This is a genomic window from Bacillus sp. CH140a_4T (genome assembly GCF_008923725.1).
GTDB lineage: Bacteria > Bacillota > Bacilli > Bacillales > Bacillaceae_G > Bacillus_A.
The window spans coordinates 1007186-1064856 of the sequence record NZ_WBPF01000005.1 but is presented as its reverse complement, the minus strand read 5'-3'; the positions used below and the strand labels follow the sequence as shown (position 1 = coordinate 1064856).

The 57671-nt window shown below is 34.1% G+C and carries 56 protein-coding genes (2 of these 56 running past the window's edge); 50 read left to right on the top strand and 6 right to left on the bottom strand.

The features are described 5' to 3' along the window. On the bottom strand, positions 1-817 hold part of the coding region annotated (locus tag F8162_RS06460) for a collagen-like repeat preface domain-containing protein (RefSeq protein WP_151869324.1) (this coding region is incomplete at its 3' end). Its footprint begins 94 nt before the window's first position; 817 of 911 annotated nt are visible. Positions 818-930: 113 nt separating this feature from the next. Beyond that, complete coding sequence (locus tag F8162_RS06455; RefSeq protein WP_151869323.1) at positions 931-1890, bottom strand: tyrosine-type recombinase/integrase; 960 nt, start codon at positions 1888-1890, stop codon at positions 931-933. A gap of 113 nt (positions 1891-2003) precedes the next feature. On the opposite strand from F8162_RS06455, the gene spoVK reads away from it, so the two are divergent. Beyond that, a complete protein-coding gene (gene spoVK / locus F8162_RS06450; RefSeq protein ID WP_151633999.1) occupies positions 2004-2960 on the top strand; it encodes a stage V sporulation protein K in 957 nt (318 codons plus the stop codon). A 30-nt stretch (positions 2961-2990) separates the two neighbouring features. Here spoVK and F8162_RS28695 read toward each other — a convergent pair whose 3' ends face one another. Together F8162_RS28695 and F8162_RS06445 are read right to left on the bottom strand one after the other, a co-directional pair. Next, complete coding sequence (locus tag F8162_RS28695; protein ID WP_016086714.1) at positions 2991-3128, bottom strand: hypothetical protein; 138 nt, start codon at positions 3126-3128, stop codon at positions 2991-2993. A 99-nt stretch (positions 3129-3227) separates the two neighbouring features. Next, positions 3228-3851, bottom strand: a complete 624-nt coding sequence (locus tag F8162_RS06445) for a trimeric intracellular cation channel family protein (protein ID WP_151634001.1) — start codon at positions 3849-3851, stop codon at positions 3228-3230. A gap of 92 nt (positions 3852-3943) precedes the next feature. Here F8162_RS06445 and hflX point away from each other — a divergent pair, with 92 nt between their 5' ends. The 34 genes from hflX (at position 3944) to F8162_RS06275 (ending at position 40648) form a co-directional block, all read left to right on the top strand. Further along, positions 3944-5218, top strand: a complete 1275-nt coding sequence (hflX, locus tag F8162_RS06440) for a GTPase HflX (RefSeq protein ID WP_151635385.1) — start codon at positions 3944-3946, stop codon at positions 5216-5218. After that, positions 5211-6482 (top strand): aminotransferase class I/II-fold pyridoxal phosphate-dependent enzyme, encoded by a 1272-nt coding sequence (locus tag F8162_RS06435; protein WP_151634003.1) that lies wholly within the window; start codon positions 5211-5213, stop codon positions 6480-6482. The genes hflX and F8162_RS06435 overlap by 8 nt, the downstream gene beginning before the upstream one ends. 175 nt (positions 6483-6657) lie before the next feature. Beyond that, positions 6658-7047 carry a transcriptional repressor GlnR gene (gene glnR, locus F8162_RS06430; RefSeq protein ID WP_000656785.1) on the top strand — a complete coding sequence of 130 codons (390 nt, stop codon included), beginning with the start codon at positions 6658-6660 and terminating at the stop codon, positions 7045-7047. Positions 7048-7095: 48 nt separating this feature from the next. Further along, on the top strand, positions 7096-8430 hold the full coding sequence (gene glnA, locus F8162_RS06425; RefSeq protein ID WP_151634005.1) for a type I glutamate--ammonia ligase: 1335 nt from the start codon (positions 7096-7098) through the stop codon (positions 8428-8430). A 363-nt stretch (positions 8431-8793) separates the two neighbouring features. Beyond that, positions 8794-9534, top strand: a complete 741-nt coding sequence (locus tag F8162_RS06420) for a YveK family protein (protein WP_151634007.1) — start codon at positions 8794-8796, stop codon at positions 9532-9534. Continuing rightward, complete coding sequence (locus tag F8162_RS06415; RefSeq protein WP_151634010.1) at positions 9483-10145, top strand: CpsD/CapB family tyrosine-protein kinase; 663 nt, start codon at positions 9483-9485, stop codon at positions 10143-10145. Before F8162_RS06420 ends, F8162_RS06415 begins: the two co-directional genes overlap by 52 nt. A gap of 290 nt (positions 10146-10435) precedes the next feature. Further along, entirely contained in the window at positions 10436-12262 is a 1827-nt protein-coding gene (locus tag F8162_RS06410) for a polysaccharide biosynthesis protein (RefSeq protein WP_151634012.1), read from the top strand. 35 nt (positions 12263-12297) lie between these two features. After that, on the top strand, positions 12298-13455 hold the full coding sequence (locus F8162_RS06405; protein WP_151634014.1) for a glycosyltransferase family 4 protein: 1158 nt from the start codon (positions 12298-12300) through the stop codon (positions 13453-13455). Further along, entirely contained in the window at positions 13440-14549 is a 1110-nt protein-coding gene (locus tag F8162_RS06400; RefSeq protein WP_151634016.1) for a glycosyltransferase family 1 protein, read from the top strand. Before F8162_RS06405 ends, F8162_RS06400 begins: the two co-directional genes overlap by 16 nt. Before the next feature lie 5 nt (positions 14550-14554). Further along, positions 14555-15448 (top strand): glycosyltransferase family 2 protein, encoded by an 894-nt coding sequence (locus tag F8162_RS06395; RefSeq protein ID WP_151634018.1) that lies wholly within the window; start codon positions 14555-14557, stop codon positions 15446-15448. A gap of 33 nt (positions 15449-15481) precedes the next feature. Beyond that, positions 15482-16546: an EpsG family protein gene (locus F8162_RS06390; protein ID WP_061677953.1), complete on the top strand. Its 1065-nt coding sequence runs from the start codon at positions 15482-15484 to the stop codon at positions 16544-16546. Between the two features lie 42 nt (positions 16547-16588). After that, entirely contained in the window at positions 16589-17737 is a 1149-nt protein-coding gene (locus F8162_RS06385) for a glycosyltransferase family 1 protein (RefSeq protein WP_151634021.1), read from the top strand. 62 nt (positions 17738-17799) lie between these two features. Further along, the gene (locus F8162_RS06380; protein WP_151634023.1) at positions 17800-19002 is read left to right on the top strand and encodes a glycosyltransferase; all 1203 of its coding nucleotides are present in this window, start codon (positions 17800-17802) and stop codon (positions 19000-19002) included. 68 nt (positions 19003-19070) lie between these two features. Further along, the gene (locus F8162_RS06375) at positions 19071-20252 is read left to right on the top strand and encodes a glycosyltransferase (protein ID WP_151634025.1); all 1182 of its coding nucleotides are present in this window, start codon (positions 19071-19073) and stop codon (positions 20250-20252) included. A 33-nt stretch (positions 20253-20285) separates the two neighbouring features. Further along, on the top strand, positions 20286-21485 hold the full coding sequence (locus F8162_RS06370; protein WP_151634027.1) for a glycosyltransferase: 1200 nt from the start codon (positions 20286-20288) through the stop codon (positions 21483-21485). Positions 21486-21625: 140 nt separating this feature from the next. Next, positions 21626-22804 (top strand): glycosyltransferase, encoded by a 1179-nt coding sequence (locus F8162_RS06365; RefSeq protein ID WP_151634029.1) that lies wholly within the window; start codon positions 21626-21628, stop codon positions 22802-22804. A 22-nt stretch (positions 22805-22826) separates the two neighbouring features. Then, positions 22827-23801 (top strand): glycosyltransferase, encoded by a 975-nt coding sequence (locus tag F8162_RS06360; RefSeq protein ID WP_151634031.1) that lies wholly within the window; start codon positions 22827-22829, stop codon positions 23799-23801. Between the two features lie 101 nt (positions 23802-23902). Further along, on the top strand, positions 23903-24697 hold the full coding sequence (locus F8162_RS06355) for an SP_1767 family glycosyltransferase (protein WP_225990143.1): 795 nt from the start codon (positions 23903-23905) through the stop codon (positions 24695-24697). A gap of 61 nt (positions 24698-24758) precedes the next feature. After that, positions 24759-26297 (top strand): lipopolysaccharide biosynthesis protein, encoded by a 1539-nt coding sequence (locus tag F8162_RS06350; protein WP_151634035.1) that lies wholly within the window; start codon positions 24759-24761, stop codon positions 26295-26297. A gap of 264 nt (positions 26298-26561) precedes the next feature. Then, positions 26562-28883 (top strand): right-handed parallel beta-helix repeat-containing protein, encoded by a 2322-nt coding sequence (locus tag F8162_RS06345; protein ID WP_151634037.1) that lies wholly within the window; start codon positions 26562-26564, stop codon positions 28881-28883. Further along, the gene (locus tag F8162_RS06340; RefSeq protein WP_151634039.1) at positions 28867-29055 is read left to right on the top strand and encodes a hypothetical protein; all 189 of its coding nucleotides are present in this window, start codon (positions 28867-28869) and stop codon (positions 29053-29055) included. The genes F8162_RS06345 and F8162_RS06340 overlap by 17 nt, the downstream gene beginning before the upstream one ends. 70 nt (positions 29056-29125) lie before the next feature. After that, the gene (locus tag F8162_RS06335) at positions 29126-29740 is read left to right on the top strand and encodes a sugar transferase (RefSeq protein ID WP_151634041.1); all 615 of its coding nucleotides are present in this window, start codon (positions 29126-29128) and stop codon (positions 29738-29740) included. After that, the gene (locus F8162_RS06330) at positions 29737-30369 is read left to right on the top strand and encodes an acetyltransferase (protein ID WP_151634043.1); all 633 of its coding nucleotides are present in this window, start codon (positions 29737-29739) and stop codon (positions 30367-30369) included. The genes F8162_RS06335 and F8162_RS06330 overlap by 4 nt, the downstream gene beginning before the upstream one ends. 16 nt (positions 30370-30385) lie before the next feature. Then, complete coding sequence (locus tag F8162_RS06325) at positions 30386-31543, top strand: aminotransferase class I/II-fold pyridoxal phosphate-dependent enzyme (RefSeq protein ID WP_151635388.1); 1158 nt, start codon at positions 30386-30388, stop codon at positions 31541-31543. 286 nt (positions 31544-31829) lie between these two features. Then, positions 31830-33767: a lasso peptide isopeptide bond-forming cyclase gene (locus tag F8162_RS06320; RefSeq protein ID WP_151634045.1), complete on the top strand. Its 1938-nt coding sequence runs from the start codon at positions 31830-31832 to the stop codon at positions 33765-33767. 14 nt (positions 33768-33781) lie between these two features. Beyond that, positions 33782-33907 carry a paeninodin family lasso peptide gene (locus F8162_RS06315; protein ID WP_000711188.1) on the top strand — a complete coding sequence of 42 codons (126 nt, stop codon included), beginning with the start codon at positions 33782-33784 and terminating at the stop codon, positions 33905-33907. A gap of 103 nt (positions 33908-34010) precedes the next feature. Continuing rightward, entirely contained in the window at positions 34011-34988 is a 978-nt protein-coding gene (locus F8162_RS06310; RefSeq protein WP_151634047.1) for an aldolase, read from the top strand. Further along, on the top strand, positions 34939-35244 hold the full coding sequence (locus F8162_RS06305) for a lasso peptide biosynthesis PqqD family chaperone (RefSeq protein WP_151634049.1): 306 nt from the start codon (positions 34939-34941) through the stop codon (positions 35242-35244). The genes F8162_RS06310 and F8162_RS06305 overlap by 50 nt, the downstream gene beginning before the upstream one ends. Positions 35245-35280: 36 nt before the next feature. Continuing rightward, on the top strand, positions 35281-35754 hold the full coding sequence (locus F8162_RS06300) for a lasso peptide biosynthesis B2 protein (RefSeq protein ID WP_076539496.1): 474 nt from the start codon (positions 35281-35283) through the stop codon (positions 35752-35754). Between the two features lies 1 nt (position 35755). Continuing rightward, positions 35756-36943 (top strand): nucleotidyltransferase family protein, encoded by a 1188-nt coding sequence (locus F8162_RS06295; protein WP_151634051.1) that lies wholly within the window; start codon positions 35756-35758, stop codon positions 36941-36943. A gap of 11 nt (positions 36944-36954) precedes the next feature. After that, positions 36955-38754, top strand: a complete 1800-nt coding sequence (locus F8162_RS06290; RefSeq protein WP_151634053.1) for an ABC transporter ATP-binding protein — start codon at positions 36955-36957, stop codon at positions 38752-38754. Positions 38755-38982: 228 nt separating this feature from the next. Beyond that, positions 38983-39306 carry a PadR family transcriptional regulator gene (locus F8162_RS06285; RefSeq protein ID WP_001102620.1) on the top strand — a complete coding sequence of 108 codons (324 nt, stop codon included), beginning with the start codon at positions 38983-38985 and terminating at the stop codon, positions 39304-39306. Next, positions 39299-39841 (top strand): DUF1700 domain-containing protein, encoded by a 543-nt coding sequence (locus F8162_RS06280; protein WP_151634055.1) that lies wholly within the window; start codon positions 39299-39301, stop codon positions 39839-39841. The genes F8162_RS06285 and F8162_RS06280 overlap by 8 nt, the downstream gene beginning before the upstream one ends. Next, a complete protein-coding gene (locus tag F8162_RS06275; RefSeq protein ID WP_192797604.1) occupies positions 39842-40648 on the top strand; it encodes a DUF4097 family beta strand repeat-containing protein in 807 nt (268 codons plus the stop codon). It begins immediately after the preceding gene. Between the two features lie 87 nt (positions 40649-40735). Here the strand turns inward: F8162_RS06275 and lexA are convergent, their stop codons facing one another. Beyond that, a complete protein-coding gene (lexA, locus tag F8162_RS06270) occupies positions 40736-41356 on the bottom strand; it encodes a transcriptional repressor LexA (protein WP_000413737.1) in 621 nt (206 codons plus the stop codon). A 141-nt stretch (positions 41357-41497) separates the two neighbouring features. Here lexA and F8162_RS06265 point away from each other — a divergent pair, with 141 nt between their 5' ends. Beyond that, positions 41498-42154: a recombinase family protein gene (locus F8162_RS06265; RefSeq protein ID WP_151634059.1), complete on the top strand. Its 657-nt coding sequence runs from the start codon at positions 41498-41500 to the stop codon at positions 42152-42154. A gap of 45 nt (positions 42155-42199) precedes the next feature. Beyond that, the gene (locus tag F8162_RS06260) at positions 42200-42439 is read left to right on the top strand and encodes a DUF896 domain-containing protein (protein ID WP_001190582.1); all 240 of its coding nucleotides are present in this window, start codon (positions 42200-42202) and stop codon (positions 42437-42439) included. Positions 42440-42478: 39 nt separating this feature from the next. On the opposite strand, the gene F8162_RS06255 is transcribed toward F8162_RS06260, so the two are convergent. Beyond that, positions 42479-44062, bottom strand: coding sequence for a bifunctional metallophosphatase/5'-nucleotidase (locus F8162_RS06255; protein ID WP_151634061.1), 1584 nt, complete (start codon positions 44060-44062; stop codon positions 42479-42481). A 183-nt stretch (positions 44063-44245) separates the two neighbouring features. On the opposite strand from F8162_RS06255, the gene F8162_RS06250 reads away from it, so the two are divergent. The 13 genes from F8162_RS06250 to F8162_RS06190 form a co-directional block, all read left to right on the top strand. Continuing rightward, positions 44246-45184 carry a phosphate/phosphite/phosphonate ABC transporter substrate-binding protein gene (locus tag F8162_RS06250; protein ID WP_151634063.1) on the top strand — a complete coding sequence of 313 codons (939 nt, stop codon included), beginning with the start codon at positions 44246-44248 and terminating at the stop codon, positions 45182-45184. 83 nt (positions 45185-45267) lie between these two features. Then, positions 45268-46041 (top strand): phosphonate ABC transporter ATP-binding protein, encoded by a 774-nt coding sequence (phnC, locus tag F8162_RS06245; RefSeq protein ID WP_151634065.1) that lies wholly within the window; start codon positions 45268-45270, stop codon positions 46039-46041. Beyond that, positions 46038-46832, top strand: coding sequence for a phosphonate ABC transporter, permease protein PhnE (phnE, locus tag F8162_RS06240; RefSeq protein WP_151634067.1), 795 nt, complete (start codon positions 46038-46040; stop codon positions 46830-46832). Before phnC ends, phnE (F8162_RS06240) begins: the two co-directional genes overlap by 4 nt. Next, on the top strand, positions 46832-47635 hold the full coding sequence (phnE, locus tag F8162_RS06235) for a phosphonate ABC transporter, permease protein PhnE (protein WP_151634069.1): 804 nt from the start codon (positions 46832-46834) through the stop codon (positions 47633-47635). The genes phnE (F8162_RS06240) and phnE (F8162_RS06235) overlap by 1 nt, the downstream gene beginning before the upstream one ends. Before the next feature lie 73 nt (positions 47636-47708). After that, the gene (locus F8162_RS06230; protein WP_151634071.1) at positions 47709-48188 is read left to right on the top strand and encodes a coproporphyrinogen III oxidase; all 480 of its coding nucleotides are present in this window, start codon (positions 47709-47711) and stop codon (positions 48186-48188) included. Between the two features lie 223 nt (positions 48189-48411). Then, positions 48412-50412 carry a transketolase gene (tkt, locus tag F8162_RS06225; RefSeq protein ID WP_088093365.1) on the top strand — a complete coding sequence of 667 codons (2001 nt, stop codon included), beginning with the start codon at positions 48412-48414 and terminating at the stop codon, positions 50410-50412. Positions 50413-50568: 156 nt separating this feature from the next. After that, the gene (gene sirA, locus F8162_RS06220) at positions 50569-51009 is read left to right on the top strand and encodes a sporulation inhibitor of replication protein SirA (RefSeq protein ID WP_088093366.1); all 441 of its coding nucleotides are present in this window, start codon (positions 50569-50571) and stop codon (positions 51007-51009) included. A gap of 78 nt (positions 51010-51087) precedes the next feature. Next, positions 51088-51309, top strand: a complete 222-nt coding sequence (locus F8162_RS06215) for a YneF family protein (RefSeq protein WP_001123316.1) — start codon at positions 51088-51090, stop codon at positions 51307-51309. 125 nt (positions 51310-51434) lie between these two features. Further along, complete coding sequence (locus tag F8162_RS06210) at positions 51435-53186, top strand: ABC transporter transmembrane domain-containing protein (RefSeq protein WP_151634073.1); 1752 nt, start codon at positions 51435-51437, stop codon at positions 53184-53186. Then, complete coding sequence (locus F8162_RS06205; protein WP_151634075.1) at positions 53186-54949, top strand: ABC transporter ATP-binding protein; 1764 nt, start codon at positions 53186-53188, stop codon at positions 54947-54949. The genes F8162_RS06210 and F8162_RS06205 overlap by 1 nt, the downstream gene beginning before the upstream one ends. A 118-nt stretch (positions 54950-55067) precedes the next feature. Next, on the top strand, positions 55068-56087 hold the full coding sequence (locus F8162_RS06200) for a nuclease-related domain-containing protein (RefSeq protein ID WP_151634077.1): 1020 nt from the start codon (positions 55068-55070) through the stop codon (positions 56085-56087). 6 nt (positions 56088-56093) lie between these two features. Beyond that, a complete protein-coding gene (locus F8162_RS06195) occupies positions 56094-56660 on the top strand; it encodes a hypothetical protein (RefSeq protein WP_192797603.1) in 567 nt (188 codons plus the stop codon). A 212-nt stretch (positions 56661-56872) separates the two neighbouring features. After that, on the top strand, positions 56873-57671 hold the 5' end (the start) of the coding sequence (locus F8162_RS06190; protein WP_151635390.1) for an S-layer homology domain-containing protein. The gene runs 929 nt beyond the window's last position; 799 of the gene's 1728 nt are visible here — the first part of the coding sequence; the start codon lies at positions 56873-56875; its stop codon lies off the right edge, out of view.

The following is a 57671-nucleotide window of genomic DNA, read 5'->3' as shown; positions in this document are numbered from 1 at the left end:
CGCCCGTGTTACCTTGAGCACCGGTAGCACCAGTAGCACCAGTCGCGCCCGTGTTACCTTGAGGTCCTTGAGCACCGGTAGCACCTTGAGCACCAGTAGCACCAGTCGCGCCTGTGTTACCTTGAGCACCAGTAGCACCAGTAGCACCCGTGTTACCTTGAACGCCCTGAGGCCCAGTAGCGCCAGTAGCACCTGTGTTACCTTGAACGCCTTGAGGCCCAGTAGCGCCAGTAGCACCTGTGTTACCTTGAGGTCCTTGAGCACCGGTAGCACCAGTAGCGCCTGTGTTACCTTGAGGTCCAGTAGCCCCAGTCGCACCTGCTGGCCCAGTAGGTCCAGTAGGTCCTTGGATAAATGAAGCAGAATTAACTAGAGCGGTTTGTAATGCTGCTATTAATTTAAGAAGCTCTTGAAGTGTGCAAGGGTCGATTCGGAATAATTTTGTAATGTATAGTAAATAATTAATTAGATTTTGAAGCTCGATAAATACAGCGCTTGCTACAAAAGTTGGATTTTTTAATATAGTTATTAAGTTTTTAATAATGGCTAACCCTTGTGCTTTCAGGGAGGAAGTAGCGTCTAGTGAGCAAATAAATTTACTTAGTAGGTTCAATGTATCGATTAGATCTTCAATATTTTGGGGAGATGGATTTGCGAAAAGTTTTGGGATTATTTTTGTTAAATCAATAATGATTGCGCGGAATGTTCTAAGTTGTACCTTAGTAACTGGGATTGATGGAGTATTTGGGATTCGTCCAGCGCTACTTGGAAAGCATGGTTTGGAGAATTTGTTCTGACTGTCGTTATAATGAGACATTAAATCTCTCCTTTCTAATGAGGATATGAACGAAACTCATCATAGTAGATGCAAAAATTAGTTAAATGGTCATAGTAAAATCGTTTGTTTAAAGAAAAAATAGAAAAAACGCCTTATGATAAGGCGTTTTTTCTATTTTCTGCGTATTGATAATATCGTTTTAGTGAAATTTTTGATTTAAACCCAGCTAGTTTTATAATTTCTGACTCTGGAGTTTCTTTTTTTATTAAGTTTAAAATATAGGTGTTACGAAAGTGTTGTCCTGAGATTCCTTTGCGTAAATTAGCTCTAGATACTTCAAGGCGAATCATTTTTTGGATAGCGATTTCTGTTAACCCTTTTGGTGCATCATTTTCGTAAACCCATCTGTATGTTCCGCGATTAAAATCAAACGCAATAAATAATGGATCGTTACTATGGTATTTTGGGCGAACGGGTTCAGGAATGCTTTTGTAATAAGTATAAAGTTGTTTTTTGTCATCGTTAGTTAATATAATTGTTCTTTCTACGCCTGCTGGTATAGATAATGTGTTCGTTTCAAAGTGGACGTGATGCATAGTTAATGCTGTAAGTTCCTGTAAGGATAATCCATAGTCGATTAGTAAATTTATAATAGCGATATTACGATCCATCAATAAAGGGCGTACAGGACGTTGCTTTTCTGAAAGTCCTTCTAATGAAGTGACTATATGCTTTAATCTTTTTTCTTCATCAGATGAAATGAAATCTTCATTGCGAAGTGTACGGTCTGGTTGAATAGAAATTTCCATGTTCTTTAATGGATTAGGGATGTTTAGAAAGTGATGCATTCTATTTAATACAATAAATACACGGTGCATCGTTTTCTCTGAGTAATGTCGATTCTTTTTTAAGTCGGAAAAGTAATCTTCGTAGTCTTTTGTACAAAGTGTAGCCCATATATTACTGGAAGGGAGCTTTTTGTTTTTTTCTAACCAATGTCCGAAATCTTCAATATCATAAACATAACGTTTAATGGTTGAAGGTTTTCGGCCTTTATTCAATAAAAAAATAGAAAAGGCTTGTATTGTATCATGGAATTCCGTTGTCTCCATAGTCCCACCACCTTCATTATTTCTTATATTATAGCAAACTTTTCTGAAAATAGTCATTTGCAAGGGAGGCAAGAATAATAATATTTGGTGAGTGGATAAAATGAGGTGATTGTATGGAACAATCGATGCGAAAGAAAAATAATAATCAAATTAACATTGTTTTAAATCATCGAAAGAAAATTTCTTTACCGGCCGCAGAAAATAAAACAGTAATTTCAAGTGAAACTACTACGAAACATGAGATGTTGCAAAGAATTGAAGAAGAGATGGGAAAGCTCGTTGGGATGGATGATATAAAAAAGATAATAAAAGAAATATATGCTTGGATTTATGTAAATAAAAAAAGACAAGAAATAGGGTTGAAGTCTGAGAAGCAAGTACTCCATATGTTGTTTAAAGGGAATCCAGGTACAGGGAAGACAACTGTTGCTAGAATGATAGGGAAATTGTTATTTGAGATGAATATTCTATCAAAAGGGCACTTAGTTGAAGCTGAACGTGCGGATCTTGTAGGAGAGTACATCGGTCATACAGCTCAAAAGACAAGAGATTTAATAAAAAAAGCAATGGGGGGAATTTTGTTTATTGATGAGGCTTATTCATTAGCCCGAGGGGGAGAAAAAGATTTTGGAAAAGAAGCAATTGATACGCTTGTAAAACATATGGAAGATAAACAACACGGTTTTGTATTGATTTTAGCTGGCTATTCAAGAGAGATGAATCACTTTCTTTCATTAAATCCAGGTCTGCAATCCCGTTTTCCATTTATAATTGAGTTTGCGGATTACTCAGTAAATCAGCTGTTAGAAATAGGGAAGAGGATGTATGAAGAACGTGAATACCAGTTATCGAAAGAGGCTGAATGGAAATTTAGAGATCATTTACATGCTGTAAAGTACTCGTCGCAAATTACATCGTTTAGTAATGGTAGATATGTACGGAATATTGTTGAAAAATCAATTCGTACACAGGCTATGCGGCTGTTGCAAGAGGATACGTATGATAAATATGATTTAATTGGGATATCAAGTATTGATTTGATGCTTGAAGAGGAGACGCACAGTACGTAAACTGTGCGTCTGTTTTTTGTATAAGTGCTGTTACTCTTTTTTTGCTTTTTCTTGATAAGATTTATGGAATCGTTCCATTTTAGCGCTTTTTTCGTGTGCAGAATTAGGATCGTGTCCAATTTGACCTACTGAGCTTTTTTGAGCACCTTTATTAACATGGTTTGTCATTTGTATTCACCTCGCTTTGAGGATTAGTATAAACATTATGTAAAGAAAAACTCGTTAGAAAAGAAAAACCTCTTTACGATTTGTAAAGAGGTTGGATTGCTATTTATGCATTGAACGTTCGTTTGTGTCGATGCGTCTATGCGGTAAATGCCATTTGTAATGAATAGAAATCATGCGGAAGCAAACAATTAAAATGAATAAGGTGTATAAAGCCCAATCGCTAACAATAATTTGAGCACCGATTAAGAAACCTGCTAGAATCGTCCAAAAAGCATATACATCAGCTCGAAGAACAAGAGGTTTTCTACGGGCTAAAAGATCGCGGATAATACCGCCGCCAATGCCAGTTAAAACGGCTGCTACGATTGTAGCGCTAATTGGTAAATTTAATTTCTGAGCGTACAATGCCCCTTGTACGGCAAATGCTGATAAACCGATAGCATCAGTGATGTTTTCCCACCTTTTCCAGTGTTTAATTAATTTATTTGGAAAAAGAAAAATGATCGTCATTGATAAAAGTGCGATTTGGAATAACATGTCTTGTTGCCAAAACGCGACGATCGGATAACCGATTAATAAATTACGAAGGGCACCTCCCCCAAATGCGGTTGCCATTCCTAAAATATACACTCCGAAAATATCATAATCCTCTTCCATTGCAACAATGGCTCCGCTTAGTGCGAAAGCAATTGTGCCTATGATGCTAAAAATCTCCCATGCCATGAATTTTCTCCCCCGCTAACTAGATGAAATGTGCTTCCTCTGCTATTATATTAGAAGGTTTAAATTTCGAAAAGGATGAGTGAACATATTTGATGGAAGAAAAAGAAAAAGTCATATTAGTGGGCTGTCAATTGCCGCAAGAAGATGATGAAAAGTTTATGCATTCCATGAAAGAGCTGGCATCGCTAGCGAAGACTGCACGTGCAGAATTGTTAGTGTCTACAACGCAAAAACGACCGAAGTTCCATCCGGCGACTTATATAGGTAAAGGTAAATTAGAAGAGCTTGCAATGTTAACAGAAGAATTAGAACCGGATGTTATCGTATTTAATAACGAATTAACGCCGAGTCAAATTCGGAATTTATCCTCAGTCTTAGATGCGAGGGTAATTGATCGAACGCAACTAATATTAGATATTTTTGCGCAACGTGCGAAGTCGAGGGAAGGTAAGCTTCAAGTAGAATTAGCTCAGTTGCAATATACAATGCCGCGTCTTATGGGGCAAGGATTGTCTTTATCACGTCTTGGTGGTGGTATTGGAACGAGAGGGCCGGGTGAGACGAAACTTGAGACGGATCGCCGTCATATTCGATCGCGGATTGATGAAATAAAGAAACAACTTGCAGTTGTTGTGGAACACCGAAAAAGATATCGTGAGAGAAGAAAAGATAATAAAGTATTTCAAGTTTCATTAATAGGATATACGAATGCGGGGAAATCAACACTGTTTAATAGATTAACGGAAGCTGATACGTTTGAAGAAAACTTGTTGTTTGCAACGCTAGACCCGACGACAAGGAAGATGCCGTTACCTACTGGTTATACAGTATTACTAACTGATACGGTTGGTTTTATACAAGATTTACCGACGTCATTAATTGCTGCTTTTCGTTCGACATTAGAAGAAGCTGGTGAAGCGGATGTTATTTTACATGTAGTTGATTCGGCAGATCCTAATTATGTAGGGCATGAGAAAACAGTCAAACAATTATTGTCAGAACTTGAAATTAATCATATTCCTATTATTACGTTATATAATAAAAAAGATGAATTACATCAAAACTTTATTCCGTTTCCGAAAAGTGACTTCTTAATGACTAGTGCTTTTGAACAAAGTGATTTATTACATATAAAAGAAGCGATAGAAACGAAAATGAAGGAAGAAATGAATCGTTATCAAGTGGAAATTCCACCGAGTGAAGGTAAGTTGTTAACGCTATTAAAGACGGAAACGCTATTAACAAAGATGGAGTTTTTGGAAGGTAAATTTGTATATGATTGCGTAGGGTATATTTTTGCTCATTCATCGCTTAATGTGCAATTAAAGAGATTTTTAGTGGAAGAAGGAGAAAATAAAAATGTTTGATCGTTTGAGAAATGGAGAAAAAATTGCTCCAATCGTAAAAGAAGTAGAGAGTCAGATTACAGAAGTACATAAACGTGCGGATGAAGTAATTGAAAGTAATCAGTTTCGTGTATTAGAAAGTTTTCGGAAACATAAAATTAGCGATTCACATTTTATTCCGACGACAGGTTACGGTTATGATGATATTGGCCGTGATACGTTAGAAAAAGTGTACGCGGATGTATTTGGAGCGGAAGCTGGTCTTGTTCGTCCGCAAATTATTTCAGGTACTCATGCTATTTCTACAGCTTTATTCGGTATTTTACGTCCAGGAGATGAGTTATTGTACATCACTGGCAAGCCGTATGATACGTTAGAAGAAATCGTTGGTGTACGCGGAAAAGGTGTAGGCTCATTTAAAGAATATAATATTGGTTATAATGCAGTTCCGCTTACTGAAGAGGGGCTTGTTGATTTTGGAGCTGTTGCGGCTGCAATTCATAATAATACGAAGATGATTGGTATTCAGCGCTCAAAAGGTTATGCTACTCGTCCGTCGTTTACTATTTCTCAAATTAAAGAGATGATAGCATTCGTTAAAGAAATTAAACCGGATGTTGTTGTGTTTGTAGATAACTGTTATGGTGAGTTTATTGAAGAGCAAGAGCCATGTCATGTTGGTGCAGATCTAATGGCAGGTTCGCTTATTAAGAACCCTGGCGGTGGAATTGTTAAAACTGGTGGTTACATTGTTGGTAAAGAACAGTATGTTGAAGCGTGTGCATATCGTTTAACATCTCCGGGAATCGGTGCGGAAGCAGGGGCATCTTTATACAGTCTGCAAGAAATGTATCAAGGTTTCTTCTTAGCGCCGCATGTAGCGGGACAAGCGCTAAAAGGTGCGATTTTTACAGCTGCATTTTTAGAGAAGTTAGGAATGAATACATCACCAGCATGGAATGCACCAAGAACAGATTTAATTCAGTCTGTTCAATTTGATGATAAAGATCGTATGATTGCATTCTGCCAAGCGATTCAATATGCATCTCCGATTAATTCTCACTTCACTCCATATGCCAACTATATGCCGGGATATGAAGATGATGTAATTATGGCTGCGGGAACGTTTATTCAAGGTGCAAGTATTGAATTGTCAGCTGATGGTCCAATTCGTCCGCCTTATGTTGCTTACGTGCAAGGTGGGTTAACTTATTCACATGTGAAGATTGCGATTTGTTCTGCAATTGATGCGTTAATTGAAAAAGAATTATTAACAATTTCTTAAGGGGGAGCTGTCGATTTCGACAGCTTTTTTCGTGTGAAAGTAATGATTTATTTCATTAGAAAAAAGAATGAAAAAAATTATAAAAAAATCATGTAAGAAAAGCTAACATCTATTGACACTAAACATAACATAGTATAAAATGAGAAGCAGTTAAGGCGAAGGAGGAACTGAAACAATGAAAGAAGATAGACGTTCTGCCCCGCTGTTTCCTATTGGTATTGTTATGGATTTAACACAATTATCTGCACGTCAAATTCGCTACTATGAAGAGCATAATCTTGTTTCTCCAACCCGTACAAAGGGGAATCGTAGATTATTTTCATTTAACGATGTAGATAAGTTGTTAGAGATTAAAGATTTATTAGATCAAGGCTTGAATATGGCTGGTATTAAACAAGTGTTACTAATGAAAGTAAATCAAACAGAAACAGTGAAAGTAAAAGAAGAAACGAAAGAAATTTCAAAAACTGAGCTTCGCAAAATACTTCGAGATGAACTACAACATACAGGTAGATTTAATCGAACTTCATTGCGACAAGGTGACATTTCAAGGTTTTTTCACTAAAGATAACTGATTCTGAAGGTGTTTAGAGGGACTAAGGAGGAATTTATAATGGCTAGGTACACAAGAGAAGATATTTTCCGTTTGGCGAAAGAAGAGAATGTAAAGTATATCCGCTTACAATTTACGGACCTTTTAGGAGTAATTAAAAACGTAGAAATTCCAGTGAGCCAATTAACAAAAGCTCTTGATAACAAAATGATGTTTGATGGATCTTCTATTGAAGGTTTCGTACGTATTGAAGAATCTGATATGTACTTATTTCCGGATTTAGATACTTGGGTAATTTTCCCTTGGACAGCTGAAAAAGGAAAAGTAGCTCGATTAATCTGTGATATTTACAATGCAGATGGCACTCCATTTGATGGCGATCCACGTAACAACTTGAAGCGTGTATTAAAAGAAATGGAAGCATTAGGATTCTCAGATTTCAATCTTGGACCAGAGCCAGAATTCTTCCTATTTAAAGTAGATGAAAAAGGAAATCCAACATTAGAATTAAACGATAACGGTGGATACTTCGACCTTGCGCCGATGGATCTAGGGGAAAACTGTCGTCGTGATATCGTTCTTGAACTTGAAGAAATGGGCTTTGAAATTGAAGCGTCTCACCATGAGGTTGCTCCAGGACAACACGAAATTGACTTTAAATATGCAAATGCAATTCGCTCATGTGATGACATTCAAACATTCAAACTTGTTGTAAAAACAATTGCTCGTAAACACGGTTTACACGCAACATTTATGCCAAAACCATTATACGGTGTGAACGGTTCAGGTATGCACTGTAATTTATCGCTATTCAAAAATGGTGAGAATGTATTCTTCGATCAAAACGGTGATTTACAATTAAGTGATGATGCTCGTCACTTCATCGCAGGTATTTTAAAACACGCACCAGCATTTACAGCGGTAGCAAACCCAACTGTAAACTCTTACAAGCGTTTAGTACCTGGATACGAAGCACCTTGTTACGTAGCATGGTCTGCACAAAACCGTAGCCCATTAGTACGTATCCCTGCATCTCGTGGTATTAGTACACGCGTAGAAGTACGTAGTGTTGACCCAGCTGCAAACCCATATTTAGTAATGGCTACATTATTAGCAGCAGGTCTTGATGGAATTAAAAACAAATTAACTCCACCAGCTGCAGTAGACCGTAACATCTATGTAATGACAAAAGAAGAGCGCGAAGAAGCAGGCATCGTTGACTTACCAGCAACATTAGCGCAAGCATTAATTACATTGCAAACGAATGAAGTAGTATGTGGTGCACTAGGTGACCATTTACTTGAGCACTTCATCGAAGCGAAAGAGATTGAGTGGGACATCTTCCGTACGCAAGTTCACCAATGGGAACGCGATCAATATATGTCTCTATACTAAGAGGCTCAAACCCTTGACACATAACGTGTTGAGGGTTTTTTTATTTATCGGGTATTTTTTAGGATAAAAAGCCTTGTTGAAATACGTTTAAATACAAAGAAAAACCCCTTGATACTGCAGTAATAGGGGGGGTTCGTCATTTATCTACAGTGAATTATGAAGAATATTGTCGTAATTTTTGAGCTGAAATTAAGAAGTGATTAAACAAAAATAAATTGTATTGACTCGTTCTATATAAAGAACTAAAATGACAGTAATTAGGGAATTTTGTATATTCGAAAAATAAAAATAATAATCTTGTTTTTGTTTTTTATGGAATGTTCAACTGAAATCTCATTGGTATTAGAATGAGGGGGAGAAGTAATGAATAAGGAAATAAATTTGAAAAATCTATTCACTGTAATATGGAAACGGGTGTGGATACTACTATTGTTTACGACTCTCACAACGGTAGGAGGAGCCATGTATAGTATGTATATGAAAACACCTTTGTATGCTTCTTCCGCAAGGGTAATTGTTCAAGCTAATGCTGAAACGATGAATACATTGAAAGCAATGGTAAATGAGCCTGTAATATTAGAAAAAGTAGCTGCTGAATTGAATATAAACAGATCAGCAGGTGCATTAAGTGGACAAATAAGTACGGAAAGTGTACAAGGCTCTCAGATTATGAGGATAAATGTAGTGGATATGGATCCTGTACTTGCACATAAAATTGCAAATACTACAGCTGCTGTTTATAAGCAGGAAGTAGCGAATATACTGAATTTTAATAATGTGAGCATATTACCAGAGGATCCAGTTCAAAAATATTCTATGCCTATAAATATAAATCACTTTAAGACGATACTAATTGCATTCACGTTAGGTATGGTGCTCAGTATCGGTTTTATTTTTTTATTGGATTCACTGGATGAGAGAATCAAATCAGAACGACGAATTGAACAATTGTTAGATATCCCTGTTTTGGGAGGAATTTCTAAAATGAATAAAAAGAATATGAGAGATAAATTTAGTGGGAAAAATACAGTGTCATTGGGGGAGGGAACGGAGTGGCATACAAAAATAGACGAAAAACAAATGAAGTTAAAGGAAAAAGTATAATTGCGTATACCGCTCCAAGATCGAAAATTTCGGAGCAGTATCGTTCGGTTCGAACAAACATTCAATTATCTTCGTCTATTCATAAAATCAGAACGATAGTGATTACTTCTCCGAGGTACGGTGAAGGGAAATCAACGATTACAGTAAATTTAGCAGTCTCAATAGCGCAAAAAGGTGAAAAAGTATTGGTAATAGATGCGAATTTACGAACACCAACGATTCATGAAATGTTAGGAGTAGAAAATACAATTGGTTTAACTGATATATTGAACGGAAAAACAAATTTGTTGGGTGCTGTAAAAAAAACAGAGATGGAAAGTCTGGACGTATTAACTAGCGGTCCAGTGCCATTCAATCCGTCAGAAGTACTTAGTTCAGAGGCAATGGATACGTTGATTCAAAAGGCGATGGAACGGTATGACATCATATTATTTGACTCTTCCCCTGTATTAGAAGTAACAGATACGAGCGTATTAGCTGATAAGTGTGAAGGCGTACTTTTGGTGATCCGGTATAATCGCACTGTGAACGAAGATGCACTTGAAACAAAAAGAGCACTAAGTTTTACGAAAAGTAGAATATTGGGTGCGATTTTGAATGGGAAAGTATAAAGGCTATTTTTAAATTAAACTTTTGTATGTGGAATTGTTCGTTATAAAGAAAAAACAATGGAATTGTGATGTGGTGATGTCTCCTGACCGTTATCAATGGAGGCACTCGATTATGCTGTGGGTTGTGAAAACAACCTTAGATGCCAGTCGTCAAAAGTGTAATGTGAGGGAGGGTTAGATGCCCATGTTTTATTAAAGGTTCTAACTATGTGTTTTTAATAAAGAGAATATAGTTAGAAACTTTAAGTTTGAAAGAGTTAAGTAAGGAATTGATTAAAGGAGGAAGTTATATGACGTATCGCCGGAGGATATCGTTATTGCTTTTAATGGATTCACTGATAGTATTAACTGCTATTTTTTTTAGTTATTTTTTTGTAAATGCTAGCTTCAGTGTTATCACTTTATCATCAGTTATTAGCTCGATCACTTTATTAGTTAGCCATCATTTGTTTGCTTTTATTTATAAGTTGTATAAAAAGGCTTTGGAATATGCAAGTATAGGAGAAATGCTAATTATATGCAAGGTTGTTACATTTTCTATATTTACTACAGCGGCTGTGCAGCAACTAATCATGGGGAAAATGTATTTTCGATTGTTAGTTGTTACTTGGATGATTCATATTTTATTAATAGGTGGTTCTCGCTTTATTTGGAGAATGTACAGAGATATTTATTATGTAAAAAAAGGCGATAAGAAAAGAACGTTAATTGTTGGTGCTGGATCCGCTGGGACAATGGTTGCGAGACAGTTGTTGAAGAATAGTGCTACGGAATTAATGCCAGTCGCGTTTATTGATGATAATGTCAAAAAACATAATCTTGATATCTGGGGGATTCCGGTAATTGGTGGTATGAACCAAATTGATTACGCTATTAAAAAACTGAATATTGAAATTATTATTTTAGCAATTCCTTCGTTAAACAAAAAAGATAGAAATATTATTTTAAAAGATTGTTTAAAAACAAATGTGAAAACGCAAATTCTTCCAATGTTAGAAGACTTAGTAACAGGTAAAGTTTCAGTGAATGAATTCAGGGATGTTCAAGTAGAAGATTTATTAGGGCGTGATCCTGTAGAGCTAGATGTGGATATCATTTCAGATTATATAACTGATAAAGTTATTTTAGTTACTGGTGCAGGTGGATCGATAGGCTCAGAAATTTGTAGACAAGTTGCGAAATTTAAGCCGGAAAAATTAATTTTATTAGGGCATGGAGAAAACAGTATATATTCAATAGAAATGGAATTAAATGAAAAACATAATGATAGGAAAGGTGTTTTCATTCCAGAAATCGCAGATATTCAAGATGAAAAGAAGATGCATGTAATCATGAATAAACATCTTCCTCATGTTGTGTATCATGCTGCTGCACATAAACATGTACCATTGATGGAAAATAATCCTGAAGAGGCAGTTAAAAATAATTTGATTGGGACTATGAATATAGCAGAGGCGGCAAGAACACATGGAGTAGGAACGTTTGTTATGATTTCGTCGGATAAAGCAGTGAATCCAACGAGTGTTATGGGAGCGACAAAGAAATTAGCTGAGATGGTAATACAACATAAAGATAAAATAAGTCATACAAAGTTTGTTACTGTACGATTTGGGAATGTCTTAGGAAGTAGAGGTAGTGTTATCCCGTTATTTAAGAAGCAGATTCAAAAAGGGGGACCAGTTACAGTTACTCACCCAGATATGGTTCGTTATTTTATGACTATTCCAGAGGCATCAAGACTTGTAGTGCAAGCTGGTGCGTTAGCAAAAGGTGGAGAAATTTTTGTGCTCGATATGGGAGAACCAGTTAAAATAGTGGATCTTGCTAAAAACCTCATTCGATTATCAGGAAACTCCGTGGATGAAATAGGAATAGAATTTACGGGTATACGCCCAGGAGAAAAACTATTTGAAGAATTACTAAAAGAAGATGAAATGAATGAGAAACAAGTCCACCCGAGAATTTATGTAGGGCAAGAAATGAATGTTCGTATAGAAGAGATAGAAAAACTTATTTCGGAATATTCAGTACTAAATGAATTAGAATTAAGAAAGAAATTGTTACATTTAGTGAATCAGCGTAAAACTTTAAAACTATTAATACCAGTATCAGGTTAAAGGGAAAAATTTATAATAAGACGGGTGTGCGTGGGATGGTGTCTAAAAAAGTTCTGTTTTGTGCAACTGTGGATTATCATTTTAAAGCTTTTCATTTACCGTATTTGAAATGGTTTGCAGACCAAGGTTGGGAAGTACATGTTGCAGCGAATGGGAATATAGATCTTCCGTACGTAACTCAAAAATATAATATTCCTATTCAAAGATCACCTCTTAGCATACAAAACCTTCATGCATATAAAAAACTAAAATCAATTATTCATCAAAATAAATATAAAATCGTTCATTGTCATACACCTATGGGAGGCGTAATTGCTCGAATAGCTGCCCGGAAAGTACGAAGGGAAGGGACAAAGGTAATATATACGGCGCATGGATTTCACTTTTGTAAAGGATCGCCGTTTATAAATTGGCTTTTATACTATCCAATTGAAAGGAGTTTAGCTACTACTACAGATTGTCTTATAACAATTAATGAAGAAGATTACAATTTAGCAGTTAAACATCGTTTTCAAGCTAAAGATATTAAACTCGTTCATGGTGTAGGGGTAGATATAGAACGATATATTCCTGTTACTGAAAGAGAAAAGGAGAACCTAAGACATAAAAATGGTTATAAGTCTAAAGATTTTTTAATGTTTTATGCAGCTGAATTTAACAAGAATAAAAATCAAAGCTACTTAATTCGATTATTGGAAAAGTTGAAAAATGAAATCCCACATGCGAAGCTATTATTGGCTGGCGAGGGACCTTTAATGCAGGAGTGCAAAAAAATAGCGACTCAACTAGGTGTGAGTAGTATGGTGCACTTTCTTGGTTATAGAAATGATATAGCCCATTTGCTACAGATGTGTGATCTAGCTGTTGCATCGAGTTACCGGGAAGGTTTACCAGTTAATATTATGGAAGCTATGGCCTGTGGGCTTCCGGTTATCGCTACAAGTAACAGAGGGCATAGGGAGTTAATTATTAATAATAAAAATGGTTGGACTATAGATCAAGATGACATAAAGGCGATGGCTAAAAGAATACAGTCTATTGCTAAAAATACTAAATTACAAGCACAGCTTGGGCAGTATGGACGTACTATTATTTTGAGTGAATATTCAGTTAATGAAGTGTTGAAAGAGAAACAAGAAATTTATACAACATATATGGATGAAATGGAGGATTTAAATTGGGCACTCCATTAAGAGTATTACATGTAGTCGTAAATATGAATAGAGGCGGAGCCGAAACTTTAATTATGAATTTGTATCGTAATATAGACCGCTCAAAAGTACAATTTGATTTTTTAACTTGTAAAGAGGGGATATTTGATGAAGAGATAGTAAAGTTAGGTGGGAAAGTTCATAGAATTCCATACGTTACAGATGTTGGTCATAGAGGTTATATAAAGGCACTAGATACTTTCTTTAGCAATCATCCGCAGTATAAAATCGTTCATTCACATATGGATAAAATGAGCGGTTTTGTACTTCGTTCAGCTAAAAAAGCAAGAGTGCCAGTTAGGATTGCGCATAGTCATAGTACAAGCAGTGAGGGTGGCGCTATAGCAAATATATATAAAAGGTATGCAGGAGCATTTATTATGTCGTGTGCTACACATTTTTTAGCATGTTCAGTAGCTGCAGCGCAATGGTTGTTTGCCAATAGAGAAAGTACAACAAAAATATTAAAAAATGGAATTGAATGTGATGAATTTACATTTAATCCAGACATTAGAGAGCAGGTAAGAAAAGAACTCAAACTTAACGGGGATGTTTTTGTGATTGGACATGTGGGAAGATTTGCATATCCAAAAAATCATACTTTTTTAATTGATATTTTTGCTCAATTAATAGAATATAGGCCGAACTCTATTCTTCTATTAGTTGGAGATGGACCGCTTCGATTAGAAATGGAGAAAAAAGTAGAGAAACTGAATCTAACAGATAAAGTAAAATTTTTAGGAATACGTAGTGATATTAATCGTTTATTACAAGCATTTGATGCATTTGTATTTCCATCTATTTATGAAGGTTTGCCAGTTACTCTTATTGAAGCACAAGGGGCGGGTTTGCCATGTATTATATCGGACACTATTACACAAGATGTGGATTTGGGGTTGAATTTAGTTGAACAGTGTTCTTTGTTAGATAAAAGAAATTGGTTAGGTCCATTACAAATTATTGCGGACAAGCAAGTATCGCGAAGTGTGGCGCAATATGTATTAGCTGAAAAAGGATACGATATAAAAAATATTACTGGGGTTACCCAAAAATTTTATGTAGAAGTATCGAGGTGAGCATATTGAAAAAGCTAACGATTTTTACCCCTACATATAATCGAGCATATTGTCTTCAGGGGTGTTATGAAAGTTTGAAGCGGCAAACGTGTAAAGATTTTATATGGTTAATTATAGATGATGGGTCTGATGATTATACAAAGGAGTTAGTGCATTCGTGGATTTCTGAAGATTGCATAAGTATAAGGTATTATTGGCAAGTAAATCAAGGGATGCATGGTGCTCATAACACAGCTTACGAGATGATTGATACTGAACTTAATGTGTGCATTGATTCAGATGACTCAATGCCTAGCGATGCCGTAGAGAAAATCATTTCGTTTTGGGATGAAAATGGAAGTGACCAAGTAAGTGGAATCATTGCTCTTGATTTATATAAAGATGGGACAGTAATTGGTTCAAAGCTACCATTAAATCTTAACCGTTCCACACTGTTTAATCTTTACAATAAACATGGTGTAACTGGAGATAAGAAATTGGTATATCGTACAGAACTAACTAGGAAGTATCCTTATCCAGTTTTTAAAAATGAAAAGTATGTAGGTTTGGCATATAAATACTATATGCTGGATCAGAAATATGAGATGTTACTCATGAACGAAGCACTTTGTTATGTTGAATATATGCCTGATGGTTCTTCGATGAATATGTTAAGTCAGTATCGTAAAAATCCAAAAGGTTTTGCTTTTTATCGTAAGGAACTGATGAAGCTACCATTTGCAAATAGGCTATTTAAATATAGACAAGCTGTACATTATGTCTCAAGTAGCTTTATAGCGAAAAATAAAAAATTTATAAAAGAGTCACCATGCAAAGTGCTTACCCTTTGCGCAGTGCCATTTGGGGTTATTCTATATAGTTACATTACATTGAAAACAAGAATAAAAGTAAATATATAGGGATTTACTTAGGATTGATAAGAGGGAAGAATAATGACTATACTTTGGATGAATTTCTTTATAGTGTTCATACTAGCGTTTTTTGCACGGTATTTTGCTATGCCAGTAACTTCAGAAATGGTGATGTTAAAACCGAATCGACTATTGATTTTAATGGCCACGACATCTCTTGTACTAGTATCTGGTTTTAGAAATAATATTGGTGATACGTATTTTTATATGCATGCTTTTACAGTTACTGATTTTAATTGGGATTATATTCAAAGTAGTAAGGATGTTGGATTTAGTATTTTGCAAATGATTTTAAAGGCATATACGAATGATCCGCAAGTTTTGATTTTGATAACAGCTCTAATAACAAATATATTAATAGTAGCAGTTCTATATAAATATTCAAGAATGATTGAACTAAGTTTATATGTGTATATCGCATCCGGCATGTATTTAGTGTCAATGAATGGAGTAAGACAGTATTTAACTGCAGCGATTATTTTTACTGCTACAAAATATATTTTAGATGGGAATTGGAAGAGATATTTTTTGATCGTACTATTTGCTTCTACTTTTCATCAAAGCGCCCTTGTATTAATTCCTATTTATTTTGTAGTCCGAAGAAAAGCATGGTCGACAATAACATTTATACTACTCTTTATTGCGGTACTTATAGTAATAGGGTTTAATCAGTTTGCAGAAATTTTCTTTGCAACTATAGGGGATACACAATATGGTCACTATAAGGATTTTCAAGAAGGAGGAGCTAATATTCTTCGGGTTGCTGTGGATGCAATACCGCTCATTCTCGCTTATGTTGGAAGACATAAATTAAGAGAGATCTTTCCGGAAAGTGATTATATCGTAAATATGGCATTGTTAGGTCTAGTATTTATGATTATTTCAACTCAAAATTGGATTTTTGCAAGATTCTCCATATATTTTGGGTTATATCACTTGATATTGATATCGTGGGTTATAAAGTTATTTATAGAAAAGGATCAAAAGTTAATTTACTATGCAGTAATATTATGTTATTTTGTTTACTTTGTATATGAACATATTATTACTTTAGGAATAGTTTATAAGAGTAGTTTCTGGGGATAAAATATATATTTGAAAATCGTTCTTAGATGGGAGTAATTTTCAATGTTTAAACAAGAACGACCAAAAAGAGTGCTACATATCGTTAGTGCGATGGACCGAGGTGGCGCTGAGGCCTTATTAATGAATGTATATAGGAATATAGATAGAGAAATGGTGCAATTTGATTTTGTTTCTCATAAAAGTGAAGAAAGTGATTATGATAAGGAAATCATTGCGTTAGGTGGGAAAATACACCGAATATCTAGCTTAGGACAGCTAGGCCCTCTCTCATACATTAAAGAGCTTGTTAAGGTAATGTATGATAATCAATATGTGGCGGCCCATGCACATACTGATTATCAGGGGGGGATTGTGGCTATTGCTGCTAAAATAGCTGGTATAAAAATAAGGATTTGTCATTCACATAGTAATAATTGGCCGATGGGATCGGGGATAAAAGGGAAAGTTTTATTGAGTTTTTTACGAACAGTTATTACTTATGCGGGAACAAATTATTGTGCGTGCAGTGTAGAATCTGCACGTTTTTTATTTCAAAAAAACATTGATAATTCAAAGGTAAAGATAATGAAAAATGCAATAGATATTAATCAATTTGTTAATGTAAATATACAGGATGATAATACAGTAAGGAATGAATTCAATATACCAGTTGAACAGAAAGTTATTGGTCATATTGGGCGTTTTTCTGAATCTAAAAATCATATATTTATATTGAAAGTTTTCAATGAGGTATTAAAATATGATCCTAATTTTATGCTTGTTTTAGTAGGAGATGGCCCGTTAAAGAAATCTATTGAGCTAGAATCCAAAAGACTAGGTATCTATGAAAAAGTTAGATTTTTAGGAGTAAGAAAAGATATCCCAAGAATTATAAGGATGTTTGATGTTTTTCTTTTTCCGTCACTTTTTGAAGGATTTGGAATTGTTGCATTAGAAGCACAGTGTGCAGGTGTTCCGTGTGTAGTGGCAAATACAATAACTAAAAATGTTGATATGGGATTAGGGATAATATCATTTGTTAGCTTAGATGAAAATCTTAAAATATGGTCTGAAGAAATTCAAAGGGTTTTGGAAAAAGAAAAATTAAATACAGAAATAATAGCTGATACGATCTCGAAGCTCGGTTTTGATATAAAGAGTAATATTCCAGAGTGGTTATTATTATATGGATTAGAGTATAGGGAATCATAGTTAAATGTAATTACTTTCATAAGAATAAAACTAGTAAAATAAATCAGATGAGGGAGTAAGAAATGAAAAAGAAAAAAATTCTCATTACATCATTTGATATGGCAATTGGAGGAGTAGAAAGAAGTTTAATTGGTTTATTGAATACAATCGACTATAGCAAATATGATGTAGATTTAATGTTATTTAAACATGAGGGAGAGTTTCTTTTTTTATTACCTAAACTGCCTAATTTGTTAAAGGAAGTAAAACAATATACTACTTTTAGAAAATCGATTAAACAAATATTGCAAGAAGGGCAAATTACAATTGGAATGACAAGGACTTTAGGGAAAATTTTAGGAGATGTGCATGGGAGATATGTGAAAAGTGCAGAGGTGGGATATTTCGTTATTCAGTATGGATGGAGAATAACTTTACCATTTATACCGAAACTGGAAGAGGAGTATGATGTAGCAATTAGTTTTTTATGGCCCCATTATTTTGTTGGAGATAAAGTTCGAGCGAAACGAAAGATTGGTTGGATTCATACAGATTATTCAAATATAAATCTTAATGCAAACATGGAGTATAAAATGTGGAGCAAAATGGATAACATCGTAGCAGTTTCAGAAGGATGTCGAGATTCATTTCTTAGTGTTTTACCAAATGTAAATAAAAATGTTGAAATTATAGAAAATATATTATCTCCTGAATTTGTACGTGAGCAAGCACACAGGGAAGATGTTATGAAAGAACTACAGATGAAATCAGGAAAAATAAAGCTTGTTACTGTAGGGCGGTTATCATATGCAAAAGGAATAGACGTTGCTATGCATGCCTTAAGAAAGTTGTTAGACGAGGGATATGATATTGAATGGTATGTAGTTGGGTATGGAGCACAAGAAGTGGAACTTAGAAAGTTATTAGTTGAACTTAATCTGGAAAAACATTTCTTTTTATTAGGTAAAAAGACAAATCCCTATCCATATATAAAAGCATGTGATATATATGTGCAGCCATCAAGGTATGAGGGGAAAGCTGTAACAGTTCGTGAAGCGCAAATCATCGGGAAGCCAGTACTTATTACTAATTTTTCAACTGCTAAAAGTCAGGTGCAGGATGGAATTGATGGATTAATAACTGAGATGGGAATAAACGGATTAGTTAATGGGATTAAGAGACTTATTGAAGATAAAGAGTTAAGGGAAGCGCTGGTAGAAAATACTCTTAAAGGTGAGTATGGAAATCGTAATGAAATTAATAAATTATATGCATTACTTTCGTAAAGGGAAAATTAGTAAATGATTTGTTAATGTTTTGAGCTCAATAAAAACACTTTAGGGTAGTGATAGTTATGAAGAAAAAAATTTTATTCGTTATAGATTCGCTACAAAGTGGAGGAGCTGAAAAAAGTTTGGTTTCTTTACTTTCTTTATTTGATTATACGAAATATGAAGTCGATTTGTTAATGTTTTCTGCTAGTGGATTGTATTTACCATTACTTCCAAAACAGGTAAACGTTTTAGAAGTACCGACAATTATTAAAAGACAGGCTGAGAAATTTAATTATTTAATTAAACATAAATACTTTAAAGAGTTATTTCTTAGAGTTGGGGCTTCTATATCTCTTAGAAATCCATACATAAATAAAAAATTACATGCAGCTCAAGTAGTTTGGAGATGGGTATCTAAAGGGATGGATAATTTAAAGATGGAATATGATGTTGCCATAGCTTATAGTCAAGGAATGCCAACATATTTTGTGGCAAATAAGGTTTATGCATGCAAAAAAATTGCTTGGGTGAATACGGATTATAGGTTAGCTGCATATAATAAAGATTTTGATTTGAACTATTATGAGAAATTTAATGAAATAGTAGCTGTGTCCGACGTTTGCAAGGAAGTATTGATTCAAGAAATTCCTAAAATAGAGTCCAAAATTCAAGTTGTCTATGATATTATATCGCCGACGTTAATTAAATCGATGGCAAATGAGAGTAAAGGATTTATTGATCAGTTTGAGGGATTACGAATATTAACGGTTGGTAGGTTAGTGTATGAAAAAGGGTATGAATTGGCCATAGAAGCTTGTTATAAATTAAAGCAAAAAGGGTATAGATTTAAGTGGTATGTAATTGGAGAAGGAAATCTTCAAAGTGAAATCGAGGATAGGATAAGTAAATATAATTTGCACGATACTTTTATATTATTAGGTACTTACAAGAATCCCTATCCCTTTATAAAACAAAGTGATATATATGTACAACCTTCTAGATATGAAGGATATGGCTTGGCGATAGCAGAGGCTAGAATATTTCAAAAGCCTATAGTGGTAACCGATTTCGTTACAGTTCATAATCAAATCAAACATAGAGAGAATGGTTTAATAGTGAAGATGGATTCGGAAGCAATATATGAAGGAGTGAAAGAAATTATAGAAAACGGTTTGCTAAAAAAACGGCTATGTGAAAATTTAAAGAAAGAAAGGGTTGGAACAGAAGAGGAAATTGAGAAGATATATGCTTCTTTCAATTGAAGTATTTTATAAAGAGAAAGAATTGGGGGAACTATGAAAAAGAAAATACTTTTTATGGTTATAAATATGAATATAGGTGGTACGGAGAAGGCTTTATTAAATATGGTAACAGAAATCCCAAAAGACAAATATGAAGTGACAATTTTAATGTTAGAGAAAAAAGGAGATTTTTTAAATTTTATTCCAAAGGGGGTTCGTATTGAGTATGTAAAGGATTACGAGGAAATGCAATATATATTAAATAAACCATCACAATTAGTTATAGCGGATCTTATAAAACAACGAAAAATTGTAAAAGCCCTGCAACTGGCAGTGTTGTATGTAATCTCTAAGATTATGAAAGAACGGAGTGTTATTTTAAAATATTGTTTACAAAATTATGAAGACGTTTATAGAAATTATGATATTGCTATAGCTTATGCTGGGCCAATGGATTTTATTAGTTACTTTGTGGCAAATAAAATAGAGGCTAGACAAAAGATTCAATGGATCCATTTCGATATTGAAAAGATATATTTTAATAAACATTTTGTTAACAAAGTATATAAAAAGTTTCAACATGTTTTTGTAGTTTCAGATTTAGGAAAGATGAAACTTACTCAAACTGTCCCAGAATTGATAAATAAGACAGAAACTTTTTTAAATATTATTTCACCTGAAATGATATGTAAGATGGCAAATGAAGGAATTGGGTTTGCGGATGATTTTGAGGGAGTAAGAATCCTTACTGTTGGTAGATTGAGTATAGAGAAGGGACAAGATTTAACAATATCTGTGTTAGCTAAGCTTAAAGAAGCTGGCTACAATGTTAAATGGTATTGTATAGGAGATGGAAAGGAAAGAGGGATGTATGAAAAACTTGTGAAAAATTACGATGTTCAACGTGATTATATATTTTTAGGAGCAGTTTCGAATCCCTATCCATTTATGAAACAATGTGATATATATGTACAACCGTCTCGACATGAGGGGTACTGTATAACACTTGCAGAAGCCAGATGTTTTAATAATCCAATTATTAGTACAAATTTTACAGGAGCAAGTGAACAGATAATTCATAACCACAATGGATTAATCGTTCAATTTGACGAGCAGCAAATGTATGATTCTATTGTACAAATATTAAGTAATAAATCGCTGGAAGGACGGTTGAGAAAAAATATAGAAAAGGAAGTGGTAGATACGAGAGAAGAGTTAAAAAAGTTATATAAAATTGCCAATTCTAATATGTAACTTGTTTGAGAAGGTATTATTATCGTATTACAGAAATATGGGCGGTTCGCTATTATAAATTATGTTTTTTGTGAAAACATCTTTGGGAGGATGTTTTTTTATTTTGTTATAAAATTTTTAGGTGGTCGAAGGAGACAGTTATGAAGAGAGTGCTATTTATGGTAAGTAGTATGAATATAGGTGGTGTAGAAAAATCACTTCTTTCTTTGTTATCTGTAATACCAAAAGAAAAGTATGATGTTACGGTATTGATGCTGGAGAAGCGAGGGGGATTTTTAAAACAATTACCAAGTTGGGTAAAGATAGAAGAAGTTGCTTGGTTTGAAAATATAAAACCTAAAATTATGCAACCACCCAAGAAAACGATTAAAGAGTACTTTGAAAATACAAGATATATTAAGGGGGTAAACTTTTTACTTACTTATGTAGTATCAAAAAAATTAAAGGATAGATATGTTTTCTATAAAGAGATTTTTAAAGACATTCCGTATAACAAGAATAAATATGATATTGCAATAGCATATCAAGGGCCTACTGACATAATTGATTATTATATAGTTAATAGAGTAACTTCAGAAAAGAAAATTTCTTGGATACATTTTGATGTTTTTCAACATAAAATTAATACAAAATTATATGAGAAATTATATGATCAAATGGATAATATATATGTAGTTTCTCAAGAAGCACAAAAACATTTAATAGAGAAGTTTCCTCAAGTAGAAAGTAAGGCGAGTGTCTTTTTAAATATTGTACTTCCAGATTTAATAAATGAAATGGCAAAAGAAAAAGTAGAATTTGACAATGGATATAAAGGTATAAAGATAGTAACAGTAGGTAGACTTTCAAAAGAAAAAGGTCAAGACCTTGCAATTAAAGTTTTATCAATGCTACGTAAAGAGGGATACGAAGTACGATGGTACTGTATTGGGGAAGGAGAGAATAGAGAGTATTATGAGACATTAATATGTAAGTATAATTTGAAACAGGATTTTCTATTATTAGGATCGGCAATTAATCCGTATCCATATGTAAATCAATCAGATATATATGTTCAAACCTCTAGGCATGAAGGGTATTGTCTTACGTTAGCTGAGGCAAAATGCCTAAAAAAGCCTATTGTTACGACTAATTTTACAGGCGCAAATGAGCAAATAAAAGATGGATATAATGGTTTTGTTGCTGAATGTAATGAGGAGAGTCTATATAACAAGATTAAATATCTTTTGGATCAACAAAGAGTGCGCGAAGAGGTAACGACTAATTTGTTAAAAGAGGAATTTAACAAATTAGAAAAGGTAAATAGTTTTCTAAGTTAATTGCAAAGGAAAGGGTGCAATTATGAATCCTAAAATTAGTATTATTGTTCCCGTTTATAAAGTTGAGCAGTATATACATAAATGTATTGATTCTATATTAAAACAAACGTTCAAAGAGTTTGAGCTGATACTTGTTAATGATGGATCTCCTGATAGTTGTGGTGAGATTTGTGATAGATATGCGAATCAAGATAGCCGAATTAAAGTAATCCATAAGGAAAATGGTGGATTATCTTCTGCAAGAAATGCTGGATTAGACATAGCGCAGGGAGATTATATAGGATTTGTTGATAGTGACGATTGGATAGAAGCGGATATGTATGAATTGTTGTATGGCATGTGCGTAGAACAGGATTGTGATATAGCTATTTGTAGTAGTGAAATTCATTACAATGATAAAACGGTAATTTCAAGCAGCCATCCGTTTGTAATTCATGATAGATATAGCGCGATGAAAGCGATGCTAGAAGGGGATTTGTATGATGAAGTTGTTTGGACTAAACTTTTCAAAAGACAGTTATTAGAGGATATTAAATTTCCGATAGGTATGTCATATGAAGATACAGCATTTACGTATAAAGTTATTCATAAGTGTAAAAAAGTATGTTTCATAGGAGAACCTAAATATCATTATATAAAGCGTGATAATAGTATGATGGATCAGGCTATAAAAGAGATTAAAATTGATTCAGTCTTAATTTATGATGAAATGTGTAAATTTATGGAGCGATATTATAAGGAGTTATATAACCTAGTTATATTAAAACTAGGAAATTGTTCGATGGTAGTTTTAAATTTAATATCAGTGAGTGGAAGACTTAATGAGCATAAGAGTAAATATTATAAGGTTATTGGTATATTGAATCGTTATTTTTATAAAACAATGCGTTTAAAAGAGTATGGGAAAAGTGTAAAGTTTTTATTATTGGCGACTAAGCTACATCCATTATTGTATAAATTTTTAATTAATAATTTTGCGGAAAGGGGACATATATGAAGAAGTCTTTGTTGAAATTATATTATTTATATATTGGGACGAGGAATGAAGTGACTATTCAATATAATAGGGTGATTACTATGAAAAGGAAGCCGCCAATAGTGAAAAGTGTTGATGAAACACTTGACTATATTATAGATAATAATTGTTCAGTAAGTAGATTTGGTGATGGGGAATTTGCTCTTATAAATGGAGAAAATTTAATTTTTCAGCCGTATTCAAAAGAATTAAAGGATAGACTGGATGAAGTTATTAAGAGTAATAAGATGGGCCATTTAGTTTGTATTCCGAATGTTTTTGAAGATTTAAATTGGTGCACGGACAAATCAAGAGGGTATTGGGAAAAATATTTAGAGTTAAATCGTAGCAGAATTTATAAGAGTATACGTATGAATAAAGAATATTACGATGCCTTAGTTACAAGGTTATATATAGATCATCAAGATAAGAGTATGGTTAGAATTCGCTTTGATAAAATGAAAGATATTTGGAATGGGAGAGAAATAATCATTATTGAAGGGGCACAAAGTAGACTAGGGGTAGGAAACGATCTTTTTAAAAATGTTAAAACAATTGATAGAATAATATGCCCATCGAAAAATGCTTTTGCGAAGTATAGGGAAATTTTAGAGCTAGCAAAAAAGCAAAAAAAATCGAAATTAATATTAATTGCACTAGGCCCAACAGCTACGGTATTAGCGTATGATTTATCTTCTGTTGGATATCAAACGCTAGATATTGGTCATATTGATATAGAGTATGAATGGTTTTTGAAGAAAGCGACAGAAAAACAACCTATAAAAAATAAGTATGTTGGTGAAGTAAATGCTGGAACTAATGTGAATGCAATTAGTGACTTAAATTATGAGGGTGAAATTATTGCCAGGATAATATAACTTTATTGTTATGAGGATTCTTTCTACTTAGAAATGATCTAGTTAATGAAGGGGATTAATCATGCGAACGATGCATTCAATCAAGAATATATCAATAAGTATATTTTCTCAAATGGTTATTGTTATTCTAGGGTTTATATCTAGGAAAGTTTTTTTAGATAGTTTAGGAATAGAGTATTTAGGGATAGATGGTTTGTTAATTAATGTTTTATCCATGTTAGTGTTAATTGAGGCTGGTATAGGAGCAAGTATAGTATACAATTTGTATAAACCATTGGCAGAAAATAATCAGTATAAAATTATAGCTCTAGTTCAATTATATAAAAAAATTTATCAGATTTTAGCAATCATTATTCTAGTAATAAGTGCTATGATATATCCTGTTTTAAGTTATTTAATGAAAGATGGGGAGTCTATATCGAATGTTGCGATAATCTATTCGATATTCGTGGTGAAAAATGTAGTTACCTATTTAAATGCTCATAAGAGGTCTTTAATACAAGCAGATCAAAGAGGATACATATTGGCTAGGGTAGATCTCTTATTCCAAGTGCTAACTACAATATTCAAAATATTTATATTAATGTACACGAAAAATTATATTTTGTATTTAATTATAGAGTTGAGTATATATGTAATTCAAAATGTCGTAAACGGTAGGATTGTGAATAAGAACTATCCTTATATAAAGACAAAAAAGAAGTATTATATAGATAATGATACGAAAGAAAAATTAATTATAAATGTAAAGGCAATGTTTTTGCATAATATTGGAGGATACATTGTATTTGGAACGGATAATATACTGATTTCATCTTTTGTAGGTCTTGCTATGGTCGGGATATATTCGAACTATACAATGATAATAAATCAATTAGCAGCCGTAGTAAATCCTATATTAAATGGTATTGAGGCAAGTGTAGGAAATCTAATCGCAACTGAGAATAATGACAAAAATTATGAAATATTTAAAGTGACTTATTTAGTGAATTTTTGGATCTTTTCTTTTTGTACCATATTTTTATTTAATCTGTTAGAGCCATTTATAGGGTGGTGGCTTGATAAGAAGTATTTATTAAATAACATGGTTTTTGTAGTGATACTCATAAACTTTTATTTAACAGGGATGCGAACCGCGATAGCTATTTTTAAAAATAAAGCGGGATTATTTGTACAAGATAAGTATATTCCGTTAGTTGAAGCGATAATCAATTTAAGTTTATCTATTCTATTAGCCAAAATGTTTGGATTGGTAGGTATATTCATAGGAACGGCGATTAGTACAATTGCTACTGTACTTTGGATTCAGCCTTATATTGTATATAAAAATCTTTTTAAGAAATCGGTTTGGAAGTATTTTATAACATATGTATTTTATATATTTTTAACTGTTGTAACAGGTTTCATTACTACAAGTATATGTAATTATTTCATAGAAGGTAGTACCTTTATTTCGTTAGTCGGAAAAGGTGTGATTTGCTTATTAGTACCAAATGTAATATACATTTTAATTTTTTATAAAAGCACAGAATTTCAATATATAAGGAATATCTTTAGTATGATGTTTTTACAAATTAAAAAGAAACAAAACGTTATTTAGCTATAAAAAGTATAGATATTATACCAATTTGAATTATTAAGGAAGTATAGTGTTGTTGAAGCATGTTAGTATGAAACGAAACTTGATTTTAATTAGAAAACATGAAGTAATAGCCCTAACATCGTATTTATATAATGCATAGTATTCTATTAAAGGGATACGTATGTAAGCGGAATATAAAATATTTATCCCAATCTACTGATGTGAGTTTGAATTTTCTATCGGAATTCAACTTCTATCTTAGTTGGAGGTTATATATAAATTATGGCAAAATTTCAGGTGACATGTGTTTTGAAAAGTAATCTTCCTGTGTTAAGCGAGGGAGAATTTTGTTTTTGTATAGATACTAATGAGTTATTTATTGGGACAAAAAAAGGGAACGTAAAAGTATCAACGGAGAATACATTTGAGAGGTTAGTAAGTAAACTTAAAAGCAAGACATTTGGAAGTTCTAAGTCTAGACAATCACTGATTGGAGAAACAGAATCTGCTAATGTGATTTCGGGCACATATTTTCTTGAGTTAGAGAGATGGAATGTTAAAAATGATGGAACGGACGCGGATAATACTTCTAAAGGGATTAATAATGCATTATTATGGGCATCTCAACAAGGATTTATAGAAGTTGTTTTACCTATGGGGACATATTTAATTGATGAAAATACACCAATTGAGCCACAAAGCTTTATGACTTTAAATTTAGGTGGATCAACTTTAAAAATAAGAAGTAATGGATTAGTTAAATATGCAATCGTACGATATCAAAGAAATCAAAAATTTTCTCGGGTTACGAATGGAAGGGTTCAAGGGGATAAAGATACACACGATTATACAACGATTCCTCATACTCATGAATGGGGATATGGGATTGAAGTAGGAAATACGACTCCTGCTGAGGGGAGTAATATGAACTACATTTCAATAGATAATATGGAAATCTTAAATTGTACTGGCGATGGTATAGCAATGGAAAGTACATGGGGACAAATTGGAGAATATGATTTTGCTGGTACATTTGAAGTAGGGGGGATTAGTGATATAAATGGTTCCCTAATAGTAGATGGTAATAAAATTAGATCGAATTTAAAAATAGATTTACATCATAGTAGCATTATAAAATGGGGATATTTCGGTTTGTATGGAGATGGCTATGGTGGAACTGGTTCAGAAATATATACAGAATTATATGATGTGTTATTTTATAAGGCTGATAATACTTTTGTAACGGCTGCGAAGAGAGTAAAGTTTTTTGAAGAAGTGAGTGTTCCAAAAGAAGCAGATTATGCGAAGATAGTTCTTCACCAAGGTGAAATACCTACGGAAAACGGTTGTAAAATCACTGTTAGAATTCCGGAATTTTCTCGAAATGTATTTATTGAGAAATGTAAAATACATGATTGTAGAAGGCTTGGGATAAGCGTATCTGGAGCGAAACAAATTTATATTAGAGATTGTGAAATTTACAAAATGAAAGGTACAGCGCCTCAGGGAGGAATAGATATTGAAGATGGATATCGATTAAATCAATATATAAACATTGAACGTAATAACATATATGATAATCAGGGATATAACGTTGTTGTAGTCGGTGGTAGATATATTAATATCATTCAAAATAAATTAGTTAATAATTCATTAGTAGTAGGCGAAAATGTAGAGAAAGTAATTGTAAGCAATAATCACTTAAGGGAAGTAAGTTGTGTTTTAAGCGGAGAAGTAACTTTTACGAATAATCAAATGTATGCTACTCGAGTCACGATAGATCAAGGGGATAAAGAAGCACTTATTGGTAACTGTATTTTTCATAATAGCGCATTGTTAATGGGAAGAGATAAAGCATATTGTATTCAAGTCAACCAATGTGAATTTTTTAGTGATCGAGATTTATTTCATTCATTTTCACAGTTAGGTTCAATAATTGGTTTCTCAGCAGAACCACAAACTATATCAGATTGTGTTATTAAAGGAGGGGCTGTAGAGGGTACAAGTTTGACAGGCGTATCACCTGGTATGAAAAATGGATGGAGATTAAATAATATTTCTTTTATAGATACGAAACACCCGCAAGGAATCATTACGAATTTACCGCCAGGAGTATATACGGGATGTAAATTTGAGAACAGCGGTACAATATCATTTGTTACAAAAACTCCTCAAGCAGAATATGAATTTAATGGATGTTCATTTAGTTGGGATGCTTATAATCTTTTTACTGTTGAGTCTTCTCAAAGGATAGCGATGCTAAAAGTGAAAAATAGTAATTTTAGAGGGGGAAAATGGGGATCGGCATTTTTTTTATGGGACATTGGTGGGAGAATAGAATTTAATAATAATGCATTTGAATATCTTAATTCGGAATCGACAGACAGTATAATTAATTTTTGGAATGAAACATTTACGAGTGAGTTTATGTTAATAGAAAATAATATATTTAGGTCAAACAAAAGTATGATAGGCGTGAATGCAAATCAAATTTCATCCTCAATCGCTTTAATTTTTAAAGATAATATTGTGGACACAGTAATTATCAAATTAAGGGATGAACATATAAAAAAGGATAATTATATTAATGGCGTGTACGTGTAAAGTTATAATGAATGGAGTAACAGATTCTTTGCAAATAAGTAGTGATATCGTATGGAAATATTCACTTAGGCTAGCTATTTTTAAACTGTTTGATGAAATAAAACTAATGAAAGGTGACGTAATTAAACAAAACAAGGGGCAACTAACTGTAGTTGCCCCTTGTTTTGTTTAATTACATATAAAGTTCTAAATGGTCTTTCGTGTTAGGAATATGAAACGTAATTAAGTAAGGAGGATAGTACATGAAAAGAATTTTTGATGTATGTATTTCTTTATTGTTATTATTTGTATGCTTGCTTCCTATTCTTATTGTTGCAATTTTAGTTAGGATGAAATTAGGAGCACCTGTACTGTTTAAACAACAGCGTCCAGGACTGCATGGAAAACCGTTTAATGTTTATAAGTTTAGAACTATGCTAGATAAGAAAGATAGTGATGGGGAATTACTTCCAGATAAAAATAGACTGACTACTTTTGGAGCAATTCTTAGAAAATATAGTTTAGATGAATTACCCCAACTTATAAATGTTGTAAGGGGTGATTTAAGTTTAGTAGGTCCACGACCATTATTGATGGAATACTTGCCCTTATATTCTAGTAAACAGGCTAAAAGGCATAATGTAAAACCAGGAATTACGGGATGGGCACAAATAAATGGTAGGAATTTGATTACCTGGGAAGAAAAATTTGAATTGGATGTATGGTATGTGGAGAATCACTCATTTTTATTAGATTTGAAAATAATTGTACTTACAATATTAAAAGTATTTAAAACAGAGGGAATTAATCATGTAGGGCATGTGACAATGGAGCGATTTACTGGAGGGGAAATAGAAATAAAGGGGGAGGGAAAATGAAAATTTTAATAATAGGATGTGGTGGGCATAGTAAGGTTGTGAGGGATATAATCTTATCAAATGAAGGATATGAAATAGTCGGTTATTTAGATGATTTGTATACAGGTATAATTATTGTTAATAATCTTTATTTTGGAGCAATTGCAGATGCAAGGGAAATTATCAATAATTTTAATGATGTAAAGCTCGTTATTGCTATAGGAAATAATAAAGTAAGAAGAGAAATTGCAAAAATATTAAATCAACAAAGTAGCATATATGCTACTTTAATTCATAAAACAGCTATTATAAGTTCAAATGCTTATATAGGAAACGGAACGGTAATTATGCCAAATGTCGTTGTTAATGCTGATACTTTCATCGGTAACCATACTATAATAAATACGGGCTCAATAATAGAACATGATAATATAATTGATGATTTTGTTCATATTTCACCACATGCTACACTTACAGGTTCTGTCACTATAGCAGAGGGGGCACATATAGGAGCATCAGCTACTATAATTCCAGGTGTTCAAATTGGTAAGTGGTCAATTGTTGGAGCTGGTTCTGTTGTCATAAATGATTTTCCATCTAATTGTACTGCTGCTGGTATTCCAGCCAAAGTTATTAATGTAGTAAATTGAGAGGAGATGAAGAATGATGATAAAAAATAAGGAGAAAATCTATCTTTCCTCTCCGCATATGAGCGGAAATGAACAAAAATATATTAAAGATGCCTTTGACTCAAACTGGATTGCACCTCTTGGTCCAAATGTAGATGAATTTGAAAGAGAACTTGCATCTTTTGTAGGAGTTAAAGGCGGGGCTGCGGTTAGTTCAGGTACCGCGGCTATTCATTTAGCTTTACGATTATTAAACGTTCAAGAGGGCGATACAGTATTTTGTTCAAGTTTCACTTTTGTAGCGAGTGCGAATCCGATTGTTTATTTGGGAGCTGAACCGGTATTTATTGACTCAGAACCGGAAACATGGAATATGTCACCACAAGCTCTAGCACTTGCGTTGCATGATGCTAATAAAGCAGGAAAATTACCTAAGGCTGTCATTCTTGTTCATTTATATGGTCAGAGTGCGAAATTAGATGAAATTCTTTCGCTTTGTAATCACTATGATGTTCCCATAATTGAGGATGCAGCAGAATCCCTAGGTTCTACATATAAAGGAAAAGCAAGTGGTACATTCGGGAGGTTTGGGGTTTATTCATTTAATGGAAATAAAATTATTACAACTTCGGGCGGTGGCATGCTAGTTTCTGATGATGTGGAAGCGTTAGAAAGAGCGAGGTTTTTAGCAACACAAGCAAAGGATCCAGCACCACATTATGAGCATAGTAAGGTAGGGTATAATTATCGAATGAGTAATATATTGGCTGGTATTGGAAGAGGACAATTAGAAGTGCTAGAAGACAGGGTGAGAGCTAGAAGATCTGTATATAAACGGTATTACGAAGAGTTATCTCTCATACCAGGATTTTATTTTATGCCTGAATTAGAAAATACTCGCTCGAATCGTTGGCTTACTACACTGACAATTGATGAAAAGGAATCCGGGATCTCTGTTGGAAAAGTGTTGAGCACTTTAGCAGAAGAGAATATTGAAGCACGTCCTATGTGGAAGCCGCTTCATATACAGTCGCTCTTTAAAAGGAAGAAGTATTATCCGCATAGCCAAAATGAAGATGTGTCGCAGCATTTATTTCAAAGTGGAATTTGTTTGCCTTCAGGATCTAATATGCTAGTTGAAGATCAAAAAAGGGTCATTCAAGGTGTTTTAAAAGCTATAGAATGGAAGAAATAAAAAGTAAGTAAAAGTGGAATTAGATTTGTGTACGTATGACTATCAGTTCTTTATAATGAATTTTTTGTGAAAATTCTTTGAGAATATCTAGTTTAAATTGACAGTAAAAGAACATAGTGCTAGGTTTTAAATATCTAAACCCTAATCCACAAGTGAATTAAAGTAATTGAGAAGGTAATAAAATAAGTAATTTTGTTCTTTAAAAAGAATGGTAAAGAGGTATGTTTAACGAATTTAATATATAAATAGTATTTGTAGTAACTTTTCATATATTAGGAGGGTAAAAATGAGCGCTATAACTGGCATTATTCACTTTAATAATGAACCTGTATCAATTGAACATGGCACACGATTAATGAGTGACTTACAAAATTACCCTGCTAATGATATTCAAATATGGCATAAAGAAAACGTTTTCCTGGGATGTCACGCACAATGGATTACACCAGAGTCAGTTGGTGAACGATTACCCTTCTATAATTATGAAGAACAACTGGCAATTACAGCAGATGCTATTATTGATAATCGTTATGAGTTGTTTGAAAAATTACAAGTAGATTATGCGGATAGAAAAAACATGAAAGATAGTGAGTTGATTTTACTCTCTTATCAGAAATGGGGAGAATCAGCACCGAAATATTTGGTGGGCGATTTTTCTTTTATGATTTGGGATGAGAAAAAACAAATACTGTTTGGAGCTAGAGATTTTTCTGGGAGCCGAACACTTTATTTTTATCGTAGTGAGAACAAATTTTCTTTTTGTACTAGTATAAAGCCGTTATTTACTCTACCATATGTTGAGAAAAAATTGAATGAGCAGTGGCTTGCTGAATTTTTAGCTATACCTGTGAATTTTGAATCAGTAGACACTTCTTCAACGGTATATAAAACTGTTGAACAAATTCCACCTTCCTATTCTGTTACTGTGAAAAATGGAAAGGTGAAATTATCGAGATACAATACGCTAATCGCTGGAGAAAGGCTTCAACTCAAATCAAACGAAGAGTATGAAGAAGCGTTTTTGGAAGTGTATCAAAATGCGATAAGATCACGTTTACGTACCCATCATCAAGTAGGGGCTCATTTGAGTGGAGGACTTGATTCGGGTTCTGTAGTTAGCTTTGCTGCACGAGATTTAAGTGCAGCAAATAAACGTCTACATACATATAGTTATGTCCCAGTAAAGGGGTTTGTAGATTGGACGCATAGAAGTAGAATAGCTGATGAACGACCTTTTATTCAATCAACTGTACAGCATGTAGGAAATATTAAGGAACATTATTTAGATTTTGAAGGAAGAAGTCCTCTATCAGAAATAGATGATTGGCTTGAAATTCTAGAGATGCCATACAAATTCTTCGAGAATACTTTTTGGCTTAGGGGAATCTATGAGGAGGCCTGGTTACAGGGGGTTGGAGTACTCTTAAACGGACAGAGAGGAAACTGGACAGTGTCATGGGGCTCGGCTGTGGACTATCAAGCTATGCTTTTGAAAAAGATGAATTTGCGTCGCTTTTTGCAAGAATTATATTCGTATAGTAAAAGTATTGGTGTAAAGAAATCGCGAGTATTTTCAGTAGTGAAAAAAAAGGCATTTCCATTTTTGAATCGAATATCTTCATCAAAAAACCAAATCGTTTTCCCAAGATTTATTAATCCAGAATTTGCAAATAGAATGAATGTGTTCGATAAGCTTCTAGAGCATGATGTTGATATAACAGGAACCTCTATAACAGATATATATGAAATAAAAAAAAGGCAATTTGAACATTTATATTATTGGAATATAACTGGTACATACGGATCTAAATTATCTTTGCGCTATTCTTTATGGGATCGAGATCCAACGAATGATTTACGGGTTGTTAAATTTTGTTTAGCTGTTCCAGAAGAACAATACGTTCAAAATGGTGTAGATCGGGCACTAATTCGAAGAGCAACCAAAAATTATTTGCCTGATAAAGTAAGATTAAATCAACTTACTCGAGGTGTTCAAGGTTCTGATGGTGTTTATCGTATGACGCATCAATGGAGTGGATTTATTGAAGAGCTTGAGCAGCTTAGTAAGGATCCTGTAATTTCAGAATTCTTGGATATAGAGGTTATTAGAACTGCGATTTCTAAGATTAAAGAAGAACCCCATCCAGAATATGCATTTGATTTAGATTTTCGAATTTTAATGCGTAGTTTAATAGTATATCGATTTATGAAGAAAATTATTTGAAGGGAGGTGACATCATGAAAAAAGATTGGACAATTCCTACACTGGAAGTACTTGATATTAATATGACAATGGCTGGACCGGGACTTAAAACGCCGGATGCTGTTCAACCAGATATTGATGAAGTAGTGCACTATAGTTAATTCATCGCGTAGTAATTAGATCTTATGTTTCCTATCCCCTTATACATTAGAAGTATAAGGGGTATTTGTAAAACAACGCTGATAATTATTTGGAGTGAGAGAGTTGATTGAAACTACAAAAAAAAATATGTATAAAGTTTTTGGGCTAAGGGTGTTGAGTGAAATTCAATTGCCAGAATTACCTAGAATTAATGAACAAGAAGAAACGATAGAAGTAATAATACGAACTGCTGATTTATTTCAGAAATGGAATGAATTTACTAACACAGAACAAAATTTTGTAGTTGATAAAAACGTAGTTATGATTCGTATTCCTGATACAGCTATATTTTCTATACAAGAAGGAAAGCAAATAGTTGTTTCACCAATGAAGGAAGCTTGTGAAGATAAGATTCGTCTTTATATACTTGGAACTTGTATGGGCGCCTTGCTAATTCAAAGAGGGATTTTGCCACTACATGGTAGTGCAATAAATATTGATGGGAAAGTTTATGCCTTTGTAGGTGATTCAGGAGCAGGTAAATCAACTCTTGCATCGGCTTTTTTAAGTAAAGGATACAAAATTTTGAGTGACGATGTAATTGCTGTGACAGTTTCGTCAGATAAGACTCCAATTGTGATTCCATCTTATCCGCAACAAAAATTATGGGCGGAAAGTTTGAATGCTTTTGGAATGGGAACGGCAAGTTATAATCCATTGTTTGAACGAGAAACAAAGTATGCTGTTCCTGTACAATCTCATTTTTTCTCTGAACCATTACCTCTTGCTGGTGTTATTGAGTTAACGAAAACAGAGGATGAGAATGTTGAATTGATTCGAATTGAAGGACTTGAACGACTGCGTACATTATTTTTGCACACGTTTCGTAAGTTTTTAATTGCGCAATTAAAATTAACAGGTTGGCATTTCACTACTTCTACAAGTGTGATAAACAAGGTAGATATGTTTCATTTGAAACGTCCCAATAATAGGTTTACAGCAGATGAACTTGTATCAATTATATTAAAAACTATACAAGGAGGAGTAATAGATGATGTATACAGAGAGAATTTCTCTAGAGTCTCAGATTGTGCAAAGTGAAGAGAATATTGTGAGTGATATGGATGGGGAAAAAGTAATGCTAAATGTTCAAAAAGGGAAATATTATAATTTGGGACAAACAGGGGGGGAAATTTGGGAACTAATAAAAACTCCAATTATGGTTACTGAACTTGTCAGTACATTGTTGTCAAAGTACAACATTGAACGGTGTGATTGCGAAGAGCAAGTTCTTTCCTTTTTAGATTGTTTATTTCAAGAAGGTTTAATTCAAATAAAAGATCAATCTAATAGATAGATTCGTAATGTCAAGAGAACTGTTAGGAAGGGATTAATGAATATTGTGAAAAGGTTAAGAGTATTTTTATCACTGAACATGGAAACAAAGCTTTTATTTTTAGAGGCTTTTATTTTTTTAGGATGGGCGCGTGTACTAAAAAGTATTACCTTTTCCAAAGTTGCACCTTCTTTAGGGGATTATATGAACGAAACATCAGTAGCTCAAATTGAGCCACACGGAGATACACTAAAGAAGGTGTCTGAAGCTATTTCTATTATGAGTCGTTATACTTTTTGGGAAAGTCAGTGCCTTGTTAAAGCTATAGCTGGGATGAAAATGCTCGAAAAACGTCACATTGAGAGTACTCTTTATTTAGGAACTGCTAAGGATAGTCATGGGGAATTAATTGCGCATGCATGGTTACGGAGCGGTTCTTTTTATGTTAGTGGATCAGAAGGAATGGAGAAATTTACTGTCGTTGGATCATTTGCAAAAAGGCTAAGTGAGGACACTATTAAAGGAGAATAAAATGGAGAAAGATGTTGGTCTTAATGTAGAGTTCATGTCTAAGGAATTGAAACTTCTTTTTGCAATTTTGAAGTTGCAAGATGATGAAACCGTGCAAACTTACAGTAATGAATTGTTTTTGGATATTAATTGGGAGGTATTTCTTGAGCAAACTGTGCATCATCGAGTTTATCCGGTGATATATCAAAAACTTAAACAGGTGGATGAGGAACTAATTCCTTCGCATATTGTACAAACCTTGAATAGAAAATATAAAAAAAATACATTTCAAATGCTTTATTTAAGTGCTGAAATGGAACGAATAAATAAACTATGTAGTGAAAATGAGATTCGTATGATTTTTCTAAAAGGGCCTGTACTGTCTCAGGATTTATATGGAGATATTTCTTTACGAACATCCTGTGATTTGGATGTTCTTATTCCGATGCAAAATTTAGAAAAAGTAGAAATGCTACTTTTGGAGCAGGGGTATGTAAAAGATGATTATATTCAAACGATATTAAGTGATTGGAAATGGAGGCATCACCATATAACATTTTTCGATCCAACAAGGCGGATCAAACTTGAAATTCATTGGAGGTTAAATCCCGGACCGGGTAAGGAACCTGGGTTTGAAGAGCTTTGGAAGCGAAAGAGAAAAAGTACACTTACGAGTAATTCGGTATATATGTTAGGAAAGGAAGACTTGTTTTTATTTCTTGTATCTCATGGTGCTAGACATGGTTGGTCCAGGTTACGTTGGTTAGTAGACATAAAAAAAATTGTCGGTCAAGATCTTAACTGGAATGAGATTCATAAATTAATGAGAAAATATCAAGTGCTTCATTTAGGGGGACAAGCATTAATTTTGGCATCACAATTGCTAGGTGTACGGCTAAATGAAAGGATGACGGAATTAGTAGCTAAGAAACATTCGAAGCAGTTAGCACAAGAAGCACTGTTTTATTTCAAGAAAATGATAAATTTACATTCAGAACCTGTTCCTGAAGAAGTACTTTCCTATCATAGTAGACATTTATTTTCACTGATGTCTAATCAACAAAAAATTTTATTTATTTTGAGCCAGCTTTATCCTTATCCAATTGATGCAAAAACATTACCGTTACCTAAATTTCTTCATTTTTTATATTTTCCTTTACGTCCGTTTTTATGTCTTTGGAGGAAAACAAAGAAGCTTGCTTTGTTATAGGGGGAAAATCGATGAATCATATTATATATTTTATGAAGAAATTATACTCTTCAGCGGGAAAAATACTGTATGTGAATTTATTTGGTATGGTTTTAATAAGTTTACTTGAAGGGATAGGTATTATTTTATTAATTCCTATGATAAGTATGACTGGAATAATTAATATAGGCGAGGAGATTACTTTTATTGCACCTGTCTCTAGATTTTTGCAGGATTTTCCTAAAACAACAAGTCTAGTTTCTATTTTAGGTATATATATACTAATAGTGTTAGGTCAAAATTTACTACAAAGAAATATAACGCTAAGGGATGCGAGAACACAACAAGCTTTTGTGCGAAAATTAAGAATGGAAACATATAGTATGATTTTAAAAGCAAAGTGGAGTTTTTTTTTAGAGAAAAGGAAAACAAATCTAATAACTATATTAACTACAGAATTAGCTCGTGTAAGTTATGGGGTTAATTTAATTTTACAATTGTTAGCTGCTATTCTGTTTACATTTATACAGGTGGGGATTGCGTTTTTACTATCTCCTCAAATAACTATATTTGTTTTGGTCTTTGGCTTATTATTCTTGGTAGCTTCTCGTGTTTTTATAAAAAAAGCACGAATACTAGGCGGTAAGACCTCAGAATTGGCAAAAGACTATCTTTCTGGTATAACAGATCATTTTAATGGAATTAAAGATATAAAGAGTAATACTTTGGAAGCATCACGTTTAGACTGGTTACAATCTTTAACAAAAAAGATGAGTAATGAGCAAATGGAGTATATGAGAATAAGATCGAACTCTCAATTGTTTTATAAAGTTTCAATGGCTATATTAATTGCATTTTTTTTATTATTATCAGTAAGTATATTTAAAGCTCAACCGGCCCAATTATTATTAATCGTACTCATCTTTTCGAGACTATGGCCACGCTTTATGACAATTCAGTCAAATTTAGAACAGCTTGCTGCAAGCATTCCTGCTTTTAAGTCATTATGGGAATTACAAGGGGAATGTATTGAAGCGATTGAAATACAGGATATACACCAGCAAAAAAATATAAAGCCGATTTGTATAGAACAGGGTATTGAATGTAAGGATATTTATTTTCGGTATAATAAGAAGGAGCATTTGTATGCACTTCAAAATATTAATGTGCAAATACCAATCAATAGTATGACGGCTATTGTGGGGCATTCGGGAGCTGGGAAGAGTACATTAATCGATGTTTTAATGGGATTGATTCAACCAGAGAAAGGTCAAGTATTAATAGATGGAACTCCTCTTACAAGTGAAAATTTACTGTCATTGAGACGGGCTATTAGTTATGTGCCACAAGATCCTTTTTTATTTAATGCAAGCATAAGAGAAAATTTATTGATGATTGAGCCGAATTCGAGTGAAGAACAAATTTGGACTGCATTAGATTTTGCGGCGGCAGCTGAATTTGTACGAATACTGCCAAAAGGGCTTGATACTCTCATTGGAGATCGTGGAGTGAGACTTTCAGGTGGTGAACGTCAACGACTTGTACTAGCTCGAGCTATTTTAAGACAACCGTCCATTTTAGTATTAGATGAAGCTACGAGTGCATTAGATGCTGAAAATGAGGTGAAGATCCAATCAGCAATAGAAAGATTGAAAGGAACGATGATTATTGTTGTTATTGCGCATCGGTTATCTACGATCCGCAATGCAGATCAAGTTATTGTTTTAGGAAAAGGTGAAATTGTTCAAAAAGGTGAATTTAATCAATTGGCTAAAGAGAGAAAAGGTGTATTTCGAAATTTATTAGGGTCACAAATAGAAGTTGGTTCTTAGAGGGGAAAGAGTGAATGAATTTTTGTATTCATACAGTTCGAATCGAATAAAAGCCTGAGTGATGGCCAGTTATAACAGGACATTATTTAGGCTTTTATTTGTACGTTTTCTACATTTAGGGAGTAAATATAAATGAGTACCTTGCAATGAATAATACTAAGTGGTATATTATGGGTATAACAGGTACCGTGTATTGAATAGTACTGGAATGAGAAAGGGGGATTGAGCTTGAACGTTCAGTTTAAAAAAGGCGTGTTAGAACTGTGTGTTTTAGCACTTGTAAAACGTAAGGATTGTTACGGTTATGAACTTGTTCAGCAAATCTCAAATAAATTTTTAATATCGGAAGGGTCAGTGTATCCTTTATTACGTCGTTTAACGAAAGAAGGATATTTTCAAACGTATTTGAAAGAATCTACGGAGGGGCCGCCTCGTAAATATTATCAACTAACGGAGCAAGGGGAAACGCAACTGAATTTGTTAGTAACAGAGTGGCGTGATTTTGCAAAAGGCGTACAAGAAATTATTGAAGGGGTGGAATGGGATGAGTAAAGAACAGTTTCTTAAAGAATTATCAAGTCATCTTAGAAAGTTACCGGAAGAAGAGAGGAAAGATATTTTATTTGATTATGAAGAGCATTTTCAGTTTGGGAAAGAAGAAGGAAAAACTGAATCGGAAATAATAAAGGGTCTTGGCTCGCCGAAAGTAATTGCGAAAGATTTACTTGCTTTGTATCGCTTTGATGAAATGAAAAAGGACCCATCTACTTCGAATATAACAAGGGCTGTTATGGCAGCGATTGGACTTAGTTTGTTTAATTTCATTATTGTATTAGGCCCGTTAGTTGCAATTATTGCTTTTATATTTTCCTTTTGGGTCGGTGGGATTGCTAGTGTAGTGACACCATTTTTCGTTATTGGAAAAATATTTATGGGTACTTTTATTTGGTTGGATATATTCGTTAGTATAACGTTTGTTGGAGTAGGTTTGTTGTTATGTATTATCGCTCATTATAGTACGAAGTGGTTTAAAAAGTTATGCGTACGTTATGTAATATGGAACTTCAAAATGATAAAAGGGGAGTAGATGATGAAAAAAATATTGTTAGTAGCAATCGCTTGTATCATTATTGGAGTAATTGGGATTTCACAAACATATGAAAAAGCAGTGCAAACTGCAGAAGAAGGAAATAAAGAAGATGTAATTAAAAATGAAATACTAAAAAATATAGAAGTTAAGTTAGATGCTGGGGATATTGTTGTCCAAAAATCTCCCGATTCTTCTTTTTATGTAAAGCAATCAGGAGATGTACGTAAACAAGAAATCCGTATTGCTGAAGATGGTGACACATTAAAAATTATTGGGGAAAGAGAAAAAGGTGCTTCATTTGATTTTTCTTTTTACAATTTCAAGTTTCAAACGTCTGCAGTGACTATATTTGTACCAGAACGTTCTTACCAGGAGATAAAAATAAATTCATCAGCTGGACAAATAGAAATAAGTGATGTGAAAAGTGATCGTGTAAGTGTTGGGACACTTGCTGGAGAAGTAGATTTGAAGCATGTCACAGCTAAGAGTGTGGAGGGGTCTACAAAAGCTGGTGAGGTGAATTTAAAAAAGGTAATAGGGAAAGTAACAGCGAAAACGGCTAGCGGGGATGTATATGTTGTGGATCATGATCCTAAGTATGATGTAGAGGCAAGTTCAACTGCTGGGGATGTAGATATTACTTTATTAGAAAAACCACAAGATGCAGTAATAACTGGGCAAAGCGCTGCTGGCGACGTAATGATTTTTAATGAAGAAAATAAAAATATAACTATTGGAAATGGTAGTAAAAAGATTAGCGGTAAAACAGCTGCTGGCGATGTGACGATTGAAACTCCTTCGTAGGTAATAGAATGTATGAAAATCTATCAAAATACAAAAAAGAAGATAATTACCGTATATAAATAAGGTAATTATCTTCTTTTATTATTTTTAATGTAAATCACGATATACGCCAATTACTTTGCCGATAACTGACACTTGTTTTAAAATGATAGGCTCTAATGAAGAGTTTTCCGGTTGTAGACGGAAATGGTCTTTTTCCTTATAGAAACGTTTAACAGTTGCTTCGTTATCTTCTGTTAAAGCGACTACAATTTCACCATTATATGCAGACTGTTGTTGGCGAACAACAACTAAATCTCCATCGAAAATACCAGCTTCAATCATACTATCTCCAGAAATACGTAACATAAACACTTGGTCTGCTCCAGCAACAATGCTAGCTGGAAGTGGGAAGTGATCTTCTACACTTTCAACTGCTGTAATCGGTAATCCAGCAGTAACTTTTCCGACAATTGGAACTTGAATAACAGATTGTGTTTCTGTATCCATTCGGTTGTCACCTAAAATTTCAATTGCTCGTGGTTTTGTTGGATCGCGTCGAATATATCCTTTTTCTTCTAGTCGTGATAAATGTCCGTGCACTGTAGAACTAGAAGCGAGGCCGACTGCTTGACCGATTTCGCGTACGGAAGGTGGATATCCTTTTTCTTGTACTTTTAGCTTAATAAAGTCGAGAATGTCTTGCTGGCGTTTCGTTAACTTTTCCATGTTTTCTAACACCTCGTTTTCTTTCATTTTTCTTATTAATAAGTATAACATGCGAAAAAACATTCTACAAACATAAGTTCGAACGAAAGGCGAATTTATGATACACTATAAGGAAAATATAGTGAGAAAGAAGGGTTCAAAATGAATGCAATTATTTATGCACGTGTGAGCACAAAAAAAGAAGAACAGGAAACATCATTATTGCGTCAAAAAGATGAATTATTGCATTTAGCTGAGCGCTATCAAATGAATGTTGCAAAGGTGATTGAGGAGCAGGCTAGCGGTTATACAATTGAACGTGATGGCATATTAGAAGTGCTAGATACAATTCGCGATGAACAAATTGATGTACTTCTCATACAAGATGAAACGCGCCTTGGTAGAGGGAATGCGAAAATTGCATTAATGCACTGTTTACATAAAGAGGGAATAAAAGTATATACGCATACGCATAATGGAGAATTAGAACTCTCTGACTCTGATTCGATGGTGCTAGATATAATTGGGATTGTTGAAGAGTATCAAAGAAAGATCCACAATTTGAAAATTAAACGTGGCATGCAAAGAGCGGTAGAGAAAGGATTTCGTCCGGAGAATAATTTGAAAAATCGTCATTTAAGTATAGGGCGTGAGAAAAAAGAAGTGCCAATTGAGGAAATTGTACGTTTACGCCGAAATGAATTAACTTTTGAAGAAATTGCAGCGACGCTTCGCGGCTTTGGGCATAACGTTTCAAAAGCGACGGTACATCGTAGATATGTAGAGTATACAAAGCAATTGCTTGATAAAGAGGACTAACTATTGTATGATAATAATCAGTTTTGAGTAAAAGGGGGATTCGAGATGCAAAGTCACGAACTCATTGAACGCATTAACTTCTTAGCGAAAAAAGCAAAAGCTGAAGGTTTAACTGAAGAAGAACAACGTGAGCGCCAATCGCTACGTGAACAATATTTAAAAGGATTTCGTCAAAATATGTTAAACGAACTTAAAGGAATTAAAGTTGTTAACGAAGAAGGTACTGATGTTACACCGGCGAAATTAAAAGCTTTAAAAAAGCAAGATAATGCAAAATTAAACTAAAAGATGGGCAAAGCCCATCTTTTTTATTTATTATATCCGTTATTTAATAACTTTCCAGTTGTTATTGACTGTTGCTTCTATCTTTTTATGTTTCAAAATATAATTAGCAATCAGTTCAGACATATCTGTTGGTATGTCTTTTATTACGGGCTTATTTTGGAACATAAAGAAGTTTCCTCCGCCGCTAGCGCGATAATTATTCATAACGACTTCATATTCTTCATCCATATTAAGAGGAATGCCTTTGCATTGTAAAGATTCTACTCTCTCGCCAATAGGTTTGGAAATGTTTAATACGTACGAAATCCCTTCCCACATATCGTAATTATAGTGTTGCGGCTTTGGTTCTATGAAGGTAGGGTTTACGATAATATCTCCATCTGCATTTAATGTGAAATAAGAAGCAGAGAGTTCAAGGGCATCTTTTATATCTGCTCCAGTTATTCTAATTACTTGTAATGTATTTGGATAAATATAATTAGAAACGATGTCACGCATTGTTACATGATCAGGGAAACCTGGAGATGTATTATGAAATAAGCTTGTACAAGAAATAGAAACATTAGCTATATCCATCTGTATGTTATTTATAAATTCAATAAAAGGATGGTCTTGCAAACGAGTTTGCATAGCGTCTGAAATTTGCATGTCTCCATAGATTAGTCCAATAGGTTGATCGAGCCAATTTTGTGTTTTCTCTTCATAATCGGCAACTAAGGAAAGAATATGTTGGTCCGCCGTAATTCCTTGCACAGGAAATAATTGTGAATAACTCTCTTTTTTTATCCATTTTTTTTCTGTTTTTTTGAATGTTACTGTTATTTTTCCAATGGAGTGTCCATTGCATCCAGTCTGTAAAATTGTTACACCATTTATTACGGTGTGAGCGATTTCCCGGTGTTGGTGGCCTGTTAGTAAAATATCTATTCCTTCAATTTCATGACACATTGCATATCCTTGGTTTTCACCTGTTAAAACTTCGGTCGGTACCCCGGTTTGTAGATCGCGTTCAAATCCTCCGTGATACGCTACGACTAATAAATCTGGTTTCTCGTGTTCGTGAATGTAAGAAACCCACTTTTTTGTTGTTTCTAATGCATCTTCAAATTGTAAATCTTGAATGTGATGGGGTTGTTCCCAATTAGGAATGTAATGTGTTGTCACCCCTAAAATAGCAATTTTTATATTTGATTCAATATGTTTTATTATATATGGTTTCCCGAAATAAGGTTCTTTGCTGTTTTTATCTAAAATATTTGCTGATAGATACGGGAAGTTCGCAGTAGAAATAGCATTGTTTAATACGCCCATTCCATAATTAAATTCATGATTCCCAATCACTGCGGCATCATACCGTAAATAGTTCGCTAATAAGGACATTGGATTTTTCTTATCTTTTTCATATGTAGCGTAATGATAAGTGAAGGGTGTTCCTTGTATGAAGTCACCGTTATCAATTAAAAGGACGTTTCTATTTTGGGAACGTTCTTTTTTTATAAGAGTAGAAATTTTAGCTAAACCAATTTCAGCTTCGGAGTTATCTTGGTAGTGAATTGGATAAACAGTACCATGTATATCACTTGTTAATAAGATGTTTAAAGTTACAATTTGATTTTGATTCAATATCATTCACCTTTTCTATTGTTATCTACAAGTTAAGCATATCAAATATATGAAGGTAATTTTAATGAGAATGTATAGAATGTGTAAAGATTCTGTAAATAAGCAATTATTAATAAAAATGTGTGATATATTTCTTCATGTTTACGGAAGGAAATTTATAACAATAAAAATGGAGGCATTAATATGTTGAAAAAAGTTTTTGCAATGAGCACGACAGTTGTACTGGCGGCGGGATTATTAAGTGGCTGTGGAACGAAGGAATCAAGTGCAAGTAAAACTGAAGATACGAAAAAAGGTTATGTACCGAAGACTTTAAATGTTCAATTTGTTCCTTCTCAAAATGCAGATACGCTAGAGGCGAAGGCGAAACCATTGGAAAAGCTATTAAGTGATAAATTAAATATTCCGGTCAAAGTTAGTATTTCAACGAATTACAATACAATTGTAGAAGCGATGGCATCTAAGCAAGTAGATGTAGGCTTTTTACCCCCAACAGCGTATGTGTTAGCGCATGAGAAAAAGGCTGCAAACGTAATTTTACAAGCACAACGTTTTGGAGTAGATGATGAAACAGGAGCTCCTACAAAAGATTTAGTAGACTTTTATAAATCTGAGTTTGTAGTTAAGAAAGATTCAAATATTAACAGTGTAAAAGATTTAAAAGGTAAAAAAATTGGTTATCAAGATGTAACGTCATCAGCGGGATATGTATGGCCTGCGGCAGTATTGTTAAAAGAGGGAATTGATCCGCTAAAGGATGTGAAACCTGTTACATTAAAAGGTCACGATCAGTCGCTTATTGCGCTTTTAAATGGTGATGTAGATGCAGCTGTTGTATTCCAAGATGCTCGTAATATTGTGAAAAAAGATTATCCGAATATATTCGATCAAACGAAAATAGTGAAATTTACAGAGAAAATTCCAAACGATACGATTTCGGTACGTTCTGATTTAGATGCAGAGTGGAGTAAGAAATTACAGGACGCTTTCATTGAAATAGGAAAGAATGAGGAAGGTCACAAAATCATAAAAGAAGTATATTCACATGAAGGCTATATTAAATCTGATGATAGTAAATTTGATATCGTTCGTGAATATGGAAAGAAAGTAAAAACGCAATAATACATATGGAAATGGCAGCTAACTGGAATGATATGTTTTCAGTTAGTTTGCCGTTTTGAATACATAGAAGGTAGGTAAGATATGTGATAGAGTTTCGAAATGTCTCCAAAGTGTATCCGAATGGTACAAAAGGATTAAATAATATAAACTTGAACATTCAAAAGGGTGAATTTGTTGTAATGGTAGGGCTGTCCGGGGCTGGAAAGTCTACACTTCTCAGATCGGTAAATCGACTTCATGAGATTACAGAAGGCGAAATTATGATTGAAGGGGAGTCTATTACTGCTGCGAAAGGAAAAGGCTTACGACGCATGCGCCGAGATATTGGTATGATTTTTCAAAGCTTTAACCTTGTAAAGCGATCAACGGTATTGAAAAATGTATTAGCTGGCCGTGTTGGTTATCATTCGACATTGCGTACAACGTTAGGTCTATTTCCAAAAGAAGATTTGGAGCTTGCCTTTCAATCGTTAAAAAGGGTGAATATTTTAGAAAAAGCATATGCGCGAGCGGATGAATTATCAGGAGGACAACAGCAACGTGTATCGATTGCTAGAGCATTAGCGCAAGAAGCAAAAATCATATTGGCAGATGAACCTGTTGCATCGTTAGATCCACTAACAACAAAGCAAGTATTAGATGATTTGAAAAAAATCAATGAAGATTTTGAAATTACAACAATTGTAAACTTACATTCTATTGATTTAGCTAGGCAATATGCGACACGCATTATTGGGTTACATGCAGGGGAAATTGTTTTTGACGGTTCAGTAGAAGAGGCAACGGATGAAAAATTTGCTGAAATTTATGGAGACGTAGCGCAGAAAAGTGAATTGTTAGAGGTGGCAGTTAAATGAGTGACGTGACGATATATTCGAAAGCGATACCGAAGCCGCCGAGTAAGTTGAAACATATGTTGACGTTTATTCTAGTCATTTTACTGTTGTGGGGAAGTAGTGTACAGGTCGACGCATCATTTTCAAAACTAGTAATTGGTTTTCCTAATATGATGGATTTATTAAAAGAGATGGTGCCGCCAGATTGGAGTTATTTTCAAGTTATTACAACAGCGATGTTAGATACAATACGTATGGCGATTATTGGGACGACTTTAGGAGCGATTTTAGCTATTCCACTGGCACTATTTGCGGCAAGTAATGTGTTTACTAGTACATTCTTGTACGGTCCAGCTCGATTGGTTTTAAATTTTATCCGAACGATACCAGATTTATTATTAGCGGCAATTTTCGTAGCTATTTTTGGAATAGGACCACTTCCAGGTATTTTGGCTCTTACTTTTTTCTCAATTGGGCTTGTGGCAAAATTATTGTATGAGTCAATTGAATCGATTGATCCAGGTCCATTAGAAGCGATGACAGCAGTAGGAGCAAATAAAGTACAATGGATTGTGTATGGGGTAATTCCGCAAGTGAAAGCACATTTTGTCTCCTATGTTCTTTATACATTTGAGGTGAACGTACGTGCGGCAGCTGTTTTAGGTTTAGTAGGGGCAGGCGGTATTGGGTTATATTATGATCGTACACTTGGATTTTTACAATATGAACAAACTGCCTCTATTATTATCTATACTCTTGTTGTTGTATTGTTAATTGATTATGTAAGTACATTGTTGCGGGAGAAATTATAATGAGTAAAACGACGTTAATCGTACCAAAACCGAAGAAACCGAGTATGTATCGCTGGTTTATTTTTATAGCACTTGCATTTGTTTATGTATGGGCTTTTTCAGGAGTCCAGTTAGAGGGTATAAAGGATACGGCAGGAGAAATTACAAAAGCAATTATGACAGGTGTATTGAATCCAGATTGGTCGTATGTATCTTTGCCAGATGGTGAAGATTTATTACATGGTTTAATTGATACGTTGGCAATTGCGATATTAGGTACATTTATTTCTGCCTTTTTATCTGTTCCATTCGCTTTTTGGGCAGCAACGAATATGAGCAGTGGGAAATTAACTTCAGGAACTGGAAAATTTGTACTTAGTTTTGTTCGTACATTTCCTGAACTAGTTATGGCTCTTTTATTTATAAAAGCTGTTGGACCAGGCTCTTTTGCCGGAGTTCTAGCTTTAGGGTTACACTCTATTGGGATGTTAGGAAAACTATATTCAGAAGGAATTGAAAATATAGATAAGGGACCGACGGAAGCGTTAATAGCAACAGGCGCGAATCGTTTTCAAATACTTTGGTATGCAGTATTACCACAAGTATTACCGGATTTTCTATCGTATACGTTATACAGGTTCGAAATTAATGTGCGATCAGCTGCTATTTTAGGTGTTATTGGAGCAGGTGGGATTGGTACGCCTCTAATTTTTGCACTGAGTTCACGCAATTGGTCTCGTGTGGGTATTATTTTATTGGGCATCATTTTAATGGTCATTATCATTGATTATATTTCAAGTTCGATACGGAAGAAAATTGTATAATTTATTTTAAGCACCTATAAAAGGTGCTTTTTTTATAATAAGAATAATAAATGTGAGCAATAGGGGGGATAATTTGGCTTTACAGCATGAGTTTGTATTTGTTTCAAATGAAAAAAGATTAGATTTTAAAGGTATAGATTGGATTGAACTTTGTTTTCTATATAAGAAAGAGGCAACGATAGATGAGTGTGTTGTATTAAGTGATGAGCTAATCGTATATCTATTAGATTTCATCCATTGGATTCCGACTTATTATCCAGCAAAAAGAGAAGAAGGATTCGGAATTCACTATTATGGTATTACGAAAATAGAACAGCAAGGGGCAGTGATAGCAGAACAGTTATTTGGTTCGCTCGTTAGCATGTTTTCTTTAGCGCCAGAAATAATCGAGTTGACAGGACAATTTCAATGGGAAAATGATAATAATACGGATGGAGAATATGAAAGATACGTATTTAATCGAGATAAAGTATGCCAAGATTTACAGTCGTTTATTCGTTTGCTTCGTAGAGTGAAAAATGGGGAAGGATATATTGTGCATTATGGAATTTAAAATTGATGAATAAATATACAGATAATTCCCTTTCTTTTTAAAATAAAAACAATGAAAAAGTATGTCATATTGAATGCCCATACATTCCCGAAATCATTGATTTTTTTATGGAAAACCAAAAAAATATCAACATATTTGTCGATACATGTTGTATAATCTTGCGTGGGAAGCTATCATATAAATGTATAAAACGTTTACTAATATAAGCGAAGGGAAGAATAGCATGTCACATTCAATCGAACAACTTTCTATCAACACGATTCGCACATTATCCATCGATGCGATTGAAAAAGCAAACTCTGGTCACCCAGGAATGCCAATGGGTGCAGCACCAATGGCTTATACATTATGGACTCAATTTATGAAACACAATCCAAATAACCCAACGTGGTTTAACCGTGATCGTTTCGTATTATCTGCAGGTCATGGTTCAATGTTATTATACAGCCTACTTCACCTATCTGGTTATGATGTAACAATGGATGACTTAAAGAACTTCCGTCAATGGGGAAGCAAAACTCCAGGACATCCTGAGTACGGTCATACAGCAGGTGTAGATGCAACTACTGGTCCACTTGGACAAGGTATTGCAACTGCTGTAGGTATGGCAATGGCTGAAAGACATTTAGCTGCTAAATATAACCGTGATGCGTATAATGTAGTAGATCATCATACATACGCTATTTGTGGTGATGGAGATTTAATGGAAGGCGTTTCTGCTGAAGCATCTTCATTAGCTGCTCATTTACAATTAGGTCGTCTTGTTGTGTTATACGATTCAAACGATATTTCATTAGATGGCGATTTAAATCGTTCATTCTCTGAAAGTGTAGAAGATCGTTACAAAGCATACGGATGGCAAGTAATCCGTGTTGAGGATGGAAACGATATTGAAGCTATCGCGAAAGCAATCGAAGAAGCGAAAGCTGACGAAAAACGCCCAACGCTAATTGAAGTAAGAACGACAATTGGTTTCGGTTCTCCAAACAAATCAGGAAAATCAGCTTCACATGGTTCTCCACTTGGTGTAGACGAAACAAAATTAACGAAAGAAGCATACGCTTGGACTGCTGAGCAAGACTTCCATGTAGCAGAAGAAGTATATGACAACTTCCGTAAAACAGTACAAGATGTTGGTGAAACTGCGCAAGCAGCGTGGAATACGATGCTAGGTGAATATGCACAAGCATACCCAGAATTAGCAAACGAACTGCAAGCAGCAATGAATGGTCTTCTTCCAGAAGGTTGGGAGCAAAACTTACCAACTTATGAATTAGGATCAAAAGCAGCAACTCGTAATTCTTCAGGTGCTGTAATTAATGCAATTGCAGAGTCTGTACCATCATTCTTCGGTGGATCTGCTGACCTTGCTGGTTCTAACAAAACATACATGAATAACGAAAAAGACTTTACAAGAGCTGATTACAGCGGTAAAAACATTTGGTACGGTGTACGTGAATTCGCAATGGGTGCAGCAATGAACGGTATTGCACTACATGGTGGTTTAAAAACTTACGGTGGTACATTCTTCGTATTCTCTGACTACTTACGTCCAGCAATTCGTCTTGCGGCATTAATGCAATTGCCAGTAACGTATGTATTTACACACGACAGTATCGCTGTTGGTGAAGATGGTCCAACACATGAACCAGTTGAGCAATTAGCAGCGCTTCGTGCAATGCCAAATGTATCTGTGATTCGTCCAGCTGACGGTAACGAATCTGTTGCGGCTTGGAGATTAGCTTTAGAATCTACAAAAACACCAACTGCTTTAGTATTAACTCGTCAAGACCTTCCAACATTAGAAGGCGCAAAAGACGATACGTATGAAAAAGTAGCAAAAGGTGCCTATGTAGTTTCTGCAAGCAAGAAAGAAACAGCTGATGTAATCTTACTTGCATCTGGATCTGAAGTAAGTCTAGCTATTGAAGCACAAAAAGCTCTAGCAGTAGACGGCGTTGACGCAGCTGTTGTCAGCATGCCATCTATGGATCGCTTTGAAGCTCAAACAGCTGAGTACAAAGAATCTGTATTACCAAAAGCAGTAACAAAACGTTTCGCAATTGAAATGGGTGCTACATTTGGATGGCACCGTTACGTGGGTCTTGATGGAGATGTGTTAGGTATCGATACATTCGGTGCTTCTGCTCCTGGTGAGAAGATTATGGAAGAGTATGGATTTACTGTAGAGAACGTTGTTCGTAAAGTAAAAGAAATGCTTTAATGATTTTAGAAAAATCTCTCCGGCATGGAGAGGTTTTTCTATGTAAATGAGTTTTTTCGACAGAAAAAGTTTTTTATCTCTCCGCAGTCAGACAATCATTGCAAAATTTCTTCTATATAATGAAGGGAAAAGGTTGTCCAGATTGGGAGGCGAAAGATGAAAACGTATGAATTGTATTTAATTCAAGAGGATATTGCGAGAGCTTACTTTGGTCGTGAATATTTGTTTTTTGATTTATTTGCTCGATTTTCAGAATCTGGGTCCCTTTCAGAGAAAAAAGTGTTATATAAACAAATGATGTATATAACGATGCCATTACAAGTAATGAAAATTCATCATAAATTAGAACAAGCTTTGCGTGTTCTTGGTAAATATGATCGAACACATCATACACATACACTTTATACAGGAGCCGAATACGGCGAAATAATGGTGAAACCGCACTATATTCGCATGAATACCTCTGGAAACGTTTCTATGGAAACGACTTTCTTTGAGGTGTTAAGAAAGTGTGAATTAACATTTTTAGCTATGGATTATGAAAATACAAAGTACGGATGGCTGAATCCTCTAAAACAAGTACGAACATATGTGTAAAAAATGTCGAATTGTATCTTGTCTTATTGAAAAGGTTTTAGTACACTGTAAGGTAGACAACATGAAGGAGGAAAATATATGCCGATTTGGTTAGGTATTCTAGTGGGCGTAGTAGCACTAGTAGCAGGCGTGGCGTTAGGATTTTTCATTGCCCGCAAATACATGATGAACTACTTAGAAAAAAATCCACCAATTAATGAACAAATGTTAAAAATGATGATGATGCAAATGGGACAAAAACCTTCCCAAAAGAAAATCAATCAAATGATGAGCGCGATGAGCAAGCAACAAACAAAATAAGCGCTAAAGGGCACTCGATAAGAGTGCCCTTTCCTATTGGATTTTTCGAAGTGTTTAAAACTTTTAAGAATTCAGTATTTTTGGTAAACTGAAAACATCGCTCATTTTAAGGGAGGAGGATAAAAATGAAGGTATTTATTAATTTAGCATGGTTTTTTAAACAAGAAAAACGAGCGTACATAACCGGAATTATTATGTTATTTGGTGTCGCGCTTCTTGAACTCGTAGCCCCGAAAGTACTAGGTATTGTAGTAGATGAAATTAATAATGGAACATTAACATCTGACAAATTGTTGAAGTGGGTTATTCTGTTAGTAGTTGTAGGGGTTACTATGTACATATTACGTTATTTATGGCGTATTATGATCTTTGGGTCTTCATTAAAATTAGCCCGTCAATTACGAAAGAATTTATATGAACATTTTACAAAGATGAGTCCATCTTTTTATCAATCACGTCGTACTGGAGATTTGATGGCGCATGCGACCAATGATATTCAGGCGATTCAACAAACTGCTGGAGCGGGGGTTTTAACGCTTGTTGATTCATTAGCGGTAGGGGGGTGTGTACTCGTAGCGATGGGCTTTACAATTAGTTGGAAGTTAACATTGTTAAGCTTAATTCCAATGCCGATTGTAGCGATTTCGACAAATTATTATGGAACGTTATTACATAAAAGGTTTCATAAAGCGCAGCAAGCGTTTTCGGAAATCAACGATAAAGTACAAGAGAGTATGAGTGGGATGAAGGTAATTCGATCACTTGGACAAGAGAAAGAAGATTTACAAGCATTTCGAAAAAAATCAGAAGATGTCGTACATAAAAATATGTTAGTCGCACGTATTGATTCGTTGTTTGATCCGACAATCTCTCTTATCGTTGGATTTTCTTTTTTAATTGCAGTATGTTACGGGTCAGTATTAGTTGTGAGGGGTGAATTAACTGTAGGTGATCTCGTTACATTTACAACGTATTTAGGTACCCTCGTTTGGCCAATGTTAGCCTTTGGATGGTTGTTCAACATTATGGAGCGTGGGCGTGCTTCGTATGACCGTGTAGAAAAAATTCTCTCGCAAAAATCAGATGTAGTAAATAGAGAAGATGCTGTGCATACAATAGCGAGCGGTGATGTTACATTTGCGGTTGATTCATTTTCATATAAGAAAAATGAATTGTCACAGCTAATAGATGTTCACTTTGATTTGAAGAAGGGTGAAACACTAGGAGTTGTCGGCCGTACAGGTGCGGGGAAAACGACGTTATTAAAATGTTTAATCCGTGAGTATGATCATTTTAATGGTGAATTAAAAGTTGGGGAGCGGGATATTCGTGATGTAACACTTTACGGTGTTCGTTCTGCCATTTCATATGTGCCGCAAGATCATTTTTTATTTTCAGCGAGTATTGGGGAGAATATTGCCTTCGGAAAGGCGGATGCTGCATATAATGAAATTACCCGGGCTGCAGAGATTGCTTGTATTCATAATGACGTCCTCCAATTTTCAGAAGGGTATGAAACAGTAGTAGGAGAAAGAGGCGTTTCGTTATCTGGAGGTCAAAAACAGAGAATTTCTATTGCGCGTGCTTTATTAACAGATGCTGAAATTTTAATTTTGGATGATTGTTTATCAGCAGTAGATGCAAAAACAGAAGAAACGATTTTAAATGCATTAAAGAGGGAAAGAGCAGGAAAAACAACGATTATTACTGCTCATCGTTTAAGTGCAATTCAACATGCCAATCTTATTCTTGTTGTGGATGAGGGTAGAATTGTGCAACGAGGTACACATGAGCAATTAATGGAAGAAAACGGTTGGTATAAAGACATGTATGAGAGCCAACAGTTAGAAGCATTAGTCGAGAAAGGAGGCGTATGATGACTAAGAAGAAGCGGAGTGATTTAAGTAGATTACTTTCTTATATGAAGCCATATAAAGGATTGCTATCTTTAGCATTTATCTTTTTAGTTGGTGCAACTGTCACTGAAATGATGGGGCCTTTTTTAATTAAACAATTTCTTGATGAACACTTAGTACCACGTAACTTTGATCAATCAGCACTTGTTACACTATTTGTAGTGTATCTTATTGCTCATTTATTAAAAGTATTATTTACGTATTTAGACTTATTGTATTTTCAAAATATCGCTTTTAAAATTGTTCAAGATATGCGTGTTGAAGTATATGATCATGTTCAAAAATTGTCATTAAGCTTTTTTGATCGTACGCCGATTGGTACGCTCGTATCGCGCATAACGAATGATACGGAAGCAATTAAAGATTTTTATGTAAGTGTATTGTCCACATTTGTCAAAAATGTAGTCTTTTTAATAGGTATTGTAGTAGCAATGTTTTTATTAAATGTAAAATTAGCTCTATTTTCTCTCGTATTAATTCCGATAATGTTTGCAATTATGGTGCTATATCGTCGGAAAAGTGCAGCCTTTTATTTAGAAGTACGTAATCAATTAAGCGTGTTAAATGCAAAGTTAAATGAGTCCATTCAAGGAATGAATATTGTTCAAGTGTTCAGACAAGAAAAGCGTATGAGAAAAGAGTTTGAAGAAGTGAATAATAAACATTATAGTGCAGGGCGGCGGACGTTAAAGTTAGACGCGTTACTTTTACGTCCAGCAACTGATTTAGTTCATATTGTGGCTATTGCGTTAGTACTTGGTTTATTTGGAATTGATGCTTTGAAGAGTCCTGTTGAAGTAGGAGTTCTATATGCGTTTGTTAATTATATACATCGTTTCTTCCAGCCTGTAAATGAGATGATGATGAAATTATCATTTTTCCAACAGGCACTTGTTTCATCATCACGTGTATTTCATTTAATGGATGAGAAAGATTTAGCACCAGTTCAAAAAGGGGATGGGAATCCTCAAGTCGTTAATGGAGAAATTGAATTTAAAAATGTTACTTTTTCGTATGATGGAAAACGTGATGTTTTAAAAAATGTATCTTTTCACGTGAAACAAGGGCAAACGGTTGCTTTCGTTGGGCACACTGGTAGCGGAAAAAGTACCATTATGAATTTGTTAATGCGATTTTATAATATTAAGTCCGGAAATATTGTAATAGATGGTGTAGATTTAGAGAAATTTGAAGAACAAGAAATTAGAAAGAAAATAGGACTCGTATTGCAAGATGCATTTTTATTTGCGGGAAATGTAAAACAAAATATACGTATGTATAATGAAGAAATTACGGATGAAGAAGTAAAAGAAGCGGCACAATTTGTGCAAGCGAATACGTTTATTGAGAAATTACCAGAGCAGTATGAAACGGAAGTAGTAGAAAGAGGAGCCGCTTTTTCTAGTGGTCAACGACAATTAATTGCCTTTGCTAGAACGATAGCAACGAATCCGAAAGTATTAGTATTGGATGAAGCAACAGCTAATATTGATACAGAAACAGAAGATGCGATCCAAACCGCATTACAGCAAATGCGAAAAGGGAGAACGACTATAGCAATTGCGCACAGATTATCTACAATTCAAGATGCAGATCAAATTTTTGTTATGCATGATGGAGAAATAGTAGAAAGAGGTACACATCAAGAATTACTGAGTGAGCAAGGGTTGTATTATAATATGTATTTGCTTCAAAATAAAGGAAGTTTACAAAAGGCCTTGTAGAATTACAAGGTCTTTTGACTGTGCGCGAAATTTTTACAAAAAATATACGAATAACATAGTATAATGTAGTAGAAATGTGTATGGAAAATAGTAGGGAATGAAATAAAGGAGAAAAAATATGGATTATGTGCTAATAGGTGTAATTTTATTATTATTAGCTGCAGTATTCGTGCTGTTTTATAAAAATAAACAGCTAGAATCAGAGAGTCAGCAAGTAGAATTTGAAAAGAAACAAGCAATTGAAACGTACGAAAATGAAATTGCAGCTACGGTTACAGAACATAAAGAACAACAAAATACATTGAAAAATATGGAACAGAAGAAATACAATGATTTACAAATAAGTGCAGCTAGAGAACTTGAAAATATGCGTATGATGAAAAATCAATTAGCTGTGCAACATAGTAAAGAACGCAGTGAAATGCAAGAAAAACATAGTAACGAAATACACATGTTTCAAGAGTTAATTGCAGATTTGCGAGAGTATACGAAAAGCGGAGCTGAAGTGAGTACACACGAAACATTACAATATATGAAACGTGGTTTCGTAGAGCAAGGCATAATACTAGATAATGAATTTCATATTATGCCGAATGTTTTTATTAGAAATCAGCATGGAGGAAATGATCTTCGAATTCATCATCTCGTCTTAAGTAAAACGGGTATGTATGTACTTGAGACGAAAGAATGGACAGGGAAATTAATTCACGGCTTAACGAAAGAAAATGCTAGTATATATTCATTTATGATTGATGAAATTGGCAATTATCAACAAGAGATGGAGAAAGAAGAGACGTTTGCATACATTACAGGTGAAGATTCATTAACGATACAAGTGAAAAATGAAGGGAATCCAGTATATAGAGCGAAGAAACTATCGCATATTCTATGCAATTGTTTGAAAGAAGTGCAAGTTGATATTGTAAAGGAAAACGTAAAACCGATTGTATATTTTTATAATGAGAGCGGGAAAGAAGTGCTGGATCTTTCTGAAGAAAAAACGCCGAGATTAAAAGATAGAGAGCAAATTGTAACGTTCTTCAGAAATGAGATCTTAACAGGGAAAGTAATATATACAGAGCAAGAGTTAGAAAAACTTCGAGAAATCATTAAACGAATGAATTATATAATGAATTAAAAAGAGGTGGGCTTTCTGAGTGCTATATTAAGGGGGATTTTGTATGTTTACTTTTGTTTGTATGTACTAATGTATATTGCGTTTATTTTTATTATTGATATGGTACATACGTCATTAAGTGTCACGAGCATTTTGGTAGTAGTCATGCCATTTTTTTTATTAGTTATGATTCAAAAGTCTATCTTATATGTTTCTAAAAATCGTAATGAAGAAAAGAAGCAAATGTCGGGAGTGGTAATAGTAGCACTCATTCCATTAATAGTGTGTACTGCACAATTGAGTATGAATACATACACTTCAAAGTTTAATCAAGATCGGTGGTTACATGCCGAAGAGAAACGGGTACATATGGTAGATAATCTAATACAAAAATATAAATTAACAGGAAAATCAAATGAAGAAATTACAAAATTATTAGGAACGCCTACTGAAACGAGAAATGGAGAAGACGGGGTTATCACTTCGTACTATCTGGGAACTGAACGTGGCTTTATTCCTATAGATAGTGAACATCTTGTTTTACAATTTGATAGAGATGGTAAAGTTATGGAATATAAGGTGCAAAGAGATTAAAGAACCGTAGAGAAGCTATATATTATAGCTTCTTTTTTATATTCCAATATAGTAAATGTAGGCAAATAGTAGTGATTCCTATCTATACGAATTGGGATGAGTCTGTTATATTGTAAATGGTTATGTTACTTAATAGTTTACTAGACAACCTATATTTTGGTTAAGGAGGGGGAATTTAACACGAATTTAATTACGGCGTGTTAAGTATTATGATGAAAAAAAGATTTTATAATGTTTTAGCTGCATCGATTGTATTTGGTACGGTAACGATTCCAAATTATTCCTATGCTAATGAGCTTGAAAAAACAGTAGCAGTTTCAACTGATGAACAAGCTTTAAAAAGTATTGAAAACCATATGAAGGATGAAGATGGTCGTGGAGAGGACAAGGGAGTAATAAATGAAGTACAAGGTGAGTTTCTGGTACATATAGTGAAAGAAGTACCTTTATACGATTCTAGTAATTTTCAAAAAGAGACAGGGGTTCACATTTCGAACCAAGTTGTAAAAGCTGAGAAGAGAAAAGGAAACGCTTACTATGTTCGAACTTCATCTGGAACTGGGTGGATAGAAAATAGTGAGGGCAATGTAGAAATTAAAGAAATTCACCCTTTATCAAATGAAAAGTTGATTATTAATGAAGAAACCTCTACTTACTCTGAACCATTTACTTCATACAAAGAAGGGAATGTATTGAAGCCACAAACTATCCAAGTAATTGGGCAGGCTGGAGAATGGTTCCAAGTAAAAATAAATAATGAGATGAAATGGATTTATTCACCTTCAGCAAAATTTGAAGGAACAAAGGCTTCGCTTATTCAAGAGATGGCACCAACACGTACAAAACGTGCAGCAGTTATGTATGCTGCACCAATAGAAGAGAAAACAACGGATATTTATGGTGTAACTTTAAAAGAAATGATTGTGCCGAAAGGAAATGAAAATATTCGTCCAGGTTATGCGATGAAGCCAAAATATATTACGATTCATGAGACAGATAATTACAGTGTTG

Bases quoted from the DNA above. Each gene is read 5' to 3' on its own strand.
- F8162_RS06455 (WP_151869323.1), bottom strand. From the start codon at position 1,890: ATGGAGACAACGGAATTCCATGATACAATACAAGCCTTTTCTATTTTT.
- spoVK (WP_151633999.1), top strand. From the start codon at position 2,004: ATGGAACAATCGATGCGAAAGAAAAATAATAATCAAATTAACATTGTT.
- F8162_RS28695 (WP_016086714.1), bottom strand. From the start codon at position 3,128: ATGACAAACCATGTTAATAAAGGTGCTCAAAAAAGCTCAGTAGGTCAA.
- F8162_RS06445 (WP_151634001.1), bottom strand. From the start codon at position 3,851: ATGGCATGGGAGATTTTTAGCATCATAGGCACAATTGCTTTCGCACTA.
- hflX (WP_151635385.1), top strand. From the start codon at position 3,944: ATGGAAGAAAAAGAAAAAGTCATATTAGTGGGCTGTCAATTGCCGCAA.
- F8162_RS06435 (WP_151634003.1), top strand. From the start codon at position 5,211: ATGTTTGATCGTTTGAGAAATGGAGAAAAAATTGCTCCAATCGTAAAA.
- glnR (WP_000656785.1), top strand. From the start codon at position 6,658: ATGAAAGAAGATAGACGTTCTGCCCCGCTGTTTCCTATTGGTATTGTT.
- glnA (WP_151634005.1), top strand. From the start codon at position 7,096: ATGGCTAGGTACACAAGAGAAGATATTTTCCGTTTGGCGAAAGAAGAG.
- F8162_RS06420 (WP_151634007.1), top strand. From the start codon at position 8,794: ATGAATAAGGAAATAAATTTGAAAAATCTATTCACTGTAATATGGAAA.
- F8162_RS06410 (WP_151634012.1), top strand. From the start codon at position 10,436: ATGACGTATCGCCGGAGGATATCGTTATTGCTTTTAATGGATTCACTG.
- F8162_RS06405 (WP_151634014.1), top strand. From the start codon at position 12,298: ATGGTGTCTAAAAAAGTTCTGTTTTGTGCAACTGTGGATTATCATTTT.
- F8162_RS06390 (WP_061677953.1), top strand. From the start codon at position 15,482: ATGACTATACTTTGGATGAATTTCTTTATAGTGTTCATACTAGCGTTT.
- F8162_RS06385 (WP_151634021.1), top strand. From the start codon at position 16,589: ATGTTTAAACAAGAACGACCAAAAAGAGTGCTACATATCGTTAGTGCG.
- F8162_RS06380 (WP_151634023.1), top strand. From the start codon at position 17,800: ATGAAAAAGAAAAAAATTCTCATTACATCATTTGATATGGCAATTGGA.
- F8162_RS06375 (WP_151634025.1), top strand. From the start codon at position 19,071: ATGAAGAAAAAAATTTTATTCGTTATAGATTCGCTACAAAGTGGAGGA.
- F8162_RS06370 (WP_151634027.1), top strand. From the start codon at position 20,286: ATGAAAAAGAAAATACTTTTTATGGTTATAAATATGAATATAGGTGGT.
- F8162_RS06365 (WP_151634029.1), top strand. From the start codon at position 21,626: ATGAAGAGAGTGCTATTTATGGTAAGTAGTATGAATATAGGTGGTGTA.
- F8162_RS06360 (WP_151634031.1), top strand. From the start codon at position 22,827: ATGAATCCTAAAATTAGTATTATTGTTCCCGTTTATAAAGTTGAGCAG.
- F8162_RS06350 (WP_151634035.1), top strand. From the start codon at position 24,759: ATGCGAACGATGCATTCAATCAAGAATATATCAATAAGTATATTTTCT.
- F8162_RS06345 (WP_151634037.1), top strand. From the start codon at position 26,562: ATGGCAAAATTTCAGGTGACATGTGTTTTGAAAAGTAATCTTCCTGTG.
- F8162_RS06340 (WP_151634039.1), top strand. From the start codon at position 28,867: ATGGCGTGTACGTGTAAAGTTATAATGAATGGAGTAACAGATTCTTTG.
- F8162_RS06335 (WP_151634041.1), top strand. From the start codon at position 29,126: ATGAAAAGAATTTTTGATGTATGTATTTCTTTATTGTTATTATTTGTA.
- F8162_RS06330 (WP_151634043.1), top strand. From the start codon at position 29,737: ATGAAAATTTTAATAATAGGATGTGGTGGGCATAGTAAGGTTGTGAGG.
- F8162_RS06325 (WP_151635388.1), top strand. From the start codon at position 30,386: ATGATAAAAAATAAGGAGAAAATCTATCTTTCCTCTCCGCATATGAGC.
- F8162_RS06320 (WP_151634045.1), top strand. From the start codon at position 31,830: ATGAGCGCTATAACTGGCATTATTCACTTTAATAATGAACCTGTATCA.
- F8162_RS06315 (WP_000711188.1), top strand. From the start codon at position 33,782: ATGAAAAAAGATTGGACAATTCCTACACTGGAAGTACTTGATATTAAT.
- F8162_RS06305 (WP_151634049.1), top strand. From the start codon at position 34,939: ATGATGTATACAGAGAGAATTTCTCTAGAGTCTCAGATTGTGCAAAGT.
- F8162_RS06300 (WP_076539496.1), top strand. From the start codon at position 35,281: ATGAATATTGTGAAAAGGTTAAGAGTATTTTTATCACTGAACATGGAA.
- F8162_RS06295 (WP_151634051.1), top strand. From the start codon at position 35,756: ATGGAGAAAGATGTTGGTCTTAATGTAGAGTTCATGTCTAAGGAATTG.
- F8162_RS06290 (WP_151634053.1), top strand. From the start codon at position 36,955: ATGAATCATATTATATATTTTATGAAGAAATTATACTCTTCAGCGGGA.
- F8162_RS06280 (WP_151634055.1), top strand. From the start codon at position 39,299: ATGAGTAAAGAACAGTTTCTTAAAGAATTATCAAGTCATCTTAGAAAG.
- F8162_RS06275 (WP_192797604.1), top strand. From the start codon at position 39,842: ATGATGAAAAAAATATTGTTAGTAGCAATCGCTTGTATCATTATTGGA.
- lexA (WP_000413737.1), bottom strand. From the start codon at position 41,356: ATGGAAAAGTTAACGAAACGCCAGCAAGACATTCTCGACTTTATTAAG.
- F8162_RS06265 (WP_151634059.1), top strand. From the start codon at position 41,498: ATGAATGCAATTATTTATGCACGTGTGAGCACAAAAAAAGAAGAACAG.
- F8162_RS06260 (WP_001190582.1), top strand. From the start codon at position 42,200: ATGCAAAGTCACGAACTCATTGAACGCATTAACTTCTTAGCGAAAAAA.
- F8162_RS06250 (WP_151634063.1), top strand. From the start codon at position 44,246: ATGTTGAAAAAAGTTTTTGCAATGAGCACGACAGTTGTACTGGCGGCG.
- phnE (WP_151634067.1), top strand. From the start codon at position 46,038: ATGAGTGACGTGACGATATATTCGAAAGCGATACCGAAGCCGCCGAGT.
- phnE (WP_151634069.1), top strand. From the start codon at position 46,832: ATGAGTAAAACGACGTTAATCGTACCAAAACCGAAGAAACCGAGTATG.
- tkt (WP_088093365.1), top strand. From the start codon at position 48,412: ATGTCACATTCAATCGAACAACTTTCTATCAACACGATTCGCACATTA.
- sirA (WP_088093366.1), top strand. From the start codon at position 50,569: ATGAAAACGTATGAATTGTATTTAATTCAAGAGGATATTGCGAGAGCT.
- F8162_RS06215 (WP_001123316.1), top strand. From the start codon at position 51,088: ATGCCGATTTGGTTAGGTATTCTAGTGGGCGTAGTAGCACTAGTAGCA.
- F8162_RS06210 (WP_151634073.1), top strand. From the start codon at position 51,435: ATGAAGGTATTTATTAATTTAGCATGGTTTTTTAAACAAGAAAAACGA.
- F8162_RS06205 (WP_151634075.1), top strand. From the start codon at position 53,186: ATGACTAAGAAGAAGCGGAGTGATTTAAGTAGATTACTTTCTTATATG.
- F8162_RS06200 (WP_151634077.1), top strand. From the start codon at position 55,068: ATGGATTATGTGCTAATAGGTGTAATTTTATTATTATTAGCTGCAGTA.